The organism is Klebsiella sp. 2019SCSN059 (assembly GCF_021739525.1).
Classification (GTDB): Bacteria; Pseudomonadota; Gammaproteobacteria; order Enterobacterales; family Enterobacteriaceae; genus Klebsiella; species Klebsiella quasipneumoniae.
The window spans coordinates 168,397-226,067 of the sequence record NZ_JAKKOM010000004.1; the positions used below are offsets into that span (position 1 = coordinate 168,397).

48 protein-coding genes and 2 pseudogenes (1 of these 50 running past the window's edge) are annotated in these 57,671 nt (G+C 57.9%); 22 read left to right on the forward strand and 28 right to left on the reverse strand.

The genetic code is table 11. From position 1 onward, the window contains the following. Positions 1 to 482 precede the first annotated feature (482 nt). The gene (locus tag L2I46_RS07110; protein WP_044522790.1) at positions 483 to 1,295 is read left to right on the forward strand and encodes a trypsin-like serine peptidase; all 813 of its coding nucleotides are present in this window, start codon (positions 483 to 485) and stop codon (positions 1,293 to 1,295) included. Here the strand turns inward: L2I46_RS07110 and L2I46_RS07115 are convergent, their stop codons facing one another. Beyond that, the gene (locus tag L2I46_RS07115; RefSeq protein WP_236947676.1) at positions 1,296 to 3,452 is read right to left on the reverse strand and encodes a putative bifunctional diguanylate cyclase/phosphodiesterase; all 2,157 of its coding nucleotides are present in this window, start codon (positions 3,450 to 3,452) and stop codon (positions 1,296 to 1,298) included. Between L2I46_RS07115 and L2I46_RS29610 the strand changes: the two genes are divergently transcribed. Continuing rightward, positions 3,412 to 3,501, forward strand: coding sequence for an ArsR family transcriptional regulator (locus L2I46_RS29610; RefSeq protein ID WP_258315333.1), 90 nt, complete (start codon positions 3,412 to 3,414; stop codon positions 3,499 to 3,501). The two genes, L2I46_RS07115 and L2I46_RS29610, sit on opposite strands and share 41 nt — an antisense overlap. A gap of 55 nt (positions 3,502 to 3,556) precedes the next feature. Here the strand turns inward: L2I46_RS29610 and kpnF are convergent, their stop codons facing one another. Together kpnF and kpnE are read right to left on the reverse strand one after the other, a co-directional pair. Continuing rightward, positions 3,557 to 3,886 carry a multidrug efflux SMR transporter subunit KpnF gene (gene kpnF / locus L2I46_RS07120; RefSeq protein WP_023289540.1) on the reverse strand — a complete coding sequence of 110 codons (330 nt, stop codon included), beginning with the start codon at positions 3,884 to 3,886 and terminating at the stop codon, positions 3,557 to 3,559. After that, entirely contained in the window at positions 3,873 to 4,235 is a 363-nt protein-coding gene (gene kpnE, locus L2I46_RS07125) for a multidrug efflux SMR transporter subunit KpnE (protein WP_101861555.1), read from the reverse strand. The genes kpnF and kpnE overlap by 14 nt, the downstream gene beginning before the upstream one ends. Positions 4,236 to 4,677: 442 nt before the next feature. Here kpnE and L2I46_RS07130 point away from each other — a divergent pair, with 442 nt between their 5' ends. The 9 genes from L2I46_RS07130 to mdcH all read left to right on the forward strand — a co-directional run bounded on the left by L2I46_RS07130 (position 4,678) and on the right by mdcH (position 12,992). After that, positions 4,678 to 5,712 (forward strand): AI-2E family transporter, encoded by a 1,035-nt coding sequence (locus L2I46_RS07130; RefSeq protein WP_023289538.1) that lies wholly within the window; start codon positions 4,678 to 4,680, stop codon positions 5,710 to 5,712. A 220-nt stretch (positions 5,713 to 5,932) separates the two neighbouring features. Further along, the gene (mdcA, locus tag L2I46_RS07135; protein ID WP_121936112.1) at positions 5,933 to 7,588 is read left to right on the forward strand and encodes a malonate decarboxylase subunit alpha; all 1,656 of its coding nucleotides are present in this window, start codon (positions 5,933 to 5,935) and stop codon (positions 7,586 to 7,588) included. Next, complete coding sequence (locus L2I46_RS07140; RefSeq protein ID WP_048334889.1) at positions 7,588 to 8,430, forward strand: triphosphoribosyl-dephospho-CoA synthase; 843 nt, start codon at positions 7,588 to 7,590, stop codon at positions 8,428 to 8,430. Before mdcA ends, L2I46_RS07140 begins: the two co-directional genes overlap by 1 nt. A gap of 17 nt (positions 8,431 to 8,447) precedes the next feature. Further along, complete coding sequence (mdcC, locus tag L2I46_RS07145) at positions 8,448 to 8,747, forward strand: malonate decarboxylase acyl carrier protein (protein WP_023289535.1); 300 nt, start codon at positions 8,448 to 8,450, stop codon at positions 8,745 to 8,747. Next, positions 8,740 to 9,573, forward strand: coding sequence for a biotin-independent malonate decarboxylase subunit beta (locus L2I46_RS07150; RefSeq protein WP_032452728.1), 834 nt, complete (start codon positions 8,740 to 8,742; stop codon positions 9,571 to 9,573). The genes mdcC and L2I46_RS07150 overlap by 8 nt, the downstream gene beginning before the upstream one ends. Next, positions 9,573 to 10,373, forward strand: a complete 801-nt coding sequence (gene mdcE / locus L2I46_RS07155) for a biotin-independent malonate decarboxylase subunit gamma (protein WP_219803849.1) — start codon at positions 9,573 to 9,575, stop codon at positions 10,371 to 10,373. The genes L2I46_RS07150 and mdcE overlap by 1 nt, the downstream gene beginning before the upstream one ends. A 136-nt stretch (positions 10,374 to 10,509) precedes the next feature. After that, positions 10,510 to 11,469, forward strand: a complete 960-nt coding sequence (locus L2I46_RS07160) for an AEC family transporter (RefSeq protein WP_085550820.1) — start codon at positions 10,510 to 10,512, stop codon at positions 11,467 to 11,469. A gap of 3 nt (positions 11,470 to 11,472) precedes the next feature. Continuing rightward, positions 11,473 to 12,090, forward strand: a complete 618-nt coding sequence (locus L2I46_RS07165) for a malonate decarboxylase holo-ACP synthase (protein ID WP_023289531.1) — start codon at positions 11,473 to 11,475, stop codon at positions 12,088 to 12,090. Further along, entirely contained in the window at positions 12,090 to 12,992 is a 903-nt protein-coding gene (gene mdcH / locus L2I46_RS07170; RefSeq protein ID WP_044522772.1) for a malonate decarboxylase subunit epsilon, read from the forward strand. The genes L2I46_RS07165 and mdcH overlap by 1 nt, the downstream gene beginning before the upstream one ends. Here mdcH and L2I46_RS07175 read toward each other — a convergent pair. From L2I46_RS07175 to L2I46_RS07190, 4 genes are all read right to left on the reverse strand, one after another. Continuing rightward, on the reverse strand, positions 12,982 to 13,908 hold the full coding sequence (locus L2I46_RS07175; RefSeq protein ID WP_023289529.1) for a LysR family transcriptional regulator: 927 nt from the start codon (positions 13,906 to 13,908) through the stop codon (positions 12,982 to 12,984). The two genes, mdcH and L2I46_RS07175, sit on opposite strands and share 11 nt — an antisense overlap. Before the next feature lie 157 nt (positions 13,909 to 14,065). Further along, the gene (gene mqo / locus L2I46_RS07180; protein ID WP_236947715.1) at positions 14,066 to 15,676 is read right to left on the reverse strand and encodes a malate dehydrogenase (quinone); all 1,611 of its coding nucleotides are present in this window, start codon (positions 15,674 to 15,676) and stop codon (positions 14,066 to 14,068) included. A 307-nt stretch (positions 15,677 to 15,983) separates the two neighbouring features. Then, positions 15,984 to 16,904, reverse strand: coding sequence for an N-acetylmuramic acid 6-phosphate etherase (locus tag L2I46_RS07185; protein WP_236947678.1), 921 nt, complete (start codon positions 16,902 to 16,904; stop codon positions 15,984 to 15,986). Between the two features lie 199 nt (positions 16,905 to 17,103). Continuing rightward, a complete protein-coding gene (locus tag L2I46_RS07190) occupies positions 17,104 to 17,427 on the reverse strand; it encodes a hypothetical protein (RefSeq protein WP_219803850.1) in 324 nt (107 codons plus the stop codon). Between the two features lie 152 nt (positions 17,428 to 17,579). Between L2I46_RS07190 and L2I46_RS07195 the strand changes: the two genes are divergently transcribed. Both L2I46_RS07195 and dcuR read left to right on the forward strand, forming a co-directional pair. Further along, complete coding sequence (locus L2I46_RS07195) at positions 17,580 to 19,196, forward strand: sensor histidine kinase (RefSeq protein WP_023289525.1); 1,617 nt, start codon at positions 17,580 to 17,582, stop codon at positions 19,194 to 19,196. Next, the gene (dcuR, locus tag L2I46_RS07200) at positions 19,193 to 19,912 is read left to right on the forward strand and encodes a two-component system response regulator DcuR (protein ID WP_023289524.1); all 720 of its coding nucleotides are present in this window, start codon (positions 19,193 to 19,195) and stop codon (positions 19,910 to 19,912) included. Before L2I46_RS07195 ends, dcuR begins: the two co-directional genes overlap by 4 nt. On the opposite strand, the gene L2I46_RS07205 is transcribed toward dcuR, so the two are convergent. Together L2I46_RS07205 and L2I46_RS07210 are read right to left on the reverse strand one after the other, a co-directional pair. After that, the gene (locus tag L2I46_RS07205) at positions 19,893 to 20,843 is read right to left on the reverse strand and encodes an FAD:protein FMN transferase (RefSeq protein WP_236947680.1); all 951 of its coding nucleotides are present in this window, start codon (positions 20,841 to 20,843) and stop codon (positions 19,893 to 19,895) included. The genes dcuR and L2I46_RS07205 overlap by 20 nt on opposite strands. Before the next feature lie 65 nt (positions 20,844 to 20,908). Beyond that, positions 20,909 to 23,686, reverse strand: a complete 2,778-nt coding sequence (locus L2I46_RS07210; protein ID WP_236947682.1) for a flavocytochrome c — start codon at positions 23,684 to 23,686, stop codon at positions 20,909 to 20,911. A 641-nt stretch (positions 23,687 to 24,327) separates the two neighbouring features. Between L2I46_RS07210 and L2I46_RS07215 the strand changes: the two genes are divergently transcribed. Both L2I46_RS07215 and fumA read left to right on the forward strand, forming a co-directional pair. Continuing rightward, complete coding sequence (locus L2I46_RS07215; RefSeq protein WP_049092623.1) at positions 24,328 to 25,839, forward strand: anion permease; 1,512 nt, start codon at positions 24,328 to 24,330, stop codon at positions 25,837 to 25,839. Between the two features lie 53 nt (positions 25,840 to 25,892). After that, the gene (gene fumA, locus L2I46_RS07220) at positions 25,893 to 27,545 is read left to right on the forward strand and encodes a class I fumarate hydratase FumA (protein ID WP_023289520.1); all 1,653 of its coding nucleotides are present in this window, start codon (positions 25,893 to 25,895) and stop codon (positions 27,543 to 27,545) included. Between the two features lie 311 nt (positions 27,546 to 27,856). On the opposite strand, the gene pcaC is transcribed toward fumA, so the two are convergent. Genes pcaC through L2I46_RS07250 form a run of 6 tightly spaced genes read right to left on the reverse strand, consistent with a single transcriptional unit; the run spans position 27,857 to position 32,921 of the window. Further along, the gene (gene pcaC, locus L2I46_RS07225) at positions 27,857 to 28,246 is read right to left on the reverse strand and encodes a 4-carboxymuconolactone decarboxylase (RefSeq protein ID WP_023289519.1); all 390 of its coding nucleotides are present in this window, start codon (positions 28,244 to 28,246) and stop codon (positions 27,857 to 27,859) included. After that, a complete protein-coding gene (gene pcaD, locus L2I46_RS07230) occupies positions 28,236 to 29,003 on the reverse strand; it encodes a 3-oxoadipate enol-lactonase (RefSeq protein ID WP_236947717.1) in 768 nt (255 codons plus the stop codon). Before pcaD ends, pcaC begins: the two co-directional genes overlap by 11 nt. Further along, positions 28,993 to 30,345, reverse strand: a complete 1,353-nt coding sequence (locus tag L2I46_RS07235) for a 3-carboxy-cis,cis-muconate cycloisomerase (RefSeq protein ID WP_236947684.1) — start codon at positions 30,343 to 30,345, stop codon at positions 28,993 to 28,995. Before L2I46_RS07235 ends, pcaD begins: the two co-directional genes overlap by 11 nt. A gap of 9 nt (positions 30,346 to 30,354) precedes the next feature. Further along, complete coding sequence (gene pcaF, locus L2I46_RS07240; protein WP_048297434.1) at positions 30,355 to 31,557, reverse strand: 3-oxoadipyl-CoA thiolase; 1,203 nt, start codon at positions 31,555 to 31,557, stop codon at positions 30,355 to 30,357. 10 nt (positions 31,558 to 31,567) lie between these two features. Next, on the reverse strand, positions 31,568 to 32,224 hold the full coding sequence (locus L2I46_RS07245; protein ID WP_065805655.1) for a 3-oxoacid CoA-transferase subunit B: 657 nt from the start codon (positions 32,222 to 32,224) through the stop codon (positions 31,568 to 31,570). A gap of 10 nt (positions 32,225 to 32,234) precedes the next feature. Further along, positions 32,235 to 32,921, reverse strand: coding sequence for a 3-oxoacid CoA-transferase subunit A (locus L2I46_RS07250; RefSeq protein ID WP_023289514.1), 687 nt, complete (start codon positions 32,919 to 32,921; stop codon positions 32,235 to 32,237). Between the two features lie 169 nt (positions 32,922 to 33,090). Between L2I46_RS07250 and L2I46_RS07255 the strand changes: the two genes are divergently transcribed. After that, on the forward strand, positions 33,091 to 33,897 hold the full coding sequence (locus L2I46_RS07255) for an IclR family transcriptional regulator domain-containing protein (RefSeq protein ID WP_023289513.1): 807 nt from the start codon (positions 33,091 to 33,093) through the stop codon (positions 33,895 to 33,897). Here L2I46_RS07255 and smrA read toward each other — a convergent pair. Together smrA and L2I46_RS07265 are read right to left on the reverse strand one after the other, a co-directional pair. Beyond that, a complete protein-coding gene (gene smrA, locus L2I46_RS07260) occupies positions 33,894 to 34,457 on the reverse strand; it encodes a DNA endonuclease SmrA (protein WP_032452707.1) in 564 nt (187 codons plus the stop codon). The two genes, L2I46_RS07255 and smrA, sit on opposite strands and share 4 nt — an antisense overlap. A gap of 101 nt (positions 34,458 to 34,558) precedes the next feature. Then, on the reverse strand, positions 34,559 to 35,467 hold the full coding sequence (locus L2I46_RS07265; RefSeq protein ID WP_044522727.1) for a LysR family transcriptional regulator: 909 nt from the start codon (positions 35,465 to 35,467) through the stop codon (positions 34,559 to 34,561). Positions 35,468 to 35,633: 166 nt separating this feature from the next. Between L2I46_RS07265 and L2I46_RS07270 the strand changes: the two genes are divergently transcribed. From L2I46_RS07270 to L2I46_RS29720, 5 genes and pseudogenes are all read left to right on the forward strand, one after another. After that, a complete protein-coding gene (locus L2I46_RS07270; protein ID WP_236947686.1) occupies positions 35,634 to 36,944 on the forward strand; it encodes a M20 family metallo-hydrolase in 1,311 nt (436 codons plus the stop codon). Beyond that, positions 36,944 to 38,389, forward strand: a complete 1,446-nt coding sequence (locus L2I46_RS07275; protein WP_072420272.1) for a M20 family metallopeptidase — start codon at positions 36,944 to 36,946, stop codon at positions 38,387 to 38,389. The genes L2I46_RS07270 and L2I46_RS07275 overlap by 1 nt, the downstream gene beginning before the upstream one ends. A 123-nt stretch (positions 38,390 to 38,512) precedes the next feature. Then, positions 38,513 to 39,604 (forward strand): annotated as a pseudogene (locus L2I46_RS07280) (AbgT family transporter); the annotation flags it as partial. Positions 39,605 to 39,759: 155 nt separating this feature from the next. After that, positions 39,760 to 40,860: a tyrosine-type recombinase/integrase gene (locus tag L2I46_RS07285; protein ID WP_236947688.1), complete on the forward strand. Its 1,101-nt coding sequence runs from the start codon at positions 39,760 to 39,762 to the stop codon at positions 40,858 to 40,860. A gap of 146 nt (positions 40,861 to 41,006) precedes the next feature. Continuing rightward, on the forward strand, positions 41,007 to 41,111 hold the full coding sequence (locus tag L2I46_RS29720) for a YnaM/YnfT family protein (protein ID WP_349815103.1): 105 nt from the start codon (positions 41,007 to 41,009) through the stop codon (positions 41,109 to 41,111). Here L2I46_RS29720 and L2I46_RS07290 read toward each other — a convergent pair. From L2I46_RS07290 to L2I46_RS07300, 3 genes are all read right to left on the reverse strand, one after another. Continuing rightward, positions 41,071 to 41,352 (reverse strand): hypothetical protein, encoded by a 282-nt coding sequence (locus L2I46_RS07290; RefSeq protein ID WP_116955443.1) that lies wholly within the window; start codon positions 41,350 to 41,352, stop codon positions 41,071 to 41,073. The two genes, L2I46_RS29720 and L2I46_RS07290, sit on opposite strands and share 41 nt — an antisense overlap. Before the next feature lie 546 nt (positions 41,353 to 41,898). Next, entirely contained in the window at positions 41,899 to 42,321 is a 423-nt protein-coding gene (locus L2I46_RS07295) for a hypothetical protein (protein WP_004892499.1), read from the reverse strand. Between the two features lie 77 nt (positions 42,322 to 42,398). Next, entirely contained in the window at positions 42,399 to 42,947 is a 549-nt protein-coding gene (locus tag L2I46_RS07300) for a recombinase family protein (RefSeq protein WP_100098023.1), read from the reverse strand. A 91-nt stretch (positions 42,948 to 43,038) separates the two neighbouring features. On the opposite strand from L2I46_RS07300, the pseudogene L2I46_RS07305 reads away from it, so the two are divergent. Beyond that, positions 43,039 to 43,419, forward strand: a pseudogene (locus tag L2I46_RS07305) (hypothetical protein); the annotation flags it as partial. 3,095 nt (positions 43,420 to 46,514) lie between these two features. Here the strand turns inward: L2I46_RS07305 and L2I46_RS07310 are convergent. From L2I46_RS07310 to L2I46_RS07345, 8 genes are all read right to left on the reverse strand, one after another. Continuing rightward, complete coding sequence (locus L2I46_RS07310) at positions 46,515 to 47,270, reverse strand: hypothetical protein (protein ID WP_236947690.1); 756 nt, start codon at positions 47,268 to 47,270, stop codon at positions 46,515 to 46,517. A gap of 13 nt (positions 47,271 to 47,283) precedes the next feature. After that, entirely contained in the window at positions 47,284 to 49,128 is a 1,845-nt protein-coding gene (locus L2I46_RS07315; RefSeq protein ID WP_236947692.1) for an SGNH/GDSL hydrolase family protein, read from the reverse strand. Positions 49,129 to 49,203: 75 nt separating this feature from the next. Continuing rightward, entirely contained in the window at positions 49,204 to 52,281 is a 3,078-nt protein-coding gene (locus L2I46_RS07320) for a host specificity factor TipJ family phage tail protein (protein ID WP_080936558.1), read from the reverse strand. After that, complete coding sequence (locus L2I46_RS07325; RefSeq protein WP_032441525.1) at positions 52,278 to 52,658, reverse strand: nitrite transporter; 381 nt, start codon at positions 52,656 to 52,658, stop codon at positions 52,278 to 52,280. The genes L2I46_RS07320 and L2I46_RS07325 overlap by 4 nt, the downstream gene beginning before the upstream one ends. Before the next feature lie 12 nt (positions 52,659 to 52,670). Then, a complete protein-coding gene (locus tag L2I46_RS07330; protein ID WP_080936559.1) occupies positions 52,671 to 53,147 on the reverse strand; it encodes a DUF1833 family protein in 477 nt (158 codons plus the stop codon). Next, the gene (locus tag L2I46_RS07335) at positions 53,134 to 53,607 is read right to left on the reverse strand and encodes a hypothetical protein (protein WP_004177132.1); all 474 of its coding nucleotides are present in this window, start codon (positions 53,605 to 53,607) and stop codon (positions 53,134 to 53,136) included. Before L2I46_RS07335 ends, L2I46_RS07330 begins: the two co-directional genes overlap by 14 nt. 21 nt (positions 53,608 to 53,628) lie before the next feature. Beyond that, on the reverse strand, positions 53,629 to 57,207 hold the full coding sequence (locus L2I46_RS07340; RefSeq protein ID WP_236947694.1) for a phage tail tape measure protein: 3,579 nt from the start codon (positions 57,205 to 57,207) through the stop codon (positions 53,629 to 53,631). Positions 57,208 to 57,303: 96 nt separating this feature from the next. Next, positions 57,304 to 57,671, reverse strand: partial view of a hypothetical protein gene (locus L2I46_RS07345; RefSeq protein WP_032441522.1) — the 3' portion only. It continues 46 nt past the right edge of the window; 368 of the gene's 414 nt are visible here — the last part of the coding sequence; its start codon lies beyond the right edge, outside the window; it ends in the stop codon at positions 57,304 to 57,306.

Sequence of the window (57,671 nt, forward strand, 5' to 3'; positions counted from 1 at the left end):
ATACCCTCCGAACGCCGGGGAAATAGAATTCAGGCTATCATCGCCGGTATTACCTCTCTATTTACTCAACGGCCGGGTGACGGTAACAACGTTTTCGGTGAGAAAATGTTTCGCATTGAAAATAATTACGTGAGGCGTAAAGAAGTGCGAATTCTGGTGAAGTTCTGGCGGGTAAAAGTATTATTTTTGCGCATTATGCTGCCAAACCAGGAATAACCTCAAAGAGGTATTGCTGCATTATTCGCCAATTTCAGTACGTTCTGATACACGAATGTGCTTGCGCCAGACCGTGCTTTCTGCGGAAATAGCAGCAGAAGGTTAATGGTATTAACCGATTGAAATCAGAAGGTTTTACCCGCGCCAGAGCCCGTCGCGCGCAGATGAGACATGCCGTTTGGCCTGATTAGAATTATTGTTTACTTTCAAAAACTTAAATCTCCTGCTACTGTCAATAGACATCATAGCCTCCCCCAGAGAGTGATATGCGTAGAGACGTTCTGTTATTACTGTGTTCATTTTATCTGTTACCTCTGGGCGCACATGCCGAAGATAGCGGACTGAGCGCCAAAGATATTAAGACGTTGTTTTTCGGCCACGATGAGCGTAAAGCGGTGAGCCGCCCGGAGGAGAGTCCGTGGGACGCGATTGGCCAGCTGGAGACCGCCAGCGGCAATCTGTGCACGGCGACGCTCATCTCCCCCAATCTGGCGCTGACCGCAGGCCACTGCCTGTTAACGCCCCCGCGCGGCAAGCCGGACAAAGCGGTCGCTCTGCGCTTTATTTCCCGCAAGGGCAACTGGGTGTATGAGATCCACGGCATAGACGGACGCGTGGATCCCGGGTTAGGCAAGCGTCTGAAAGCCGACGGTGACGGCTGGATCGTTCCCTCCGCCGCGGCGCCCTCGGATTTTGGCCTGATCGTGCTGCGCTATGCTCCCTCGGGCATCACGCCGATCCCGCTCTTCCCCGGCAGTAAGGCCGATTTAACCGCCGCGCTGAAGGCGGCGGACCGGAAAGTGACCCAGTCAGGTTATCCTGAAGATCATCTGGACAATCTTTACAGCCATCAGGATTGCATCGTCACCGGCTGGGCGCAAAACAGCGTCCTGTCGCACCAGTGTGACACCCTGCCCGGCGACAGCGGCTCGCCGCTGCTGCTGAAAACCGCGGACGGCTGGCAAGTGATCGCCGTGCAAAGTTCGGCTCCCGGCCCGCAGGATCGCTGGCGGGCGGACAACCGCGCCATCGCGGTGACCGGCTTTCGCGATAAGCTGGAGGCGCTGGCCGGAGAGTAATTACCCCTGCTGCTGACGCCGCTGCAGCAGGTCGGCGATCGGCATCGGTTTACTGAAGTAAAAGCCCTGTAGCCGGTCGCAACCGGCCCGCCGCAGCAGCGCCAGCTGTTGCGGATCTTCAACCCCCTCCGCCACGACCGTCATCCCCAGCGCGCGGGCGATGCGCACCGTGCCGCGCACCATCTCCGCCGCCTGCGCATCGCAATCCACCCGCCCGGCGAGGGATTTGTCAATCTTCAGGCTGTCAAAGCGAAAGCGGCGTAAATAGCCGATGCTGGAGTAACCGGTGCCAAAATCGTCCAGCGCCACGGCGATGCCCTGGGCCTTCAGATTCTCCACCACCGCCTGCGAACGTTCCGGATTTTCCAGCACATAACTCTCCGTCACCTCCACCTGCAGGCGCGACGGCGGAAAGCGGCAGGCAGCGACCGTTTCCATCACCCGGCTTTCAAACGCCGGATCGCGAAATTGCGCCGGCGAGATGTTCACCGACAGCAGCAGATCGCCCACCGGCTGCAGGTCGCTGCAGGCGCGTTGCAGGACGAACTGGCCGAGGGTGTCAATCAGGCCGCTACTCTCGGCAATGGCGATAAACGCATCCGGCGCCAGCGCACCCTGCGGGCGACGCGGCCAGCGCAGCAGCGCTTCAACGCCGGTCATCGCCAGCGTATCGGCATCGACCACCGGCTGATACCAGACCTCAAATTCATCCTGCTCCAGCCCCTGACGGATGCCATTCTCAATCATCAGCTGATGACGTCGCACGGCATCCAGCGCATCGTCATACCAGGCCGTCCGCCCCTTGCCGCTCTTCTTGGCGTGGTACATGGCGATATCCGCCCGGCGAAACAGTTCGGTACTGGAGCATTCCGCCGGAGTACCGCTGGCGATGCCGATGCTGGCGCCGATATAAATTGTGCGTTTGCTCAGCGCCACCGGCGCTTTAAGCAGCTCCAGCGCCGCCCACGCGAACGCCGCGGCCCGGTCGATCGCCTGTTCGCCGCTCACCGCCATGGCGAACTCATCCCCGCCCATTCTTGCCAGCATGGCCCCCGCCGGCACCCGTTTTTGCAGCGCGCTGGCGATATGGCGGATCAGAGTGTCGCCCACATCGTGGCCATAGTTATCATTCACATCCTTAAAACCGTCCAGATCGATAAACACCACGCATTGCATATCGTGCTTACTCGTGTCGCACACCTGGCTGAGCCGCAGCAGCAGCGCACGCCGGTTGGGCAGGCGGCTAAGCCAGTCAATCAGGGCGATCTCCCGCGCCTGACGTTCGCCGCGGGCCAGCTTATACATGCCGAGGCTGCTGAACAGAATAAACAGCAGGATCAGGCTGGCGGCCACCCCGGCGATCAGCCGCATACTGCCTGACGAGGCCAGGGCCGCTTCGGCGCCGGGCAGACGCGGCTGCCACGCCAGATAGCCCAGAACCTCGCCTCCCTGCGTGCGCAGCGGGATCCGGTGTTCGCCTGGGCCGTCGCTGAGATGCAGATGGCTTATCTGGAAGGTGTCGCCTAAACGCTCCAGCAGCTGAGGGCTGATGTGCCGGGTAATGACCAGATAGCGTCGGGTCTTGTCAGCCACCTGCAGCCGGCCGCTCGTCGGCCGTATCAGGCCGATGCCGACGAAAGCGATCCCGGCCTCGGTACGTGTGATGCCGGCGAAGGCGTTTCTCCCCTCGCGCAGAGCCTGTGCATGATAGCGGATCAGGCTGGTCAGCCCGGCGCCGAGAAATGCGAGGTCTGCCCGGGGCATGACCTGACTCTGAAAGGCGCCCCACAGGATGTGATAATGTTCATCAAGGACAAAGGTGCCGTCATACAGGTTGTTGATTTTGAAGCCGGATCCCCAGGAGTCGTACAGCCATTTTTGATCCAGGCTGGGAGCGTAAGTCTGGGTCACCGCATCGTCCCAGATGGCATTGTCCAGCACCAGCGACAGCACCCGGTTGACCGAGGTCTGCACCGCCCCTTCCACCGACAGGACCGAGCGCTGCTGATCAATTTCATTGGATTTGCTGGCAATGAGGTGTTGCGAGAGGTAAAGCAGTGAGATCACCGACGCGGTGAGGCCGAGCCCGGCGAGAAAAATCATTATTGACAACGTCCTGGCGGAAGGAATTTTCCGCCAGCCGAAAGCTGTGAGCATGCGCAGTCCTCATCGTCACCGGGCACAATACCTGCGGGGCCGGTCTTGAGTAAGCATACTACAGCGAACCCGTTTTGCCGCCTGGCTTTGCAGGCGGCGCGACATCAGGCGAGTTTAATTAACACCATGCCGGCAACCAGCAGGATGACTCCCGCCCAGCCTTTGTTATTCAGGCGCTGGCCAAACAGCACCCAGCCGGCGGCGATGGTCGCCGCGATACCGAAGCCGCCCCACAGCGCATAGGCGACCGACAGATCGATGCCTTTCACCGCCTGCGACAGGGCGCTGAACGCGCCCAGCACCGCCGCCAGCGACAGAATGCCATAGACCTTGCGGCGGAAACCGTCGGAAAACTTCAAAAAGACGTTGGCAATAATTTCCAGAACAATGGCGATAGCCAGCCAGATGGCGTGGATCCACTCAAACTGCTGCATGAGCCACCTCCGGCTTCGACGACGCTTTTTTCTGGGTGCCGGACTTAATTAAGACGATCCCCAGTACCAGGGTAGTCAGACCGGCTATTTTCAGCAGCGACAGGCTTTCATCAAACAACAGTACGCTGAACAGGGTGATCAGCAAAATACCAATCCCTTCCCATAACGCGTAGGCCACGCCGAGGGCAATTTTTTTAACCGCAAAGGCGAGAAAAATATATGACAGGGCAATCATGGCCAGCATTAAAATAAAGCCGGTATGCCCACCGCTAATGCTTGCCCATTTCATCGACAAGGTGCCGGTAATTTCAGCAATAATCGCTAAAGCTAATAAAATCCAATAAAACATGATCCCTTCTCCTGCTTGAGAATATAATCCATTACCGTTTACGCGACGCGTAAACAGGAAAATTTCTGACGTAGATTTCGCTGTGCGCTTGGCGCCAGCTCAGGCAGAAAGAAGGTGACTATAGCGCCGAATGCCAGTGCTGTTCGCCGGCAAAACGGGAAAAAGTGAGGGATACTGCGGGGTGATTTAAAATATACATCCTGAACTGATTGTCCATAAAATTACAATTATCCGCGGTGTTGCTTCTCGTCCGGTGCGGATGAAAATTGTCCTCAGTAGTTAAACACAGGTAGATTTGTAGCATAGTGCTACATTTTATTCAAAGACTTTGCAATTCTTTACGCCGCGGTTTTGCTGCAATGCGTTTTTTCTGAAAAAAAACGTCATTATGCTAATGTAACGCAACCTGTTAACAGGCAAGGAAGATTGAGGACGGGATCCTATGGCTAAACCTATTATTACACTTAACGGATTAAAGATGGTCATCATGCTGGGCATGCTGGTGATCATCCTGACCGGCATTCGCTTTGCGGCAGACATTATTGTCCCGTTTATACTCGCGCTTTTTCTGGCGGTGATTATTAATCCGCTGGTCCAGCTGCTGGTCCGCTGCCGGGTGCCACGCGTGCTGGCGATCTCATTGCTGATCGGCCTTATCGTCATGTTAGCCGTTGTGCTGCTGGCCTCGCTGGGGACTTCGCTTAACGAGCTGGCGCGCACCCTGCCGCAGTACCGCAACTATCTCTACGAACCGATGCAAACCATCGCTCCCTGGCTGCAGCGCCTGGGCTTTACCGTCTCGGTGGTGGAGCTAAACAAATATATCGACCCCAACGCCGTGATGACCCTGGTCACCGGTCTGCTCACTCAGCTGTCGAACGCCATGTCCTCGATTTTTCTGCTGCTGCTGACGGTGGTGTTTATGCTGCTGGAGGTTCCGCAACTGCCCGCCAAACTACAGCAGCTGATGTCCCGCCCGGTAGAAGGCATGGGGGCCATTCAGCGCGCCATCGACAGCGTGTCGCATTATCTGGTGCTGAAGACCGCGATTAGCCTGGTCACCGGGCTGGTGGTCTGGGGCATGCTGGTTCTGCTGGACGTGCGTTTCGCCTTTATGTGGGGGCTGCTGGCCTTCGCGCTGAACTATATTCCCAATATTGGCTCCGTGCTGGCGGCCATCCCGCCGATCCTCCAGGTCCTGGTATTCGGCGGCCTGTACGAGGCGCTGGTGGTGCTGGCCGGCTATCTGATCGTTAACCTGGTGTTCGGCAATATTCTCGAACCGCGGATCATGGGGCGTGGCCTGGGACTCTCCACCCTGGTGGTATTCCTGTCGTTGATCTTCTGGGGCTGGCTGCTGGGTCCGGTCGGTATGCTCCTGTCGGTGCCGTTGACGATCATCGTCAAAATCGCCCTCGAGCAGACCAGCGGCGGCCAGAGCATCGCATTCTTATTAAGTGATGTGAGCAAAGAATAACCCTTCCCCGGGCCGGCGACTGGCCGGCCCCCTCTCCCTGACACCTGTGGTAGACCACTACGCCTTTCGTATTATTGATCCTCATCACAAAGGGCCAATCACAATTGTTACTCTCAGGCTAACAATTGGCCGCCGTGCTTAATTGATGCTCCGCGCCTCGCATCGCACACTAACCTCCACCAGGACAAACAAAACGATTTGTCGAATCAGGAGGTTAATAATGAATGCCGAACAAACGACGGGGCGGGTCTGGAACCGTCGCCGGACGGAAAAGCAGCGGCGGCTGGCCGAGGCCAACATCCCGGGCAAAGTCATCCCCACTGACCAGCTGGTCAGCGTACTGGAAAACCTGATCGCCCCCGGCGACCGGGTGGTGCTGGAAGGCAACAACCAGAAGCAGGCCGATTTCCTCTCCCGCATGCTGGCGGAAGTCAATCCGCAGAAAATCCACGATCTGCATATGATCATGCCGAGCGTCGGGCGCAGCGAGCATCTGGACCTGTTTGAAAAAGGTATCGCCCGCAAACTCGATTTCTCCTTCTCCGGTACCCAAAGCCTGCGCATTTCGCAGCTGCTGGAAGATGGCCTGCTGGAAATCGGCGCCATTCATACCTATATCGAACTCTACTCCCGCCTGTACGTCGATCTGTCGCCCAACGTCGCGCTGATCGCCGGCTACAAAGCCGACCGTAAAGGTAACCTGTATACCGGGCCGAGTACCGAAGATACCCCGGCGCTGGTGGAAGCCGCCGCCTTCCACGACGGTATTGTTATCGCCCAGGTTAACGAACTGGTGGACGACGAGTGCGATCTGCCCCGCGTCGATATTCCCGGCTCGTGGATTGATTACGTGGTGGTCGCCGACAAGCCGTTCTTTATTGAACCGCTGTTCACCCGCGACCCGCGCCTGATTAAGCAAGAACACATTCTGATGGCGATGATGGCGATCAAGGGCATCTACGCCGAGCATCAGGTGCAGTCCCTCAACCACGGGATCGGCTTCAACACCGCCGCCATCGAACTGCTGCTGCCGACTTACGGCGAACAGCTCGGTCTGAAAGGCAAAATCTGTAAACACTGGACCCTGAACCCGCATCCGACGCTGATCCCGGCGATCGAGAGCGGCTGGGTGGAGAGCGTGCACTGCTTCGGCGGCGAGCTGGGGATGGAAGAGTACATCCGCGCCCGTCCGGATATCTTCTTTACCGGCCCGGACGGCTCCATGCGCTCCAACCGCGCCTTCTGCCAGCTGGCGGGGCAATACGCGGTGGATATGTTTATCGGTTCGACCCTGCAGGTTGATGGTCTGGCTAACTCCTCGACCGTCACCCGCGGCCGCCTTTCCGGCTTCGGCGGCGCGCCGAACATGGGCCACGATCCGCACGGCCGCCGCCACGCCACCCCTGCCTGGCTCAATATGATCACCGAGCCAGACCCCATGCAGCGCGGTAAAAAACTGGTGGTGCAGATGGTCGAAACCTTTCAGGCCGGGGTGAAGCCGACCTTCGTTGAGACTCTCGACGCGGTCGACGTCGCCAAAACCTCCGGCATGCCGCTGGCGCCGGTGATGATTTACGGCGATGACGTCACCCACGTGCTGACCGAAGAGGGTATCGCCTACTTGTATCGTGCGGAAAGCCTGGAAGAGCGCCGGGCGATGGTCGCCGCCGTGGCCGGGATCACCGACATCGGCCTCGGAGTGGACGCGAAACGCGTGACTGCCCTGCGTCAGAGCGGCAAAGTGGTTTACCCGGAAGATCTCGGCATTCGCCGCAGCGAGGCCACCCGTTCGCTGCTGGCCGCCGGCAGCGTCGCCGACCTGGTGGAATGGTCCGACGGACTGTACAACCCACCGGCAAAATTCCGGAGCTGGTAATGAAAATTCTCTCCCCCCTGCACGCAGAAAGCCGCGTCAGCTGGCTGGCGGATACCGCCAGCGCCTGTCTGATTGACGAAGCCCGTCTGAGCCCGAAACCGGGTCTGGTCGACAGCCGCGGCAGCGGCGCGCATCAGGACCTCACGCTGGCGCTGATGGAACGTTCCGCCCGCAGCCTGCAGCCGACCTTCCACGCGCTGGCCCAGCAAAGCTGGCGCCGCCCGGCGGATATCGCGCTGCGCGAAACCGTCGGCCGCCTCGGCCGGGAAGGCGAAGCGCAGATGATGCAGGCCACCGGCGGGGTCAACACCCACCGCGGCGCCATCTGGGCGCTGGGGCTGCTGGTCAGCGCGGTAGCGATGTTGGGGGGAGTGGGTCATTCACAGGCGATCGCCGACACCGCCGCCGCCCTCGCCCGTCTGCCCGACGGCCTGGCGCCGAAAAGCTTCAGTAAAGGGCTACGCGCCAGCCGCCGCTGGCAGGTGCCGGGCGCGCGCGAAGAGGCGCAGCGCGGTTTCCCGCATATCACCGCCCTGGCGCTGCCGCAGTTACAGCAAAGCCGCGCCCGGGGCGCCAGCGAGCCGCAGGCGCGACTTGACGCGCTGATGGCCATCATGACCTCGCTGAGCGATACCTGCGTGCTGTCGCGCGCCGGCATGACCGGCCTGCAGACCATGCAGCAGGGCGCCCGCGCGGTGCTGGCGGCCGGCGGGTGCGCCAGCGTCGCCGGACGCGCCGCCCTGGCGCGGCTTGACGCGCAGATGCTGGCGCACAACGCCTCGCCGGGCGGCGCCGCCGATCTCCTTGCCGCCACCCTGTTTCTCGACCGGGTTGCCGGCTAACGCATTCAGAGGATGTTATGGAACAGATTACATTGTCATTTCCTGCCAGCCGCGCCCTCCGCGGCCGAGCGCTGGCAGGGGTTGTAGGTTCAGGCGATATGGAAGTGCTCTATACCGCCGCCGGAAGCGATACGCTCAGCGTGCAAATTACCACCTCGGTGGATAACAGCCAGGCGCGCTGGCAGGCGCTGTTCGACCGGCTGAGCCTGATCAACGGCCTGCCCGCCGGGCAGTTGGTTATTCACGACTTCGGCGCCACGCCGGGCGTCGCCCGTATTCGTATCGAACAAGTCTTTGAGGAGGCCGCTCATGCGTAACGATCGCAGCTTTATCGAACTGCGCGCTCGCGAACGCGCCCACGCTCTGCTGGACGACGGCAGCTACCGCGAACTGCTGGATCCGTTTGACGGCATTATGTCGCCGTGGCTCGGGGCGCAGGGCATTGTCCCGCAGTCCGACGACGGTATGGTGGTCGCCAAAGGCACTATCAACGGCCAGCCGGCGGTGGTGATTGCCATCGAAGGCACCTTCCAGGGCGGCAGTATGGGCGAAGTCTCCGGCGCCAAAATGGCCGCCGCGCTGGAGCTGGCGGCGGAGGATAACCGCAACGGTATTCCGACGCAGGCGGTCCTGTGCCTGGAAACCGGCGGCGTCCGGCTGCAGGAGGCCAACCTTGGCCTGGCCGCCATCGCCGATATTCACGCCGCGATTGTCGATCTGCGCCGCTACACCCCGGTAGTCGGCATCATCGCTGGCACCGTCGGCTGCTTCGGCGGCATGTCCATCGCCGCCGCGCTGTGCAGCTATCTCATCGTCACCCGAGAAGCCCGTCTCGGCCTCAACGGACCGCAGGTTATCGAGCAGGAAGCCGGCATTGAAGAGTACGACTCGCGTAACCGGCCGTTTATCTGGAGCATGACCGGCGGCGAAATTCGCGCCGCCAGCGGCCTGGTCGACGCGCTGGTTAACGATGGCGTCAAGGCCGTCAAAACCGCGATGAACGAAGCGATCGCCAAAGGCGTACCGGCGCAGCACCGCAGCGACAATTATGACGACTATCTGCGCCGTTTGAGCCAGTTCGACACCCGCCAGCAGGCGGATACCGCGCAGATTAAACAGCTTTTTGCCCGGGAGGAAAAATAATGAGTCAGTTCCCAAACCGCGCCGCGCTATGGCTGAACAAACTGGCGCCCGAGGCGCCGCTGATGAGCGGCCTGTGCCCTTCCGTGCAGGTGGCAGACGGCCAGCTTAATGGCGAAAAGGTGCGTTTTATCGCCGTAGTGCCTGACGCCAATAACCACTACCCGCGCGCCGCCGGTGGCGAAGTCGGCCTGCTCGAAGGCTGGACGCTGGCGAAAGTGGTCAATGAAACCATCGCCGCCGACGCCCACCAGGCCCGCAAACGGCCGATCGTCGCCGTGATCGATGTGCCGAGCCAGGCCTATGGCCGTCGCGAAGAAGCCTTTGGTATTCACCAGGCGCTGGCCGGAGCGGCAGGCGCCTACGCCAAAGCCCGTCTGGCCGGCCACCCGGTGATTGGCCTGATCGTCGGCAAAGCGATGTCCGGGGCGTTTCTGGCCCACGGCTACCAGGCCAACCGTCTGATCGCCTTTAACGACAGCGGCGTACTGGTCCACGCGATGGGTAAAGCGTCGGCCGCGCGCATTACCCTGCGCAGCGTGGAGGCGCTGGAGAAACTGGCGGCGACCATCCCGCCGATGGCCTATGACGTCAGCAACTACGCCACGCTCGGCCTGCTCTCCGCTCTGCTGGACATCAGCCATCCTGACGCCCCTGACGACCACGATCTGGCGCTGGTCAGCCACACCCTGCGCGACGCCATCGCTGACGCGCGCCAGGATCCCTCGCTGAAGTGCCGCCTGGGTGCGGAAAACCGCCGCAGCTCGCAGCGGGTCCGCGACCTGATGCGCGCCAGCTGGTAGCACGTTCGTACGTAAGTAGTAGAAGAAAACCTGCCGGAAGCCGTCCCCCGGAGCGCGTCATAACCGCGCCGGGTAGGGACGGCTTTTAGAAAAAATAACAATCGCGCCAGTACTCTATTTTATTTACAGGTGATTTATGACTTATGTGATTATTCATGCTCTTGCCCCGATTTTCGTCATTATGCTGCTGGGCTTCTGGGCCGGTAAGGCCGGGATGGTAGATAACAAAAATGTCTCCCTGCTCAATATCTTTGTAATGGATTTTGCCTTACCCGCTACGCTGTTCAGCGCCACGGTGCAAACTCCGTGGGCCGGTATCGTCGCCCAGTCGCCGCTGGTGCTGGTGCTCACTGGCGCGATGTGGATCACCTACGCCGGGATTTACTTCCTCGCCACCAGCGTCTTCAAACGCACCCCGCAGGATGCCGCGGTGCTGACCCTCACCGTCGCCCTGCCGAACTACGCCGCGCTGGGCCTGCCGATCCTCGGCAGCGTGCTCGGCGAAGGCGCATCGACTTCGCTGTCGGTGGCGGTCTCTATCGCCTGCGGTTCGGTACTGATGACCCCCTTCTGCCTGCTGATTCTGGAACGTGAAAAAGCCCGCGCCGCGGGGGAAACCACCGGTTCTACGCTGGCGATGCTGCCGGTGCTGATGTGGCGTTCGGTGAAAAAGCCGATCGTCTGGGGCCCGTTGCTCGGGGTGGTGCTTTCCGCTATCGGCATTAAAATGCCGGACCTGCTGCTGGCCGCCATCAAACCGCTGGGCCTGGCCGCCACCGCCGCGGCGCTGTTCCTCACCGGGGTGATCCTCTCGGCGCGTAAACTGCAGCTCAATGCGCTGATCGCCACCTCCACCATCGTGAAACTGCTGGTGCAGCCGTTTATCGCCTGGGGACTGGTGATGCTGCTGGGTCTGCACGGCGCCATCGCCATCACCACGATCCTGATGATTGCCCTGGCCGCCGGCTTCTTCGGCGTGGTCTTCGGCAACCGCTTCGGCGTGCAGTCCCCGGATGCTGAAGCCGTGCTGCTGTTGAGCTCGGTTCTGTGTATCCTGTCGCTACCGCTGTTTATCTCTTTGACTTCAGGACTGTAAACCATGTCATCAACGCCGCGTCCCCACGATTTAGTGTGGTTAAACCACGCCAGCGCCCTGGAAGATATTGTCGAGCCGTGGGTGGCTCAGCAGTGGCGAGCCGCGCTGCCGGTGGTGGTGAGGCGCGATGTTGACGGCCAGGCCCGCATCCCGGTTGGGGTGCGGGGCATGAAGCGCGAACAGCGCGCCGCCGGCTGGGTACAGGCGCACAATATCGTTCGCAGCGTCACCCCGGAGATGCTGGTGGAGCGCGAGCGCCTGCTGGGCTCCCCTTTTGTTTCGCAGCCGCCGGTCCAGGCGGCCATCGCCCTGACGCTGGGCGACTGGCCCTGGCGCTGGGGCGTCACCGGCAGCACCGGCTACGCGCTGGCGACCGAAATCCCGGTACTCCATGCGGCAAGCGATCTGGATCTCCTGATCCGCGCCCCGCAGCCGCTGGCCCGCGAGGCGCTGCTGGAATGGCAGTCCCGGGTGGCCCAGCTCCCGTGCCGCGCCGATACCCAGGTCGAAACGCCATACGGCGCCTTCGCCCTCAATGAGTGGCTACGCGATGGGCGAGCGCTGCTGAAAACGTCCCGCGGCGCGCGCTTAACCGCTGCGCCGTGGCGCAGGGAGGAATGATGAAGATTTTGTTTACTTTTCCCGGACAGGGTGCCCAGCGTCCCGGCATGCTGGCGGCTATCCCCGACCGCGAAGCGATCCTCAGCCAGGCGCGCGCCGTGCTGGGGAATGAAGTCGAGGCCCTCGATAGCGCCGGATCGCTAAAACATACCCGTGCGGTCCAGCTCTGCCTGCTGATCGCCGGGGTAGCCTGGGCGCGCGAGCTACAGCGCCAGGGCGTCAATCCGCAGATGGTCAGCGGCCTGTCCATCGGCGCCTTTCCCGCAGCGGTGATTGCCGGCGCGCTCGATTTCGCCAGCGCGCTGCGGCTGGTGGCCCTGCGCGGCGATCTTATGGAGCAGGCCTATCCCGAAGGTTACGGGCTGACGGCGATCATGGGCCTGACCCGCCCGCGGGTTGAGGCGCTGATGCAGGGCCACGAGGTCTATCTTGCCAACCTGAACGCCGAAACGCAGATCGTGATCGCCGGACGCGATGAAGCCATGGCCGAGGTGGCGCAGCTGGCGCTGCAGGCGGGCGCCAGTAAGGCGCAACGGCTGGCGGTCAGCGTCCCGTCGCACTGCGCGCTGCTGGATAAACCCGCCGCCGCGCTGGCAACAGCCTTTGCCGACGTGACCTTAACGCGCCCGCAGTGCGCCTATTTAAGCGGCTCGACGGCGCGCGTGCTGTGGGATCCCCAGCGGATCGCCGACGATCTGGCGATGAACATGGCGCGCACCGTCCACTGGCAGGAGGCGATGATCGCCGCCGATGAGCGCGACGCGCGCTTAGCGATTGAAATGCCTCCCGGCGGGGTATTGACCTGCCTGACCCGCCAGGCGGGCTGGCGCGGAGAGACCCTTTCGCTGGAACGCAGCGGCGTGGATGTCGCCCGCCATCTGGCGCAGCGGCTTAGCGATTAAGGCTCCGGGCGTACATTCTCCCTTCCGCCGCCAGCGCCAGCAGGTCGGCATCGCGTTCGCGATGGTGTGAATAGACAATCGAGATCAGCTGGCGCATCTGGTACGGTTCCGCCAGCTTTAACAGCTGTACATCTTTTTCATAGACTTTTTTCATCCGCCCCGGCAGCAGCGCAAACCCGACGCCCGCCTGCACCAGGCTAATCATCGAAAAGATGTCATTCACCCGGGTGACGATCGTCGGCTCGAAGCCAGCGATATGAAACGCTTCCCGGAACCCGGCATAGGTGGCGAATCCCTCCGCCAGCGAGACGAATTTCCGGTCGGCGTAATCGCGCAGGTCAGCAAGCTGTGTGCTATCCAGCTGCGCCGTCGCCGGGGCGGCGAGAAAGATATCGTCCTCAAACAGCGGCACCACGTCGAAAGCGGTATTGTTGAACTCCCCTTCATTGGTGGCGATCAGGATAGCGTCGAGGGCGTCGTCTTCCAGCATATCCAGCAGCATCTGGTTAGAGCCCATGGTCAAATCCAGCTCCAGCTCCGGGCGACGCAGCTTCATACCCATGATAATGCGCGGGACGGTTTCCAGGGTCAGGGAATAGAGGGTGCCGATGCGCAGCCGCCCCTGGCCGACGCCGGCGACTTTGCGCGTCGCCTCAAGGCCGCGGCTCATCAGACTCATCACATCCTGACAATATTCCAGCAGCGTCCACGCCGCCTGCAGCGGCAGCAGATTGCGCCCTTTATGGACAAACAGTGGGCAGCCCACCCCCTCTTCCAGGGTATGCAGCGCGCGGTGAACGCTGACGCTGCTAAGCTTCATCGCTTCGGCGGTTCTGGCGATATTGCCCTTCGCCATAAACATCATAAAGACCGACAGCTTGCGGAAGGTGATCTCCTGGTTGATATCGTCTTGCATAGCCCTTCCACGCTCCTGATTTGCTTTTCTTTTTTCAATTCAAATCAGTATATCGTTTATGACGGCAAAGTTGCAGGCAGAGAGCGGCTTAGGCCGGCAAGGAACGCAAAAAAGGGAAGACCGTGGTCTTCCCTTTTGTTCTCTATCGAGTTTGCTTTTACAGCGCCATATCGTGCTGCGGCGAGGCGTCGCGCTGCGGCTCAGCCGGCTTCGCGGTCGCGGTGGGCGCAGCCGCTGGCATCTGGATCACCGGCGGTTTCGTCAGCTGCAGGGTCGCGGCGGTATCATCCCAAACCTGCTGGGTCAGCGCCACGTTACCGTTCAGCTTCTGGCCGTAGCTCGGCACGATCTGGTGGATACGGGTCTGCCACTCCGGCGAGTTAAACTGCGTCGGGAACATCTGCTTGAGCACATTGAGGGTGATCGGCGCGGCGGTGGAAGCCCCCGGCGACGCGCCGAGCAGCGCGGAAATGGTTTTCTGCTGATCGACCACCACTTCGGTGCCCAGTTTCAGCACGCCGCCCTTCTCTGCGTCTTTCTTAATGATCTGCACGCGCTGGCCGGCCTGGATCAGCTTCCAGTCCTCTTTACGCGCGTCCGGGTAGTACTCTTTCAGCGCGGCGAAGCGGTCATCATCGCTGAGCATCACCTGGCTGACGAGATATTTCACCAGGTCGAAGTTATCGAGTCCGACGTGGGTCATCGGCAGCACGTTGTCAGTGGTGGTGGTGCTCAACAGGTCGAAGAAGGAACCGTTTTTCAGGAACTTGGTGGAGAAGGTGGCGAACGGCCCAAACAGCACCACGCGCTTGCCATCCAGGTAGCGGGCGTCAAGGTGCGGTACCGACATCGGCGGCGCGCCGACCGAAGCCTGGCCATACACTTTCTCGAGGTGCTGCGCGGTGACCGCCGGGTTCTCGGTCATCAGGAACGAACCGCCCACCGGGAAGCCAGCATAGTTGTCCGCTTCCGGAATACCGGTTTTCTGCAGCAGCTTCAGCGCGCCGCCGCCGGCGCCGATAAAGACGTATTTCGCGTCAATAGTCTGCGCTTCCCCGCTCTGCACGTTCTTAATGGTCACGTGCCAGGAGTTATCGGCATTGCGTTTGAAATCGGTGACCTCAGAGGAGGTTTGCAGGGTGAAATGGCTGTTTTTCTTCAGGCTGCCGATCAGCTGCCGGGTAATTTCGCCGTAGTTCACGTCGGTACCGACCGGCGTCCAGGTGGCAGCCACTTTTTGCTGCGGATCGCGTCCTTCCATGACCAACGGCGCCCACTGTTTAATTTGCGCGTGGTCGGTGGAGAATTTCATTCCCTGGAATAAGGTGGTCTGCTGCAGCGCGTTATAACGCTTTTGCAGATAATCAACATTATCGCCCCAGACGAAACTCATATGCGGCGTGGAATTAATAAAGGAGTGCGGATCGTGCAAAATACCGCGCTTCACCTGTGCCGACCAGAACTGACGGGAGATCATAAACTGTTCGTTAATATCCAGCGCTTTGCTGACGTCAATCGATCCGTCGGCCCGCTCCGGCGTATAGTTCAGCTCCATATTCGCCGAGTGACCGGTACCGGCGTTATTCCAGCCGTTGGAAGATTCCAGGGCCACGCCGTCCAGTTTCTCCACCATGGTCAGGTCCCAGTCCGGCTGCAGCGCCTGCAGCCAGGTGCCAAGCGAGGCGCTCATGATCCCGCCGCCAATCAGCAGGAAGTCAGTTTTTTTAGAGGTATCCGCTTCAGCATGCGTCGCCGCGCTGACGAACATCGCTAATGCGGTAAAGGAAATAATCGTTTTTTTCATTGCAGGCATAATAGAATTATCACGTAGCACACGGTAATAAGAGGCAGCATATTAACGCACTTTTACTTTATTTTAAAATATCATTTACACTCTCGCATTTTTAATCAAATAATTATTTAACTTAAAAAATCAGAACGACGCAAAAAATAAAAGTCGCCGTAAAATTATGGCTGAAAATTCAGCGCGATTGCCGGGTAAAATAGAAAAGAGGGATTTCTTTAGTTAATAAAGTCCAGACGCGCACACCGTTGGTGCGCGCCTGGCGACAGGCTTAATGGGCGGGAGTGACAGCGCTGCGCTGGGCTTCGCGCAGGGCAAGACGCAGATGATCGTGATGTTTGGTCAGCAGCTCCCGCGCGTGCCAGGCGTCCAGCCCGCTGAGCAACATCAGGATCGCGGTGCGGCAATGGTGGTGGCAGCTGGTCAGCGCGGCTTTTGCTTCGCTGCGCGTGCAGTCGGTGGCCGCCATGACAATCGCCACCTGCCGCTCCGCCCAGTGCGGGGTGTCAGCCTGCAGATCCACCCGCAGGTTGCTGTACACCCGGCCGTCACGGATAGCGAGGCCCGTCGACACCATGTTAAGGATCTGCCGCTGGGCCAGCCGGGCCTTCGGATTGGTCAAACCCGCCACCGCTTCCGGCCCGGTCTGCGGAGCAATAACAATATCCGCCAGCTGCGCCGCCTCACTGGCCGCCTGCTGGGTCACCACCGCGATCGGGGCCCCCAGCGACCAGGCGTGGCGCATCGCCCCCCAGACCCACGGGGTCTTGCCGCTAACGGTCAGCGCCAGCAGCATATCGTGGCTGGAAAAGTCCAGCGACTGCAGCTCGAAGGCGCCAAGATCGTAATTATTCGCCGCCGTCTCCCGCTCGGCCATCGCCGCCGTCTGGCCACCGGCAATCAGCCCCACCAGCGCGTGTTTGCCTTCCGGAGAGTAGTCGCTGACCGCCTGGACTGCCGTGCGGCCTGATTCCCCGGCGCCGATAATGACCAGACGCCCTCCCCGGCTCATTGTCGCGGTGGCGATATCAATCAACCGGGCGATATCCGGCAGACAGGCGCCGACCGCCTCCGATATCTGCTTATCATCCTGATGCAGCATCGCCAGCATGTCGGCGGTGGCGAGGCGATCGATGTGGGTGGAATCCGGGTGACGACGTGCCTGCATTGACGCGGTTAGCGAACTGCTCATAACAACCTCCATTTACAACAGAAAAAGCGCATCTCGGCGAAATCAGCGGCCTGATGCATATCCTTATATTCATCAGGACTATTTAACCTCTGTCGCCACTATAAGGGGAATCTTCCGCGCTTTACCGCCGTCGGGGTCACAGTTTACCGTCCCGATCGCCCGTTCACGGGCAATTGCCGATTATCTGAGCAATCCTGTATCAGGTCTTATCTTCGCCTTCCGCCTGCATGGCCAGCCAGAAGGATTGCTGACAGAGGTTATAAAATTGTTTGCGCATTGGCTTCACCTCCAGGCCGGCGCTATCGATAACCTGCCAGTCGATCCAGCACTCCGGGCAGGAGGCGGCATCCTGTTGCGGAAGCTCGATCTCGTAGCGGTGCTGGATCACCACCCCGCTGCGATGCCGCCAGCGCGCGATCTCCCACTCTGCTTCCGCTTCACGATCCTGTTCACGATGCTGCGTCAGTCGTTCAACGTGCTGTTGCCGGAGGATATCCCGGACCAGAGATGCCAGTTCCATCATGTCTGCCTTAAGCCTGTGGCGAAAAGCGACAGTTTATCGTGGACGGGCCGAGGCTACCGTAGCAAAAGCGGCCTTTTGCTTTGATTACACGGCTTTATGAATGCCGCGCTATCAGCGATAATAATCGTTCACTGAATCTATCCGGGATCGTCATGAAGGCATCAGAGCACCCGCCTCGCGTTCGTCAACGCGCCTTACCGCTAAAGCTGAGCACCGCCGTCTCCTTGATGATTGGCAGCGTGATCGGTGCCGTGCTGCTGCTGGTCTATGCCCTGTGGTATATGCAGATCAGCAATGCCACCCGCGACGGCCTGAAAGAGACCGCGCTGGCGGTGGCGCGCACCATGGCTGATATGCCGCAGGTGAAGCGCGGACTGGCGGCGCCGCCGCAGCAGCAGATTATTCAGCCGCTGGCGCAGGCCATCACCCGGCGCAACGACCTGCTGTACGCTATCGTCACCGATATGCACGGTATTCGCTATTCGCATCCGGACAGCTCAATTATTGGCAAACCCTTCATCGGCCACGATATCCAGCCGACGCTGCAGGGAAAAGAGAACGTGGCCATTAACCACGGGGTGCTGGCCCCGGCGCTGCGAGTGTTTACCCCGGTGTTCAACGACCAGCATCAGCAGATTGGCGTGGTGGTGGTCGGCATTTCGCTGAGTAAAGTGGACGAGCAGATCGCCAACAGCCGCTGGGACGTGCTGCTGACCATCCTGTTCAGCGCGCTGGTCTGCGCCATCGGCACCTGGAGCCTGGTGCGCGGCCTGAAGCGCGTCCTGCTGGGGCTGGAGCCGCACGAAATCTCCACTCAGTTTCAGCAGCGTCAGGCCATGCTTCACGCCCTCAAGGAGGGGGTGGTGGCGGTCGATGCCCATGGTGAGGTTAACCTGATCAACCCGGCGGCGCGCGAGATACTCTTTTCCGGGCCGGACAAGACCCTCGCGCATACCCCGCTGCTCGCCGACCTGCAGACGGTTTTGCACAGCGGCGAGCCGATGTACGACCGCGAGCTGGGGTGCAATGGCCTGTTGCTCATCAGCAATACGGTGCCTATCCGCAGCCAGGAGGCGGTGGTCGGCGCCATCTGTACCTTCCGCGATAAGACCGAAGTCAGCCAGCTGCTGCAGCGGCTGGACGGCATGATGAGCTATGTGGATGCCCTGCGCACCACCTCACATGAGTTTATGAACAAACTGCACGTGATCCTCGGCCTGCTGAATATGAAAAGCTATGGCAAACTCGAGGAGTACGTGCTGCAGACCGCCCACCGCTACCAGGCGGACATCGGCGATATTCAGCACCGCATTAAATCCCCGGTGGTGGCTGGCTTTCTGATAAGTAAAATGCAGCGCGCCACCGAGTGCGGCTTTACCCTTAAGCTGGCGGAAGAGAGCCTGGTGCCGGATTGCCCGAATGAGAAGCAGGTCACCGTGCTGGTGACGGTGCTGGGCAACCTTATCGAGAACGCGCTGGACGCCATGAGCGGTCAGGCGGAGGGCGAAATCGGCCTGCTGCTGCACTATCAGGACGGCTGGCTAAGCGGTGAAGTGAGCGACGACGGGCCGGGGATCCCGGAAAACAACATCGACGCTATCTTTAACAAAGGCTTCTCCACCAAAGGCGAGAATCGCGGCGTCGGGCTGTTTCTCGCCAACCAGCAATTACGCGAGCTGGGCGGCACCCTCGCCGTCGAGTCGGAACCCGGCGTATTTACCCAATTTTTTGTTCATCTCCCCTGGGATAGTAAAAGGAAACGTGCGTGATAAATGTGTTGATTGTTGACGATGATGCCATGGTGGCCGAACTGAATCGCCTGTACGTGGCAAGGGTTCCCGGCTTTCGTTGCAGCGGGAGCGCCTCGACGCTCAGTCAAGCCCGGGAGATGATTAACGATCCGCAGCTGGAGATCGATCTGGTGCTGCTGGATGTCTATATGCAGCAGGACAGCGGGCTCGATCTGCTGCCGACTATCCGTAAATCGGGGCGCGCCATCGACGTCATCATGATCACCTCGGCGGCGGATGCCGCCACGGTGCAGACCGCCATGCATTACGGAGTGGTCGATTACCTGATTAAACCTTTCCAGTTTCCCCGTTTTGAAGAGGCGCTCACCACCTGGCGGGAGAAGCGCAAGCTGATAACCGGTCAACCCTATTACGAGCAGGCCGACGTTGACCGCCTGCTGCACGGCGGCGCGCCGGAAGCCAGCGACGCGCGCAAGCTGCCCAAGGGGCTCACCGCGCAAACCCTGCGCACCCTGTGCCAGTGGATTGACGCTCACCCGGACGTTGAATTCTCTACCGATGAGCTGGCGGCGGCGGTGAATATCTCCCGCGTTTCCTGCCGCAAGTATCTGATCTGGCTGGCGCAGATCAATATTCTCTATACCACTATTCACTACGGCGCCACCGGGCGGCCGGTCTATCGCTACCGCCTGGTGGCCGAACAGTACAGTTTGCTTAAGCAGTACAGCCAGTAACGCGGTAGCCGCTGTCCAGCGACGCAAAGCGCAAGCGCTGCGGCGCTGACAGTATAATGTCGCGATTTTTGGTGACGAAAATCGCGTCGATATCCTGCCGCTGACGCAACGCTGCGCAGCCTTTCTCGACGCCGAGGCCGAACAGCAGCGTGGTCCAGATATCGCCGTCTAAAGAATCGCTGGAAATCACCGTGACGCTGTCGAGTTCGTTGTCCAGCGGGTAACCGCTGCGCGGGTCGAGAATATGGTGCCAGCGCTTGCCGTCCTGCTCGAAATAACGTTCGTAGGTGCCCGAGGTGACTACCGACTGTCCGTTGACCGTCAGGGAGCCGATCAGCGCCTGCGCATCGGCAAACGGTTTTTTCAGGCCAATAGCCCATTCGCCGAGGGTATGCACATTGCCGCCGAGGTTGATCAGCGCCCTTTCCACATGCTGCTGACGCAGATAATCACGCACCCGGTCAGCGATATAGCCTTTGGCGATCGCCCCAAGATCCAGCTCCATCCCCGGCTGCTGAAGAAACACGCTGCAGGTTGCCTCATCAAGGATCACCTCCTGCGGGCGGGTCAGCGCCAGCCGGGCCCTGATTTCGCCGGCGTCAGGCACGCTGTGTCCCTGAAAGCCAATCCGCCACAGCTTCACCAGCGGCCCAATCGCGAGGTTAAAGGCGCTGTCGCGCACCATGCTGGCGGCTTTGGCGCACTGAATGAGCTGAAAGACCGGGCGGCTGACGGTCACCGGGTGACGTCCGGCGGCGTGGTTGATATCCATCACCTGGGACTCGGCGCGGTTAACGGTAAGCAGATCTTCGTAGCGCTTGATTAACTGAAATACGCGGGAGGCCAGCGCCTCATCATGGGAGCAGAGTTTGAGCAGGATGGGAGAACCCATCAGAACGGCGGAGTAGCTATAGACGCGGTTATCAGACATCGGGCTCTCCTTAGTAGGGATAAGCCGGGCGGCGACAGCGCCGGCCCGGCATCAACAATGACGTGTTATCCTCTGGCGCGTTTCGCCGCCTGGTGGCCCGCGAGGGTGCCGAAGATGATGATATCCGCCACCGCGTTACCCCCGATACGGTTGCCGCCGTGGATCCCGCCAACCACCTCACCGGCGGCGTAGGCGCCGCGGATCGGCTGCCGGGCAACGTTCAGCACTTCGCCATCGGTGTTAATGGTCACGCCGCCCATGGTGTGGTGCACCCCCGGGGCGATACGAATGGCGTGGAACGGACCTTCGTTAATCGGCGCACGCAGCGCGGTGGTACGGCCAAACTGTTCATCATGCTGTTTTTCCACCGCCCCGTTGTAGCACTCGAGGGTGGCGAGGAAGGCATGGTAATCCATCCCCAGTTTCTCCGCCAGTTCACGCGGCGAGCTGGCGCTGGTGACGAAGCCTTTGGCGATGTACTCATCGGCGGCTTTGTTTTTCGCCCGTACATGTTCGTCAAAGACGATGTACGCATAGTGTTCCGGCAGGGCGATAATCGCCGCGGAGACTTTATCGCGGGTCTCCATTTCGTTGAAGAAGCGGTTACCCTGCTGGTTGACGAGGATCGCCCCACCGCCGCGAATCGACTCGGAAATCAGATAGGAGGTCTGCTGTTCAACGGTCGGGTGAATTTGAATTTCGCCCATATCCACCGTGTCGGCGCCGATACGCTCCAGCAGCGCGATACCGCTCCCGGTGGCCCCTTTGTGGTTGGTGGTGACGAATCCTTCGAGGTCAGGACGATACTTCACCACCATCGCGCTGTTGGCGCTGAAGCCGCCGGTGGCCACCACAATGCTTTTGCTCTGGACTTCAACGATCTCGTTTTCGTCGTTGATCAGACGCACGCCGCTGACTTCATCGCCGCTCATCAGGATCTCTTCCACCGAGGTATCCAGCAGGACGTCGATGCCGCGTTTGGTGATGTTGCGCAACAGGCCGCTAATCAGATAGCCGCCGACCGCTGACCCGTCGCGCGGACGGTGGGTGCGGTCAATGCTCATCCCGCCGGTGGTGGTGATATCGTTGAGCATAATGCCGCGGTCAGCCAGCCATTCAATGGCTTGCGGGGCATTCTCCACGAAGCGGCGCAGCAGCTGCGGGTTGTTTTTATTGTGCCCACCTTTCAGGGTTTCCTGATAGAACAGATCTTTGCTGTCCTGAATGCCTTTCACGCGCTGGAAGCGGGTCTCCGCGGCGTTCATCCCGGCGGAAGCCTTGATGGTATTCCCGCCAATGGTCGGCATTTTCTCGACGATCAGCACGCTGGCGCCTTCGTCGTGAGCCTGAATGGCGGCCGCCAGACCGGCGCCGCCGCTGCCGACCACCACCACATCATAGCTTTTCGGCGCGGCGTCATTGCCGCCCTCTTCCGCCGCCAGCGCTTTGCTCGATTTCAGCATCGCTTTGGCGACCGCTTTTTTCACCGCCTCGCTCTGGCTGGTGGCCCCGGAAATAGCATCCACGTGCGGGGTATTGGCGGTCAGAATACGTTCGCGGATCTCTTCAAAGCTGGTGGTGAACTCCACGGTCTGCACCGGGCTCGCCGCCAGTTCGATATCGGCGATATGGTCATTTTCGAGGCTGACGTTGATCACCAGCTCATTGGCGTCATCCTGAACGGTTTCAACAAACATCCCCGGCTTAAATTTGGCGTCGCCCATGCTCATGTCGCGGATCATCGCTTCCACCAGCGAGAAGCGCCACAGCGGTTCCGGAATGTGCAGCGCCTCGCGCTGGGTGCTGTCGATAAACAGCTCCAGCTCTTCACCCGCGGCGATACGAGCCGCCCAGTCCGGATAGGCGATGCAGGCGCGGCCCACGGCGATCAGGTCATAGCCGTGATCGAGGCCCAGCTCGGCATCGGCGACGTTAACCACCCCGCCGACGCCCATCACCGGCACCTGAGCCAGAGTGTCAGAGCGCATGGCGCAGTATTTCTCAATCAGCGGCGTTGGGTCGCAGATATCAACGATAGATGGACGCAGAGTCGCGCCCACCGAGAAGTGCAGATAATCGACGCCGCGAGCGGCCAGTTTTTCCAGCAGATACATGGTGTCGTCGAAGCGGATCCCCGGGACCTCCATCTCTTCCGGCGAGAAGCGGTAACCGATGATAAAGGCATCGTCAGCGTACTGGCGGGCCATTTTATGGGTGATGTCGAGCACCGCCAGCGGGAAACGAGCGCGATTGTCGCGGCTACCGCCCCACTCATCGTCGCGCTGGTTGGAGTTCGGCGAATAGAACTGCTGAATGAGATAGGTGTTAGCCCCGTGAATTTCGACCCCGTCGAAACCGGCGAGGATAGCGCGACGGACCCCATCGCCAAACTTGGCGATCATGCCTTCCACTTCGTCTCCGCTCAACGCCCGCGGCATCGCGGCGCCCTCACGCGGGGCGGCGATAGCGCTCGGCGCCACCGGCTGGCGACCGCCGATCAGCTGCGGGTCGACCATGCGGCCGCCGTGATAGATCTGCAGAATCGCTTTCGAACCTTCCGCTTTAATCGCTTCGGCGATTTTCGCCAGGCCGGCGATTTTTTCATCGTTATCGATACCGATAGCACCCGGGAAGGCCAGGCCGTAGTCATCAATAAAGCAGCACTCGACAATAATGGTGCCGATGCTGCCGGCGCGAGCGCGATAGTACTCCACCAGCTCGCTGGTGACAGTCCCATCGTAATAACCGGTGCAGGTGGTCATCGGCGCCATGAGCAAACGGTTTTTCAGCTCCGTACCATTTGGTAAAGTAAATGGCTGCAGAATTCGTTCGTTACTGGTCATAAGTTACGCTCCAGATTTTAAAATATTAAAAATTCAGAATGGGGTGACGGAATCATTAATGGTTGTGTTTTTTTAATTCCTGTTGTCATGCCAATAATATAACGGGTTTTTTAGTTACTAAATCAATTACGTTAGTTATAAAACTATTTAACCCCAGCAATAACATCGCTACCTCTATTGTATTATTAAAATAATAAATAGCATTTACATAATACAAATGAACGATAACATTTCAGATACTTACGTTAACATTCACAACGACCAAACTCGCGAACATTACAGTTATTATTCAGCAAGTTACGAAACACATGAAAAAAAATAGCATTAATTTCTTATTTTTATTTTAACATTTACCGATATTTTCGCCAAAATAACACTTCATCACATAGGGTTATACTGATAATAAAAAAATAGTGAAATCACCTGCTTTTCTTGATCTTGATCAATTGCAACGGCCATTGAAAGCGCAATATATAAATAACCAATAAATTTAATTTAACGCCCATCAAATCGCGTTAAATAATCGCCCCAACGATACTCAGAAACGCAAAATAAAAACTAAAGAAACTTTTGTAATTAAAGAAATCACTGAGCGAATCGCTGGCGTAAACGTTATTTTCAACAACTTGCAGATACTCATTATGAAAGAGAAAAAGACAACCATACCGCCTGCCGGTGCAGTCAATCCAACGACTGCGAATAAAAAACGTCTCCTGATGATGGCGCTGCCGATTATCGTTGCCGTGCTGTTACTCTTCGTCCCGGTCCCGGACGGCCTGCCGCCGTACGCCTGGCACTACTTCGCTATCTTCGTCGGGGTGATCGTCGGGTTGATTTTTGAACCACTGCCTGGCGCCGTTATCGGCATCACCGGCGTGGTGGTCATCGCCCTGTGCAGTCAGTGGCTGCTGTTCAGCCCGGAACAGATGGCCGCACCTGGCTTCAAAATGGCCGGCGCCTCCTTTAAGTGGGCGGTGAGCGGCTTCGGCAACTCCACCGTGTGGCTTATCTTCGGCGCCTTTATGTTCGCCGCCGGCTACGATAAAACCCAGTTCGGCCGCCGCCTGGCGCTGATTCTGGTGAAATATCTCGGCCGTCGCAGCCTGACGCTGGGCTACGCCATCACCTTCGCGGATCTGCTGCTGGCGCCGTTTACGCCGTCGAATACCGCGCGCAGCGGGGGCACCATCTACCCGATTATCGCCAACCTGCCGCCGCTGTACGGTTCAAAACCAAACGATCCGAGCGCGCGTAAAATCGGTTCCTATCTGATGTGGGTAGCGATCACTGCCGCCTGTATCACCAGCTCGATGTTCCTGTCAGCACTGGCGCCGAACCTGCTGGCGCTGGCGCTGGTAAAAAGCATCGTCGGTATCAACATCTCCTGGGGCACCTGGTTCATCGCCTTCCTGCCGCTTGGCGTACTGCTGATCCTGACCATGCCGCTGCTGGCCTACTGGTTCTACCCGCCGGAAGTGAAAGTCAATAACGAAGTGCCGCTGTGGGCCGCTCGTGAACTGGAAAAACTGGGCAAACTGTCGCGCAATGAGATCCTGCTGCTGGTGTTCGTCTGCTTCGCGCTGATGATGTGGATCTTCGCCGCCGACTGGATTGAACCGGCTCTGGCCGCCCTGCTGGTTATCGTGCTGATGCTGTGGACCGGCGTGCTCTCCTGGAGCGATATCACCAACAACAAAGCGGCGTGGAACACCTTTGTCTGGTTCGCCACCCTGGTGGCGCTGGCCGACGGCCTCTCCTCTACCGGCTTTATCGCCTGGCTGGGTAAAGAGGGCGGCGCGCTGATGAGCGGTATCTCCCCGGGGATGGCGACCATCGTCCTGCTGCTGGCGTTCTACCTGCTGCACTATCTGTTTGCCAGCACCACCGCGCACACTACCGCGCTGCTGCCGGCCATGCTGACCATCGCCGCCACCATTCCGGGGATGAATATGGAAGTGTTCGTTCTGCTGATGGTCACCTCGCTGGGCGTGATGGGGATCATCACCCCGTACGGTACCGGCCCAAGCCCGATCTACTACGGCAGCGGCTATCTGCCGACCAAAGATTACTGGCGCCTCGGCACCATCTTTGGCGCCATCTTCCTGGCCGCCCTGCTGCTGATTGGCTATCCGTGGATGTCCATGATGTTCTGATTCATAACCGCCGGGACCACCCCGGCGGTTTTATCTTTATGGAGTAAGTGATTATGTCGACTAAACCGTTTGTTTATCAGGATCCGTTCCCGCTGGCGCACGACGATACCGAATACTATCTGCTCAGCAAAGCGCACGTCTCCGTCGCCGAATTTGACGGCCAGGAAGTGCTGAAAGTGGAACCGCAGGCGCTGACCCTGCTGGCGCAGCAGGCCTTCCACGACGCCGCCTTTATGCTGCGCGTCTCCCATCAGCAGCAGGTCGCGTCGATTCTGCTCGACCCGGAGGCCAGCGATAACGATAAATATGTCGCCCTGCAGTTCCTGCGCAACTCGGAAATCGCCGCCAAAGGCGTCCTGCCCACCTGTCAGGACACCGGCACCGCCATCATCATGGGTAAAAAAGGCCAGCGCGTCTGGACCGGCGGCGGCGACGAAGCCGCCCTGGCGCAGGGCGTGTACAACACCTATACCGAAGATAACCTGCGTTACTCGCAGAACGCCCCGCTGGATATGTATAAAGAGGTCAACACCGGCACCAACCTGCCGGCGCAGATCGATCTCTACAGCGTCGACGGCGACGAATATAAATTCCTGTGCATGGCGAAAGGCGGCGGTTCCGCCAATAAAACCTATCTCTATCAGGAAACCAAAGCGCTGATCACCCCGGCGAAGCTGAAAAACTATCTGGTGGAGAAGATGCGTACCCTTGGTACCGCTGCCTGCCCGCCGTACCATATCGCCTTTGTCATCGGCGGCACCTCGGCGGAAGCGACGCTGAAAACCGTCAAGCTGGCCTCCACCCGCTACTACGACGGTCTGCCAACCGAAGGCAACGAGCACGGTCAGGCGTTCCGCGATGTGCAGCTTGAGCAGGAACTGCTGCAGGAAGCGCAAAACCTCGGCCTCGGCGCGCAGTTCGGCGGCAAATACTTCGCCCACGATATCCGGGTGATCCGCCTGCCGCGCCACGGCGCCTCCTGTCCGATCGGCATGGGCGTCTCCTGCTCCGCCGACCGCAACATCAAAGCCAAAATCAACCGCGACGGTATCTGGATTGAGAAACTGGAGAGCAATCCAGGAAAATATATCCCTGAACATCTGCGTCAGCAGGGCGAAGGCAAGGTGGTCAGCATCAACCTGAATCAGCCGATGAGCGAGATCCTGGCGCAACTGTCCGCCCATCCGGTTTCCACCCGCCTGAGTCTCAACGGCACTATTATCGTCGCCCGCGATATCGCCCACGCCAAGCTGAAAGAGCTTATCGATAATGGCGAGGAACTGCCGCAGTACGTGAAAGATCACCCGATCTACTACGCCGGCCCGGCCAAAACGCCTGCCGGTTACGCCTCCGGCTCCCTCGGCCCGACCACCGCAGGCCGCATGGACTCTTACGTCGATCTGCTGCAGTCCCATGGCGCGAGCATGGTGATGCTGGCGAAAGGCAACCGCAGCCAGCAGGTCACCGACGCCTGCCACAAACACGGCGGCTTCTACCTCGGCAGCATCGGCGGCCCGGCGGCGGTGCTGGCGCAACAGAGCATCAAGAGCCTTGAGTGCGTGGCGTATCCGGAACTGGGGATGGAGGCGATCTGGAAAATCGAAGTGGAAGATTTCCCGGCGTTTATTCTCGTCGATGATAAAGGCAACGATTTCTTCCAGCAGATCCAGAACAAGCAGTGCGCCGGCTGTAAACAGCACGGCTAACGCCCCCTCTGGCGCTAACAGCAGGCCGTCGCCGTTCAGGTGACGGCTTTTTTTTAGCCCGCGCCGCGCCAGCTTGAACTCACTTCCTGCCCGGCTATGCTCAACGACAAGTCGTCCCTTGAATGCTGAAAAAGAACAATAATTCCCTTTCCCGGGTTGATGCTGACCCTCGGGTCGACCGGGACGATGCCCCAGCCGTCGCGCCGCAGGAGGGTGAGAAATAAGGATAACGTAGCGGCATTTCCGCCGGGTGGCGTCTGTTCCTTACCCGGCCGACAACGACTGCCGGGCAATCCGACCTGGACGACGACTCAACCCTGCGCGGCGTCAATGTCGTCAAACACCTGCTGCGCCAGATGCATCGTGGCATTGGCCGCCGGCAGTCCGCAGTACAGCGCAGAGTGCATGATCAACTCTTTCAGCTCATCGCGGGTCACCCCGTTGTTAAACGACGCGCGCAGATGCATCTTCAGCTCCGCCTCGCGATTGAGAGCAATCAGCATGGCAATGGTGATCATACTGCGGGTGTGGTGGTCGAGCCCCGGACGGGTCCAGGTCTCACCCCAGGCGTAGCGGGTGATAAAGTCCTGAAACTCTTCGTTCAACGGCGTCAGATGCTGCAGCGTACGGTCGACGTGGGCGTCGCCCAGTACTTTGCGCCGCACCGCCAACCCGTCCTGATAGCGCTGTTTATCCTCCATGGCGTTCTCCCTGGAAAAAGCTCAGCAGCGCTGAAGTAAAGCTATTCGCCGCCTCAATGTTTGACAGATGCGATGCCGGCAGAACTACCACCTGGGAGGCGGGGATCTGCTGCTGCAGGAAATTAGCGTCACCGACCGTGGTGACAGGGTCACTTTCACCGGCAATGATTAACGTCGGCAGCGGGATCTGCCCTACTTCGCCCCGCAGGTCGGCGGCGGCCAGCGCCTCACAGCAGGCGGCATAGCCTTCGGCGTCGGTATGGGTCAGCTGGTGACACAGGGCCTCCACCACCTCCGGCGCCTTCTGGCGAAACGCGTGGGTGAACCAGCGATCCGCCGCCCCGGCGGCCACCACCGCCATTCCCTCCTGGCGTACCGCCCGCGCCCGCGACAGCCAGCTGGCCTGATCGCCGATGCGCGCCGCGGTGTTCGCGACGGCCAGACCATAAAAACGCTCTGGCGCAAAGCGGCCCAGCCACAGACCGGTCAGACCGCCCATCGAGATCCCGCAGAACCAGGCGCGGTCGATATTCAGATGATCGAGCAGCGCAATCACATCTTCCCCCAGCTGGGCGAGGGTCACTTTGCCATTTTTCGTCGTTTTACCGTGGCCGTGGGTGTCGTAGCGCAGCACCCGGAAATGGGCGGTTAACGCCTCTGTCTGCGGCTGCCACATCGCCCGGGTGGTACCCAGCGAGTTGGAGAGAACGATAACCGGAGCACCTTCCGGTCCATCGAGTTGATAATCAAGATTCATCATGTTGCTCCTGATAACGCGCCAGCACCTGGCGCACAAAGCGTTCGGCGCTGCCGGTCGCCGTTGCCGGGTCCAGCAGCGTGGTTAAGCGTTCGCGGGAGAGATACTGACTAACCTGCGGGTCTGCCGCGAGCAGATCGACCAGCGGGCGGTGGCGGTCCAGCGCCTGACGGCACAGCGCCTCAATATGATGGTGCGCCTCAGCTTTGCCGATGCATTCCGCCAGCGCCAGGGTCACCGCCTCAGCCATGATCAGCCCGTGGGTGATATCGAGGTCGGCACGCATCTTTTGCGGAAAGACCTGCATGTCGCGCACCAGCGCCTCGCTTTGCGCCAGCGCCCCGCCCACCAGGGTAATCAGCTCCGGCAGGGTCTCCCACTCCGCCTGCCAGCCGCCCAGCGCCCGCTCGTGCTGCTGAATCTGGCAGGCGTAGAGGGTGGCCATCAGACCCGGGGTGCGCTGGGCGGCGGTCAGGATCGCCGCGCAGGCCACCGGATTGCGCTTATGCGGCATCGTCGACGAGCCGCCGCGCCCTTCCGCTACCGGCTCGCCCACCTCAGCCACTTCGGTCTGCATCAGCAGGGAGAAGTCGTTAGCGAATTTCCCCAGGGTGCCGCAGACGCCAGCGAACCAGGCGCCTGCCTCCAGCAGCCGATCGCGCTGGCTGTGCCACGGGGTATCCGGCAGCGACAGACCGAGGTTCTGCGCCAGCGCCTGGCCAACCGCCGGTCCTTGCGCTTTCAGCGCGTCCAGGGTCCCCGCGGCGCCGCCGAACTGCAGCACCAGCAGACGCGGACGCATCTCCCGCAGCCGCTGCTGCCAGCGCAGCAGCGCGTCGAGAGTGCCCGCCAGCTTCAGACCAAAGGTCACCGGCAGCGCATGCTGCATCCAGGTCCGGCCCGGCATCACGCTGTGGCAATGACGGTCGGCCTGCCCGGCGAGGGCCGCCAACAGTCGCTCAAGCAGTTGCTCGGCGGCATCCAGCGCCCCGCGCAGCTGGAGCACCAGCCCGGTGTCGATAGCATCCTGACTGGTGGCGCCCCAGTGAACGTAGCGCGCGGCGTTTGGATCCCGCGCTTTTACCTGGGCCGTCAGCTGTTTCACCAGCGGGATCGCCAGATTACCCGACCCCACAGCCGCCTCGCCCAGGGCGGTAAAATCGATCGCCTCGTGGCGGCAGGCCGCGACAATCGGCCCGACCGCCGCTGCCGGCACCATCCCGCAGGCGGCCTGCGCCTGGGCCAGCGCCGCTTCAAAATCCAGCATGCCCTGCACCCGCTGCGCGTCGCTGAACCAGTCGGTGAGCGGACTGCTGCGCAGCATCGGGGTCAACAAACTCATTCTGGCTCCTTAAACACGTTCAATAATCAGGGCGATCCCCTGCCCGACGCCGATGCACATGGTGCACAGCGCGTAGCGGCCGCCGGTCCGTTTCAGCTGGTAAGCTGCGGTCATCGCCAGGCGGCCGCCGGAGGCGCCGAGCGGATGCCCCAGGGCGATCGCCCCGCCGTTGGGGTTCACATGGGCGGCATCGTCCGGTAAGCCCAAATCGCGGGTCACCGCCAGCGCCTGGGCGGCGAAGGCTTCATTCAGCTCGATCACGTCCATCTGGGCTAACGTCAGACCGGTCTGCGCCAGCACCTTCCGCACCGCCGGCGCCGGGCCAAAGCCCATAATGCGCGGCGCCACCCCCGCCGTCGCCACGCCGACCACCCGGGCCAGCGGCTGAAGATCGTTGGCCGCCAGCGCAGTTTCGCTGGCCAGCAGCAGCGCGCAGGCGCCATCGTTAACGCCTGAGGCGTTGCCGGCGGTGACGCTGCCGTCGGCGCGCACCACGCCGCGCAGTTTCGCCAGCGCCTCCAGCGAGGTGCTGCGCGGGTGTTCATCGCGGCTAAACCGCAGCGGCTCGCCTTTACGCTGCGGCACCTGGACGGCGATCAGCTCATCGGCAAAACGCCCAGCCTCCTGGGCCGCGGCGGTGCGCAGTTGACTGCGTAAGGCGAACGCATCCTGATCGGCGCGGGAAATGGCAAACTCATCGGCGACATTTTCCGCCGTCTCCGGCATGGAATGCACGCCGTACAGGGCTTTCATCTGCGGGTTAATAAAGCGCCAGCCGATGGTGGTATCCTCCATCTGCATGCTGCGGCTAAAGGCGCTCTCCGCTTTACCCATCACAAACGGCGCCCGGGACATACTCTCCACGCCGCCGGCGATCATCAGCTGCGTCTCCCCGCTTTTAATCGCCCGCGCCGCGACGCCGATCGCATCGAGGCTGGAGCCGCACAGGCGGTTGATGGTGCTGCCGGGCACGCTCTCCGGCAGCCCGGCCAGCAGCAGCGCCATCCGCGCCACGTTGCGGTTGTCTTCCCCGGCCTGGTTGGCGCAGCCAAAGATCACATCGTCAATGCGCGAAGGATCCAGTCCCGGGTTACGCTCCAGCAGCGCTTTCAGCGGTAGCGCCGCCAGGTCGTCAGCGCGCATCGTCGCCAGGGTACCACCAAAACGGCCAAAGGGTGTACGCACCGCATCACAGATAAATGCCTGATTCATCATAGGTTCCTTACGCGCTTTCCGCCAGTTGTTCAAAGGTCAGCGTCACCGGAGTGATGCGCTGCAGCTCTTCAAAAGAGAGACCGTTAAAGATTTCCCGCACCACCGGGCCGCGGCCGGTAATGTCGATCACCGCCAGGTCGGTATAGATCCGGCTCACGCAGCCGACGCCGGTCAGCGGGTAGCTGCACTGTTCCACCAGCTTGCACTCGCCGTCGCGGGTCAGATGGTCCATCATCACAAACACCTGGCGAGCGCCGATGGCCAGATCCATCGCCCCGCCGACCGCCGGGATGGCGTCCGGCGCGCCGGTGCTCCAGTTGGCGAGATCGCCGCTGGCGGAGACCTGATAGGCCCCCAGCACGCAGATATCGAGATGGCCGCCGCGCATCATGGCGAAGGAGTCGCCATGGTGGAAATAGCAGCCGCCCTGCAGGAGGGTGACGTACTCTTTACCGGCATTGATCAGCTCGGGATCTTCTTCTCCGGGCTGCGGCTTCGGCCCCATGCCCAGCAGGCCGTTCTCGCTGTGCAGGAACACCTCTTTGTCGGCAGGCAGGTAGTTGGCAATCCGGGTCGGCAGGCCAATGCCGAGGTTAACGTAAGCGCCTTCGGGGATATCGCGGGCCACGCGCTGGGCCATTTCGTCACGGGTCAGTTTTTGCATCTCGGGCTCCTCAGGCGCGTTGTGCGGCAGTCAGGTTTTCCAGCGAGAACACGCGCTGGACGAAAATGCCGGGGGTGATGATGTGTTCCGGGTCGAGGTCGCCCAGCGACACCAGCTGCGAGACTTCAACGATGGTGGTTTTCGCCGCCGTCGCCATAATCGGGCCAAAGTTGCGCGCTGCCTTGCGATACACCAGGTTGCCCCAGCGGTCGCCCTGGTGGGCTTTAATCAGCGCGAAATCGGCTTTGATCGGATACTCCAGCACATAGTGGCGGCCGTCGATTTCCCGTGTCTCCTTGCCTTCCGCCAGCGGCGTGCCGTAGCCGGTGGGGGTAAACACCGCGCCCAGCCCGGCGCCGGCGGCCTGGATACGCGCCGCGAGGTTGCCCTGCGGCACCAGCTCCAGCTCCACTTTGCCGCGGCGATAGAGGTCATCGAAAATCTGGGAATCGACCTGGCGCGGGAAGGAGCAGATCATTTTGCGCACCCGGCCAGCCTTAAGCAGCGCCGCGAGCCCCACTTCGCCGTTGCCGGCGTTGTTGTTAATGATGGTCAGGTCGCGGGCGCCCTGGTCAATCAGGGCGTCAATCAGAAAGGTCGGCTGGCCGGCGGGACCAAAGCCGCCGATCATAATAGTCGCCCCGTCGTGGATCCCGGCGATGGCCTCGCTCAGCGTCGATACGCTTTTATCAATCATCAGGTCGCTCCAGTGATGTGCGGTAATCGCACTTTTATTCGTTGTTCGCACAAAATGTGACCCGCTTAACGATGTCGGTCAAGGGCGATAATCGAAATATGGTGCGATAATCGAACATCGGTTATCTTTAGCGAAAGAATGTGATCGATGGCAAATATGGGGAACAGAAATGGACAAGCATCCAGACGATTTACTGACCGGCGACGGCGATCCGTTTAAGGGCGATCCTAACTTCATGGCCTCGCTGGCGCGCGGCCTGGAGGTGATTCAGGCATTCACGCCGCAGCGGCCCCTGCTGTCTATCTCACAGATCAGTCAGAAGACCGGCATTCCGCGCGCAGCGGTGCGCCGCTGCCTGTATACCCTGAGCAAGCTGGGGTTCGTTTATGCCGAAGACGGTAAGCATTTTCAGCTGCGGCCGCGGATCCTGGCCCTGGGTCACGCCTGGCTGGCCTCGACGCCGCTGGCGCGTTCGGCGCAGCCGGTGCTGCGGCATCTGAGCGAAATGCTCAATGAGTCCTGCTCCATCGCCACCCTCGACGGGGACGATATCCTGTATATCGCCCGCGCTTCCAGCTCGCGGATCATGACCATCGACCTCGATATCGGCAGCCGCCTTCCGGCGTGGGCGACCTCGATGGGTCGGGTGCTGCTCAGCCATCAGCCGGAGGAGAAGCTCAACGACATGCTGGCCAGGGTAACCATGATCCGCTATACCCCGCAGACGGTGGATTCGGTGGCGAAGCTGCGCGCCGAGCTGAAACGGGTGCATCAGCAGGGGTATGCCCTCAACGATCAGGAGCTGGAGATGGGCCTGCGCTCCCTCGCGGTACCGCTGTTTAACGCCCAGGGGCAGGCGCAGGCGGCGCTGAACGTCGGGGTGCATGCGGGCCAGATGTCGGCCCGCGAGATGATCGACCGCGTGCTGCCGGAGCTGCAAAAAGCCGCCCGCGAGCTGACGCTGCTGCTGCGCTAACGGCTGCGCTTGGCGTGCCGCTCCCAGGTCTCCTGCTTCGCTTCGGCCGATTTACGCAGCGCGACATAGCAGGCGCCGCTACCGCCATGATGTGGTAGCGCGGCGCAGAAGGCCTGCACCTCCGGCAGCTCTTCCAGCCACCGCGCCAGATAGCTGCGGATGATATTGGCATGGGACTGGTCGTCGCGGCCTTTGCCGTGAACGATCAGCACATTGCGTAACCCCTCTTTCTGCGCCTGCACCATAAAGGCGAAGAGCATCTGCCGGCACTGTTCCACCGGCTGGCGCAGCAGGGAGAGGCTCGCCTGCTGGCTGTATTTCCCCCGCCGTAGCTTATCCAGCACACCGCTCTGCAGCCCTTCGCGCTTAAACTCCAGCGGCGTGGCGAGCGGTACGATATCGAGATAGCCGGTAGTGAGAAAATTATCCAGTTGCAGGGTGTCGACGCGCTGCGGGGCGCGACTGTTGCGCCCGGGATGCCAGTGCACGTCATTGTTACGTTTCAGGGGCTGGACATCTTCCATGGCGTCAAGAAACAGGGATTTGTCATCAAGGTTCATGGGCTCTCCTCCAGCGGCTGTCGCCAGCTACTATAGCCGCCTCGCGCTCCCCCCTCAACGCGTTTAGCCCCGTCTGCTGGCAAAGTGAGCGCGACGGGCGGTTAAGGAAACAATTGTCGACTCTGGCGGCGAAACAGGGTGATTAATGACGCCGTTAGCGGCGTCTGCCGGGTGTCGCGCCGCTGGATCAGAAAATAGGCCGCCGTCGGCAACGCTTCACGGACGGGGATCATCATCAGTTTGTCCGCCATCATCGGATCGTTGCCGAGCTCCACCGGCAGGATACTGAGAAAATCGCTTTTCACCACCAGGCTGATGCACGACGAGAAGGTCTCGCACACAATATCCACCTTTGGCGCCAGTCCGGCCTGATTAAACCGGTCCTGCAGCTGTTTAAAGTAGCTGCCGCGCGGCGTCGGCATGGTCCAGTGGTGATCCATCAGCTCCACCAGCGAGGTGGCCTGCGCCGCCGGATGCCCCGCGCGGGCGAAGACCGCGAACGGTTTCTCAAACAGTTTTTCAAAGCTGAACTCATGGTCGTACGGCCCGGGATAGTAGGTGTTGATGGTGAAATCCAGCTCCCCCTGGCGCAGCTCATTGATCATCGCCAGCAGCTGGCCCTCCATGATCCGCACCTTCACCTGCGGATGCTGCTGATGAAAGCGGCAGATCACCGACGGCATCAGCGACCGGGCGACGCTGGCGCCAAGGCCAATATTGATCTGCCCGGCCTGCTCTCCCTGGCGCTGCAGCAGTTCATCCTGCGCCGCCCGCAGCTCCTCGAGGATCAGGCTCGCATGTTGATAAAAACTTTCGCCATCGTCAGTCAGCGCCACCCCCTGGCGGCGGCGGACGAACAGCTGAGCGGAAAGCCCCTCCTCCAGCTCTTTAATCGCTTTGGTCAGGGCCGGCTGCGAGACCGCCAGCGAGCGGCTGGCGCCGCGAATACTCCCTTCCCGGGCCACCTCGACGAAGGCGCGAATTTGATGAAATTTAATCTGAAATGCCATGTTTTTGGTGATAACTGTTGTTTATCAGACGGAAGAAAATGACATCTACTGTAATCCATCAGGCTGTGGCAGGTTAAGAGCGTTAAGGCCTGTAGCGCGTCAGTGATAAACAAAAGCTATCACATCGTGAACGCCGTCACATTTTTTACTTATGACAGGATAAGCTATGCCGCAACTTGATGAATACCTGCGCCAGCTGGCGCCAGCCATGACCCAATGGCGCCGCGATTTTCACCTGCACGCTGAATCCGGCTGGCTGGAGTTTCGCACCGCCAGCAAGGTGGCGGAGATCCTCGACGGACTCGGCTACCAGCTGGCGCTGGGGCGTGACGTCATCGATGCCGACAGCCGGATGGGGCTGCCGGATGAGGAGACCCTGACCCAGGCTTTCGAGCGCGCCCGCGAGCAAGGGGCGCCGGAACGCTGGTTGCCGGCGTTTGAAGGCGGGTTCGCCGGCGTGGTGGCGACGCTCGACACCGGTCGTCCCGGCCCAACCCTGGCCTTTCGCGTCGACATGGATGCCCTCGACCTCAATGAGCAGCACGATGACAGCCACCGCCCCCATCGCGACCATTTTGCCTCCTGCAACGCCGGCATGATGCACGCCTGCGGCCACGATGGGCATACCGCCATCGGGCTGGGTCTGGCGCATGTGCTCAAGCAGTATGCAGCCCAGCTCAACGGGGTCATTAAACTGATTTTCCAGCCTGCTGAAGAGGGTACCCGCGGCGCCCGCGCGATGGTGGCCGCCGGCGTGGTGGACGAGGTGGACTATTTCACCGCCATCCATATCGGCATCGGCGTTCCGGTCGGCACCGTGGTGTGCGGGGGAGACAACTTTATGGCCACCACCAAATTCGATGTGCATTTTAGCGGCGTGGCCGCCCATGCCGGCGGTAAGCCTGAAGATGGGCACAACGCGCTGCTCGCCGCCGCCCAGGCCGCCCTTGCTCTGCACGCCATCCCACCGCACAGCGCCGGCGCGTCGCGGGTCAACGTTGGGGTGATGCAGGCTGGCACCGGACGCAACGTGGTGCCCTCTTCGGCCCTGTTAAAAGTGGAAACCCGCGGCGAAAGCGAAGCCATCAATCAGTATGTTTTTGATCGGGCGCAGCACGTCATCGCCGGGGCCGCGGCGATGCATCAAGCCGGGTACGAGTTACGCATGATGGGCGCGGCCACCGCCAGCGCCCCGTCGCCGGCGTGGGTGGCGTACCTGCGCGAACAGGCCGCCCTTGTGTCCGGCGTGCAGCAGGCGGTGGATCGCATCGCCGCCCCGGCGGGATCGGAAGACGCCACCCTGATGATGGCCCGGGTCCAGGCGCGCGGCGGCCTCGCCTCGTACATGATATTCGGCACCGAACTGAGCGCCGGTCACCACAACGAGAAGTTTGACTTCGACGAGAGCGTAATGACGGTCGCGGTCGACACCCTGGCGCGCGTCGCGCTTAACTTTCCCTGGCAGCGGGGGGTGTGATGGAACCCATCTTTCAGTTTGTGGACGAGGTGATTGAGGCAAGCCGCGAGACATATTGCGCTATCGCCGATGACATCTGGGATCACCCGGAGACGCGCTTTGAGGAGTTCTGGTCCGCCCGCCGGCTGGCGGACGCCCTGGAAGCGGAAGGTTTTCAGCTTACCCGGGATGCCGGCGGGATCCCCAATGCTTTTATCGCCAGCGTCGGCGAGGGCCAACCGGTTATTGCCCTGCTGGGCGAGTTTGACGCCCTGGCGGGTCTTAGCCAGCAGGCCCACTGCGCGGAGCCGACATCGTCGACGCCGGGGGGCAACGGTCACGGCTGCGGGCACAATCTGCTCGGGACGGCGGCTTTCGCCGCGGCGGTGGCCGCTAAAAAATGGCTGCAGCAGCACGGCGGCGCAGGCACCCTGCGCTTCTACGGTTGCCCGGGGGAAGAAGGCGGCTCGGGCAAAACCTTTATGGTGCGCGAAGGGCTGTTTGATGACGTCGATGCGGCCCTCACCTGGCATCCAGAGGCCTGGGCCGGGATGTTCAGCACCCGCACCCTCGCCAACATTCAGGCGGCGTGGCGCTTTACCGGCACCGCCGCCCACGCCGCCAATTCGCCGCACCTGGGGCGAAGCGCCCTGGACGCGGTCACCCTGATGACCACCGGCAGCAACTTCCTGAATGAACATATTATCGAGAAGGCGCGGGTTCATTACGCCATTACCGATACCGGCGGCGTCTCGCCCAACGTCGTCCAGGCCCAGGCGGAAGTGCTGTATCTGATCCGCGCGCCGGAGATGGCCGACGTGGAACAGATTTTCGCCCGCATTGAGAAGATTGCCCAGGGGGCCGCGCTGATGACCGAGACCCACGTCAGCTGCCGCTTTGAAAAAGCCTGCTCGGGCTATCTGCCCAACCGCACGCTCGAAGCGGCGATGTACCAGGCGGTATGCCATTACGGCACGCCGGCATGGAGCGACGACGAGCGCGCCTTTGCCGCGGCGATCCGCGCCACGCTCAGCGACAACGATATCAATAACAGCCTGAACAATATCGCCGGCACCGGCGGCGAGGCGGGGAAAACCTTCGCTCGTCGCCACCGCGACACGCTGCTGATTGATGAGGTGGCGCCGTGGGCGGCCACGGATACGCTCCTCGCCGGCTCCACCGACGTCGGCGACGTCAGCTGGAAAGCGCCGGTGGCCCAGTGCTTCAGCCCCTGCTTCGCGGTGGGTACCCCGTTGCACAGCTGGCAGCTGGTGAGCCAGGGACGCACCGCCATCGCCCATAAAGGGATGCTGCTGGCGGGGAAAGTCCTCGCGGCGACGGCGATCCGCTTATTCAGCGACCGCGCGCTGCTGGAGGCCAGCCAGCGAGAGCTCAGGCAAGCGCTGGCCGAACATCCCTACCGCTGCCCGATCCCGACGGAGGTGAGGCCGTCGGTTTTACGCTAACCATACAGACCAGACCGCTCCTGACAGACGCTGACCGGCATCGCGGCACGCACCGACCATAATAACCGCCGGCAGTACGGGAGCAGGCCTGCCTAACACAACAACGACAACAGAGGAACGCCCATGAGTATGTCATCCATACCGTCGCCTTCCCCCGCCGGAAAGCGCTATGGCTGGGTAGAGAAGATCGGTAATAAGGTCCCGCACCCGTTTTTGCTGTTTATCTATCTTATCGTGGCGCTGATCGCCGCCACGGCGATACTCTCCGCCTTCAACGTCGGGGTCCAAAATCCTGCGGACGGGTCGCGGGTGGTGGTCAAAAACCTGCTCAGCGTGGAAGGGTTGCACTGGTTTCTACCGAACGTGATTAAAAACTTCAGCGGTTTCGCGCCGCTGGGGGCGATCCTCGCCCTGGTGCTGGGCGCCGGCTTTGCCGAGCGGGTGGGCCTGTTGCCCGCGCTGATGGTGAAGATGGCCTCCCACGTTAGCGCCCGTTATGCCAGCTATATGGTGCTGTTTATCGCCTTTTTCAGCCATATCTCTTCGGACGCCGCGCTGGTGATCATGCCGCCGCTGGGGGCGCTGATGTTTCTCGCCGTCGGTCGGCATCCGGTCGCCGGCCTGCTGGCGGCCATTGCCGGCGTGGGCTGCGGCTTTACCGCCAATTTACTGATCGTCACCACCGACGTGCTGCTCTCCGGGATCAGCACCGAGGCGGCCAAATCCATCGATGCCTCTCTGCACGTCAGCGTGATCGATAACTGGTACTTTATGGCGACCTCGGTGATCCTCCTGACCCTCGTCGGCGGTTTGATCACTGACAAGCTGGTGGAGCCGCGGCTGGGCCAATGGCAAGGCAGTCGTGATGACAAGCTGCAGACCCTGACCGCCGAGGAGCGTTTCGGCCTGCGCATCGCCGGCGTGGCGACGCTGGCGTTCGTGGCGGTCATCGCCCTGATGGTGGTTCCGGAAAACGGCATTCTTCGCGATCCGGTTCAGCACACGGTCATGCCCTCGCCGTTTATCAAAGGCATCGTGCCGCTGATCATCTTTTTCTTCTTTGTCGTGTCGCTGGCTTACGGCATCGCCACCGGCAAAATTCGCCGCCAGGCCGATCTGCCGCAGCTGATGATTGAGCCGATGAAAGAGATGGCCGGTTTTATCGTGATGGTCTTCCCGCTGGCGCAGTTCGTGGCGATGTTCAATCGTAGCCATAAATCAGACCCTATAAAATATATATAATAATATCAGTCATATATAAAAATATACTGGATATCGAGACAGTTATATTTTAGGCTATTTTCACCCGTTTTAACCCATTATGTTGTTATCAGCACCCCACACAGCACCCCACAGTTTAAGGTTTGGATATGGCTTTCTTCACCATAGAGAAAAGATTACGCAGCGATGGAACTGCCCGTTATCGCTGTACTGTAGCCGTTAAACAAAATGGTAAGTACGTCCACCGGGAGAACAAAACCTTCTCCAAGAACACCCTTGCGAAGTCCTGGGGGGCTAAACGTGTAGCATACATTGAAGAGCATGGTCTCCCAGAGCCAGAAAAAGAGATGAAAGAGATCTCTGTTATAACTGTTGGTGACCTGCTTACTCAGTATGAAAACCATCCAAACATAACGCTCGGTGCATCAAAAAGAAGCTCTCTCCGCACGCTTGGCCGTTCCTTTCTGGCAGAAATCAAACTTACGGACTTGACCGCAAAACATATTATCGAGCACTGCCAGACCCGAAAAGCGCAAGGACTTGCGCCTTCCACTATCTCTCAGGACGTATCGTATTTAAGTGTTGCGCTTGAAGCGGCCAAGCCACTTTTTGGCGCCCCAGCTAATTTGAACGAATTATCTGACGCTAAAGTTTGGTTGAGAAATATGGGGATCACAGGTCCTTCACAGCGACGTAGTCGCCGCGCAAGCGCTACCGAGGTTGATCGGTTGCATGAAGTTCTTAAAGTTAAGGCCGAAACGGCATACACCGGGGCGCCATTACATCAAATATTTATGTTTTCCATACTTACATGTATGAGGGTTGGAGAGGTTTGTCGTCTTCTCTGGGAGGATGTGGACGATATTCAGCGTTCTGTTATCGTTAGAGACAGGAAGGACCCGAGGAAAAAAATCGGCAACCACATGTTAGTGCCCTTACTTGGTGATGCCTGGAGGATATTGACGATGCAGCCTCGTGTTGACGACAGGGTATTCCCGTTCAATCCGAAAAGTATAACAGCCATGTATCGGCGCGTTCGTGACGAGTTGGGGATTGAGGATCTGAGATATCACGATCTACGGCGCGAAGGGGCAAGCCGTCTGTTTGAAGCAGGATTCAGTATTGAAGAGGTAGCGCAGGTCACAGGACATCGTTCACTCAATATATTGTGGCAGGTTTACACTGAGCTATTTCCGAAAACGCTGCATGAGAAATTCGATAAGTTGCAGAAAAGCAAAAACATTGAGTAGAATCAAAAGCGGTGCTCCCCCTGCCTGAGCCCACGCCCACCCGGCAGCAGCATACATTAGCTGCCGGGTGGGCCTATGTGCAACACACTTTGAACTATTCACTAAATGAGCTGCCTGAATAATAACCACTATTAATAAGGCTCACTATGACTACTCTTCTGATCACCTCAAGCGTTGTATTTGTCATCCTCGCACTATTTACCATAAGCGTCATAAAACTATGGATTGGAGTCTCCAACAACCCTGACTAGCACCATCAGAGCCCCTCCCCATCCCTGCCATCATCCACAGCCTGTTTTCGCTATGGTCACGCGTCTTATCGACGAAATACGTTTGTTCCCGCGCTGTCCAGGAGTTAGCTTCCACCTCTGATAAGTGGATGCCGCGCCGGCGCAGATAGTTGACAAAGTCACTGGTGCGTAGGTACTGATACCCTTTCGGGTTGCGAGAGATAGAGGCGCAGAACGCCTCCCTGATTTTGTGCTGGAGCATGGTAGCCTCCTGGTCAATACTGGTTGCGCACAAAGTAGTTTTATCCGAGAGGAGAATCAATATAGGTTCTGGCTATCAATTTATGTCATTTCCGTAACATATTGATGTAACGAGTAAGGTAAGTCTTAAAGTGTTATCAGCCCTTAGCTGTTTGATGGTTTTGCGAACAATGCGAGGTTAAAATTTTTCAGCTATGGCAATGCCTTCATAGCAAATTGTTCACCTGCGATCTCTTGCATACGGTTCGCAGGTGAGCAAACTTAACCGGCTGGAAAATATTTATAAATCGTCTTCACCCCCTCCTATCACATAGGCCGCCGATCCAATGTTTTAACTGCTCAGACCAGAAATATCTGGAAGCTTTGGGCGCCTTCTTAGAAGATAGGGGTGTGCGAAGACGCACACAGCAATGATGTTATGTAGTATTTTCCCCTTGAGTGTGCCTGCTCAAGGGGATTTTTTATCGCCGTATTGTACTGGCAAATATTTGTAAATAGTCTTCACCCCCACGCCTGTCACATCGGCCACACGCGACTGGACAGGCGGTTAGTCCGGTATGTTTCTCGCGCTACTACTGCTTACGTTAACGTCTGGTAATGATCTAGCGGCGCGACGTAAAGCGGCGTTGAAAGCAATTATAGTGACCGGCCGGCGTTGGTACTTCACACGGTTAGAATGGCTCTGAAATAAAAAAACATCTTCTGGATAGCGTTCTCTTCTACGAGCAATGATCCCCTCCACTGGAGGGGTTGATTCAACACGTAGCTCTTTCAGGTGACCCTGTTTTCGTATCAGTATCAAGCCATCATCAATATCATCATATCGAATACTCAGCAGCCTTCCAGCGCTTAAACCTGTGTGAAAAATTAACGCCCACAAGTCTGCCCATGTATCTGAGATGGAAACAAGATTGCTGTTAATAGTTAAAAATTGTTCAAAACTTATTGTTTTCTTACCGTTCACGAACAAACCAAACTGTTTTCAAAGCTGAATGAATTGATTAAGCCAAACGTAACATATCAGGAAAAGTAGTGAAATCTTTGTCTTCAAGTCGCCGGGAGGTACTTGTAGATTGTTTTCACGTCCACGCCTGTCACATCAGCCACCTGCTGCCGGGTAGCGCCGTTCTCCAGCATTCTGCGGCACTGCTCCACCACATCTTCAGTCATTACCCGGCGACGGCCACCGACTCTCCCCTGCTCCCTCGCTGCGGCTAAACCCGCTCTGGTTCGCTCGACGATCAGCTCGCGCTCCATTTCCGCCAGGGCGCTCATGACGTGGAAGAAAAAGCGGCCTGCTGGCGTACTGGTATCGATGCTGTCGGTCAGGCTGCGGAAATTCACCCCGCGCGCCTGTAGCTCCGACACGAGCGTAATCAGATCGCGTACGCTGCGGCCAAGCCGATCAAGCTTCCAGACCACCAGCACATCGCCGGGCTTAAGCCTGCGTAAGGCCCGCCTCAATCCCGGCCGTCTGGCATTTTTCCCGCTCGCGGTGTCTTCAAATATCTGTTCACATTCTGCGCGAAACAGTGCTGTTTTCTGCAAATCGAGGTTTTGATCCCCTGTAGAGACCCGTGCATAGCCAATCAGCATGTTGTAACCCGTTGAAATAGCTGATTGTAAAAAGCTCCGCTCTTTCGCTCAAACCCTCGTTTGGGCGAACACCGTTTTGGAGCAAAAAAACATGGCCTTTAACCCGGAGCTGGGGAGCACGTCTCCCGCTGTGCTGCTCGATAATGCCGAGCGCCTGGATAAGCTGGTCAATGGGTCTGCGCTGACTGAGCCGGATCGCGCTGGCGATGATCTGGATACCTGGCGCGGAATGATGGCGAAAAACGATGAGGTCAGGCAGAACCTGATCCCACTCAGCAAGCAGTATGCGACGCTGGCAGCGGCCCAGGCGGATATCGCGAATATCCCTGTGAACGCCACCACCTACGTCCGCAGCCAGGATGGCAGCGCGCTGGCTACAGAGTATATGAACGTGGCAGGGACACTAACGGCCACGGGACGGAAAATGCTCTCGCAGGAAGGGGTTGAAGCGGGGCTGGCATATACAGCGACGCTGACAGACCGGGAAGGTATTAAGCGACAATATGGCGACTACCAGGATCTGACAGGGTTAAAGCTGCTGGACGACCCTGCGCTGATGCTGCCGGAAGATTCAGTAATTGAACTGCGAACCCTGGCGACAACGTCGGATGTGAACACGGTTTACAGTCGACTGGTATTTTCTTCAGCGGGTTCTGAAGCGATGGCCTTTGTACTGCCGGGAACAAAGACGCAGTACGCTCAGGGAAAATTCTGGTCAGCCTATCGCCTCTTCCGGTTCCGGGACCTGAAGTATGTGGGCATTCTGGAAACCACCGCAACGCTGGTCCGGGTGCGCTATGACCTGCCTGCTGGCTTCGGCGTCCCGGTGGCCGGTTCAAACTATATCGCGCTGGACTTAACCGGGAAATTCGCCCCCGCTCAGGCCGGACTGGTCACGTCGGTGACGAGGAAGTCCATTTCGGGTACGGCAATTGCGAATGCCATTCAGTTTGTGGTCACCCTGGCAGAGCTGACTGCTGCGGGCTTTACTGCCGCCACGGTGGGAGACTACCTGAAAACTATTGCTCCGGATTGCCTGTTTGCCGGATATGCGGCGTACGATACCACTATCGCACAGACCGGGTTTGAGGATTATTTCAAAGCCCTGTTGCCTGCCGGTGACTATACCGTCAGCACTGAAGGCTTCACCACATCCGGTCTGGCTGTCCTTCCGGCAGGAAGTTATGCCGTCTGGCGGCGTAAAGTGGTGCGATCGGTGCGGGTGGGTAACTATCAGCGAAAAGGTACGGACGTCAAAAATACCCTTTCAGCCGGGTACGTTAATTATCCGGTAGAAATCAGGGTCAGTTTCTCGCCCGGTGACGTCCCGGATTCCGATGCCCTGCTGGTGACAGATACTGACGGTAATACGTTTGATGCCCAGTTTGCTGATGATATCCATGTTAACCCGCGTCAAAAGTCGAATATCAGCTATCACGCGGATGGCTCCCTGGCGGCAGGGTCTGTTTTCATTCTGGATTCGCTGTCCAGTGGTGCGCAGAAGTATTACGAGGTGAAAGCCTGGAACCGTCGCCGGACTGATCTGGCCTCTGGCTCCTGGCCGCAGCTGGTGAAGACTGCCGACGGTTACAGCGTGACGGTCAGCGGGTACAAATACACCTTTTTACGCCAGCAGGGATTTGCCCTGACCAGCATTACCGACCCGGCGGGTATTGTTCATAACATTACACACGGCTGCTATTACAGCCAGGTGGTGGCCGGGGTGGCGGTGGATGAGCAGCTTATTCTGGGGGCATCCATCAGGCTGGTGAACACGGGGCCGGTCTTTACCGAGCTGGAAATGACGGTACGTAACCGGGCCGGAAACACGCTGGCAGAGGGCGCCCTGATGGCAACAGTCCGGTACCGTCTGTTCAGAAACGGGAAGGTTTCTGTCCGCGTCATGAATACGGCGATGCAGGATATTCCCGTCGGCGTGCTGTTCGGGGTGTACTCCCGGCTCCTGCTTAACGACGGAGTGTACACCTACGACACCTCCCGTGCGCTGGCTTACTTTACCGATGCCACCACGGGGAAACGCTTTACGGCGGCGCTGGTCTATGCAAACGGCGACGTTCACCGGGACGGGCCAACCTACGGGCCAAACCGTCCGGTTCGCGGTACGGCGCTGGTACCCGACGGGGCAGCGTACACCCGCATTGATGCCGGATGGCGGTATGGTTCATCGAATATTACCGATTATTCGTTCCTGAACTGGCCGGTGAAAAAAGGCTGGACCTGGACACATGAGCTGTGGATTGACTGCGATAACAGTGTAACAGCGGCGGCGTCGAATGCCACGAACGCCCTCATTAACAGCCAGGCACTTAACCGGCCTGTGGGATTCGCGGGAGACTGTGGGTATGCCGGCGTTATCCGTCAGGAGTTGCTGGAAAAAATGGCCTGCCATATTCGCGGTTCAGTGGAGTGGTGGAAATCGGAAGACGCCCGCCCATATGGCGGTGGCATGCCATTCATCAACGGTGAAGGTAAACTGGAATATCCGGCATTTTATTGTGTACCGGCGGACATTTTCCTGCTGGCCCGTTATGGCACCGGTGATCTGGATACGGTGTACACCACCTTTAAAAACTACATGGCGCTGGATAAGGGCTCCATCATCAATCCGGGGGCCGCGTATACCGGCGGGTGGTGGGGGCTGCAGTTTCAGTCGCGTCTGAGCATTCCCTGTTACGAGTGGCTCTACAAAATGGCGGTGAAGGCGGGGGACCCGGCCAAAATCACCGAGCTGAAGGCGGGGATAAAAAGCCTGGCGGATGCCGTCTATACGTACTGGGCAGCCAACGGCGGTATTCAGATTGCTGGCACAGCCACCGGGGTTGGTGCCAGCAATGCCAATGCCACGGGACTGCGGGCGCTGGCGCTGGGTATTTACACAGGGCAGGACAGCAGCGGGCATTACCTGACAGCCTTTAATGCTGTTGAGGCGCTGCTGACGGACCGTAACCAGTTTATGAAGGCGGAAGGAATTCTGCAGGATGCAGCGACGGAATACCCGAGCCGGGCGATGTACCTGCACTACGCCAGCTACGCCGTTAACAACTATCTGTTAGCCTGCAGACTGCTGAACCGTACCCCGGCCTTTGACCTGGTCAATTTCATTCTGTCAGCAACCAGCGGAATGGGGGCGTTTAAGGAAGTGGATTTTTGCATTTCCGAAAGCCGCCGGGGTGCTGCCAGTACCATCACCTTTGCGCTGCTGCCGCTGCTTTTTTCAGACCGGCCATCAGCGTTATCGGCAGCAGGCAGTTTGCTGGATAAACTGAAAACGCAGTACGGGCCGAAGCCGGGTTTCCCTAAACGGTTCTTTGGATTCGACGGCACGAATGCTGCGGGAGACACGCTGTCAGAGATCAGTTTTGTGGCGTCAACGTTGTCTGATTTGTGGCTTTTTTACAACCAGGGTTAGTACACAGTCTGAAATAAGAAGAAATATCTGGAAACACCAGGAATTTTCTTAGAAGATACGCGGTGCGCAAAGACGCACACAGCAATAATGTCATTCATCGCTTTCCCCGGCTCTTTGCCGGGGATTTTTTGTTAGATCTATACCACAATCCCTTTTTTTGCCGCACTGACGCGCATCAGCTGTACCAGTAATGCAAAATCGGCGTCAGCCAGATACCCGCTCAGGATTGCGACCTCGCAAACTCTTACCACCCCACCAAACTGGCTGTTATACGCCGATCCTATACGCAGGAAATCTCCCAAATCCGCTGGATTCAGTGCCGGGCCGTTCACCCCGGTTGTTCCCGTCGTCAGGTTATTTACCGTTCTGGTACGAGCTGAATTTTTTACCCTCCCGCTAATCAGACTCCATGTGTTAATGGGCGCATCAGGAGTATTTGCTCTCGCGACAGTCGAAATACCGTTTACCAGTACACCATGGTTAAAAGTGGCCTGAACGTTTCCGTCTGCGGGTGTGTTGATATCAAACCCCAGCTGAGTACCAATGCACAGACCAGTACCATCGGCGCGCTGCGACTGATAGTTAGAGACGACAGCGGAGCTGGCATCATTCATCGGCATTACCGAGGCGACAATGGTCATATCCTCTGTGTTTTTTATTGACGTCGCCAGGTATGCCACCTGTGCACCCGTCAGCTCAATGTAGTTTCCACCATATAACGGACTGCCAATGACGGAGAGCGCCGGTTTGTCCTCAATCAGGTTGCGAACAGATGTCGCTGCATCAATACCAAATGAAAAGAACCCCTCCCAGGGACCAGCGAAAGGAACGGACAGTTTCGCTTTAGGTGAAGCCCACAGGCTGGCATTTCTGTTAATAATTCGGGTTGCCATATTTACTCTCCGGTTAATAAAAATCCTGCGGGATAGTCCCGGCAGTAAGCGTCAGCCGGTCGAAGGTGCACCAGTTACCCGCAGCTCCGCCTGCTGTATCCAGTACTGCCCGAACCGTGAGGGCCGTTGCCGTTGTAGGTACGGTAATAACGGTGGCTTTCCAGATAAAACCACCACGTCCCCCACTCGGGGTACCATAGGGCCGGTTGTTTGAAATCTCAGGTATCTGGACTGTTCCACAGTTACCCCGGGTTGATGTTGACGGAACAAATACCCTGGCCGCCAGTACAACGGTTTTTCCACGCAGGCGTTTCACAAGGGCGGCAGGTAATGTCGTGGCGGCGTAAGTTTCGACAGTATCGGTCTGGGTGAGGCGTAAACCATACGCTCCACTTTCCACGTTTGAGAAGTCCCGCTCTGCCGTACATCCTGTAAGCGTCCAGCCGTCAGGCGCATTCAGTCCTTCTGACCAGGTGGTGAAATCACCATTCGTGAGTAAGCTGGTTCCTGCTGCCAGTCCTGGAATAAACCGGGAAGGACTGGCTGGCCAGACGAACAGATTTTTAACCAGGTCGAAAATTTTCGCGTCACCGGTAGCATTCGGATGAATATTGTCCATATACCAGGCTGATGGTTTGCCCGCGTTCTGGAACAACTGGAATACGTCAACCAGACTGAAGCCTGCCGTGATTGCAGCCTGACGCGCACCGTTGCTCCGGACAGTCCCGTTATCGCTGTCCCTCAGCGGATTTTGCGAAACTATTATCGCCCCGGCATTGGGGTGTCGTTGCAGCATGGTGTAGAGAATGGCTAAATCCATCCCCATGTGGGTGCTGGCTGGCACATTGTTATCTGTGTTGTGCCCGTGGTTGAAAATAATCAGGTCGGCCTGCCGAGGCACGTACGCGGTCTCAAAATACTGTCCCATCAGATAAAGCGGTTGCGTACCGGCGACCGCTGCGTTGTAAAAATGCAGGGTTTTCCCCGCAGTGCCGACCTGAATTGTCTCCGGGCTGCTGTAGGCACCGGAAATCCAGGAATAATAATTAACGGTATAGGCTGGATAGTTCCCGGCCAGGAACTCCGCCAGCTTACGGGTCCATTTTTTGAATACACCGTTAACCGGATCGGTATCCTGAGTAATGCCGGTGGAATCGGAATTAATGATGATGCAGACATCTTCCAGCGCAGCCCGCATTTTTGACAGCAGAGCATATGCAGCTGTTTGCGGAGGCAAATCAACCGTGACCTCACCGGGATCGACATTACCGTTTTCACTGTCTTCTGTCGCCGGAACGGAAAACCCCAGCTCATCAGACAGCATTAACTTTCCACCATCAAAATGCGGATCGTGAACAAGAGAGAGATTGCCGGAGGATATTTCATCTTCATCCAGTAACGACATCGGTGTTTCGAAACCGCCATCGGCACGAATACGCGAATGAGAAAAACCCAGCGGATCAGTAAATTCGACAAGGTTGACAGATAGTGGTGCCTGCCGGATATTGCCGCCTGCGTCCATTGTTCGGCCTGTTGCCGTCAACGTCCCGTCTACATTCCTGTATTCGATAGCCAGAAAGGCATCGTCAATACTACGTACGAAGGTTGTGGAGCCCTCCGGGATATTCGCGACATCTGCCTGCGCCGCCGCCAGCGTCTGGTACTGCTTACCGAGTGGAATGATGTTCTGCCTGACTTCATCGTTTTTCGCCATCATCTGGCGCCATGTATCGAGGGGTTCACCACCGCGGTCGTTAACCGTCCCAGCTGGACCGTTAACCAGCTCGTCAGCGCGCTTAACGTTGTCCATGAATATTTCCGGCGTCGTCGTGCCCAGTGGCGGGTTAAGTTCGGCCATGTTTTTTGCTCCAAAAAAGGCGTTCGCCCAAACGAGGGTTTGAGCGAAAAGAGTTAATTAGGGGAATTTGTGGTTTTAGGCGACGTCGCCGGGGTATGTGGCGTCGTCGTACTGGTAGAAAATTTCTTTATATTCAGGTGCAGTAATCTGACAGTTGCTGTCACCTGATGGGGCAACCTCCTGGACTATCCCATGCCGCGCACCCTTTTCACTGTCGCAGAATAATAACTTCGGTAGATCAATATCTGGGTCGTCCATAATCCAGTCGCCGGGATGCAGGTCGTCGTTGTACGGCACCGTCAGCGTGAAATCATCTACCCGTTGCGGCGTGAGCATTCGCGATGATGGTCGACCGTCCTGAAACTGTATCCAGCAGCGAGGATTCACGTAGCTCCAGTCCAGTGGCTCCGTGACGTGCAGCGTAATTTCCTGGAAGTCGTAAATCATCGCGTCAATCAGGCAACTTTGGGTTTTCCCGGTTGGGATGTCATCGGACAAAATGATGTGATCACCGAAGTCATGACACCATCCCAGCATTGAAGTCGTAGCCGTATACGTTCGGCGTTGGTGGAGATATTTCATTAACCGACGCATCCCGATACGCCAGGCGCGATCTGCAGTCATGGCAACATCAATGGTGTATGCCTCCGTTTTGCGCGGAAAAGGATTTTCCGGCGTCCGGCACTGTACGGTTTCCTCCGCCCAGGTCACAGGGTTGATATATTTCACATCCACGCCATCAAAATCATCCTCCGACGGGACCCTGAATGACGTCTGCATTTCCTCGACGGTATCCTGAGGTGTAATGATCCCTGTCCAGCTTTTGACGCCCTCTCTCCCGACAGAAAGCAACCCGTCAGATAGCAGAAAATATCCCATGCCAGCCTCGGCTATTTTGTCGAAAATATCCTTTGCTGACGTGCTGTCACTGCTTGCCTGGTGATCAAAATATTCTCCCCTTGGCGTCCAGTAGGTATCCTCCAGCGTACTGAGCGCCGCAATGTCGATCTGGTCGTCGCGATATCCCAGACTGCGGGCAAGATGCAGGAACGCACCGCTGATTGTCCTGTCACCTCCGCCATCATAGTTTCGCGTGGCGACAACACTCACACGCTTGTCTGACTGCGCCGCCAGCTGGCCGCCGGTTTCAACCGTGATCCCTATTGTTGATATCCCTGCGTAGGAGGTTGGACGGGAAAGCAAACGACCTCTGAGCGCCTGCCAGAACATGCTGTCTCTCGCGTTATTGCTCCCCTGCTCGTTACGGCGGCGGCATCGAACCTCCACCAGCCCGGGAGAGGACAGATCAAAACGCTCTGTAAAACCGAGGCCATTAATGTTTTTAAGCGCGTAAACACCTGGCTTACTCGTCCACCCTGATCCGGAACCATAAACGCGATACTGGATTTCATACTCGACATGGCGGACCCGCTTATTCCCGTTGTTCTGGAACCCACAAATTCCGTTTGGGAAAGCAAAGTTGACCTCGAAGGCGTCCACAACTTCATTTTGCGGACAGGCCAGAAAAGGGCCTAGCCAGGTTTCATTATCGTTAATACCAGACGCGGCAAAATCCACGACGGTACGGGTCATAAAGCCTGACCACGTGCTGTCAACGACACCGTTAACCACACGCTGTACGGTCGCAGAGGGACCATCAGTAGACGCTATCTGGTATTCGTTGCCACGGTGCGCCAGGGAAATCCGCTGAGAACCTTCCGGCAGTCCTGAAAAGGCGGTGCCAGAATCGTAAGCCAGCGTGACGCTGGCTGTTACCGCAGGGCTTCCGCCGCTGGAGGCTGTACCAGCTGTAAATACCGGGCTGTCGCCAAATACTGACGCAGGCAGGAATGATGATGTAATGGAACCGCCACGCCAGGGGCTGGAGATCTCGACGATACGTATCACGCCGCCATCATCCTGAGCAATGAGCCCCGAACCATTCAACCCGCCATTAATCGCTGCGAGCAAGCCAGACATTGTGCCGTAGTTGGCGACCAGAGATATGGTATAGGTGATACCCTGCCAGGTCAGAGCAAAGGTCTGGCTGGTTGTCGTAAAGTCATACGTTGACGGCGACGCACTGGCGCGTAATACCGCAGTCGCTCCACCTGTTCCCGGAATGGCGTCCTGGTGAGGGGTATACGTCGCGATCTGGAGATCATAGTCAGTACCGTTAAACGTTAGGGTGACAGGCATTCCGCTGAATGGCGCAATCTCTGACACGACGTCTCCTGTCAGCACGTTAAAACCGCCCTCGATGGATACCTGATAATTCACTGGCGCTTTCAGGGTGACAATTGCACCGGCGATCCAGCCAGGAGGAAGTTTGTTCTCATCCTCGTCTTCATCATTATCATCATCGACATCGAGGCCAGAAAACGAGACAGAGGCACCGCTGACGGTCATGGCATCAGCAACGATATCACTGGCTTCAGGGGCAGTCTGAGCCATATCGAGGCCGCTGCCGCTCGACGTTCCCCCAACTTCCGTTGAGTTGAACCATATCTCACTGCGACGATCCCCGGCCACATTATCGCCAGGCCCATAGCTGGTATATGAAAAGCCCTCGCCTAAGGTCAGCGCCGGAGTTTCTCCTACCCGAAAATCCCCACCGGTATAGGAGAAACGCCCATATCCAAGGCAGACAAACATTTCGACCGTCATTCTGGTTGGATCAGCGGGGTCGAATCGCGTTACCGGCTGTACCAGGTAATCCGGGTAGATCCGGTTTCGCCCGAAAGCCTCCCTAACGGGATCGCCAAGCTTCGCTGTGTTGGCTTTTGCCGGATTCAGATCCAGCGATGAAGCGTTACTGGATGAAAAGCCGCCCAGCTCTGGTTTAGGGGCAAAGAATAATGCATAGGCCGTAGACGCAATGGATACGGCCACCGAAACCCACGCGGCAATTTCAAGACCCGTGCCATACGGAATGGGATATATCCGCACATCGCTGTCTGGCCGCAACAAACATAACGGCCATTCCGCCGGGGGGACTGCCTGGCCGTTCAGCTCGATCACGACAGGATGAGTTTTATCCTGTGAATAGCTCGGGACATTTCTGCTCATCCACTCATGCAGCGTCAGCACACCATGCTCGTGCGTTTCAAGGGGTTCACCCGGTAGCCGGGACGGGTAAAACTTTATCGTCATTGCCAGAACTCCACGCGGTTAAAGCGACGGATAAATCGCGACAGTGGCAGAAACGTAACCCCCGAGCCTGGATTACATTCCGCGACCTGCAGCTGGTTATCGAGCATCACAACAATCCCAACATGGGAAACCGTTGAACCCGAATAGCAAGCAACTCCGGCGCCTTCACACGGGGCACAACGTTTCAGCGAAAGCATCAGCTTTCTCGCTTCCCGGTCGAGGCCCCCGCCGTCTTTGGTCACACCTGCAAAATCCGGCCATTCAGGTAGCCCAAGGTCGCTGCGTATTTCATTCACAATGCCGAAGCAGTCGAGTAGCGGGTAGGCTCTACCGCCCTTCTGCCATTTAACAGAACGGTATTTATCAGGATTAAACATATTTGCCTCAGGTTAGTAACGTAAGCCCGGATGCTCGGCGAGGTTGTAACGTTTACGGGGCCAGGCTGTTTTGAGGACATTCATATAGCCTGCCATGACCTGAACTGCTGTCGGCGTCCAGGAGCCGGATTTGATATCGAGCGTATACGGTGATGATGCCGGAGCAGACAGATCGGATGAAATGTACCGCCGGAATGTCAGCGTGGCTGATTTCATTTCATCCAGAATTTTATCGATCGCCTCTGAAACCCGTCCGTCAATATTGCTGATAGCAAACTTTAAATCCTGTGTCCCATCGGCGTTCCTGGCTGGTAAGGCGATATCTATCGCGCTGGCATCAAACGTCACCGGCTGACCATTTTCCAGCGTCACTGAAACGTCATCCCAGCCACTGGTTAGCCAGTAGTTATCATCGCCTGCTGATATCTGCAGCGTATCGTGAATAACCTCCGATCCGCTGCTGGCATATAGTCGCTCAAGAATTGTCATGCTTCGGCCACTCTCTGTTTAGCGCAATATCCAGTAACGACTGGCCAGCCAGCCATTCCGGGTAATTCCCCCAGCCAGAAGGCGGTAACGGGCGTTCCCATAATTCCAGCGTTGCGCTGTACTGCCAGTATTTTGGCGCGACCAGCGTCGGCCCTTCGTAAATATCCACGAACCTGGCTTTATAGGGCTTTACCCCGATGGGAGTCTGGAGTTTCAGATAGAACCAGGACTGGCCATCTTTAAGCGCATCCCTGAAAAACGCCTCAAACACCTGCGCCAGAGCATCAGTTTTAAAAATCCATTTAACTGATGCCTGGGTGGGTGTTGAGGTATATCGCCTTCGTTGTTGAGCGCGACCGGACGTCATCTCAGTTCGCAGTAAAGGTGATATGGGCTTAAACCCGTACCCGTCCATAAGCGGCATGGGCAGGTATTCATCCGGGTAGAAAATATCTGCCATGAATATTCCCTCCGGGCAGGTCTATCTTGGTTTTTTAGATTGGAGATTTGAATAAATAGCCCGACCGAATTTCTTCTGGGGGTTATTTACTTCGGCGGTTAAGGTGTTAACTATCCGCTGTTCCAGAGCGTCATTCCTTCGCTCAATTGCCTGCATCGTTATGTCATCCGGTTTACCGGTGAACGTACTTCTGGCATCTACGCTGACAGCAATTCGTGGCTGTGCCTGGATCTGCTTCGCAGCGTTCTGTACCGCCGGTGATTCCCGCCCAACAGCTCTGACCCCCAGCGAACCATCAGCGCCACGGGTAAGGGGCATGATGGCTTCCGGCCCAGCCTCCCCGAATACACCTGCCCCTTTCGCAAACGCAAAATATTGGGGAGTGCTGTAAACACCATTGCTGTAGGCAGAAAGTGACGGAGAATCGTAAACGCCTCCAAGAGCGTTAAATGAAAAATTAGCTCCCGCGCTTTGAATAGCGGTACCACTACTTGCCGCACCGCTGGCACCGCCAAAAAGACTACCGAACAACCCACCCGCTCCGCCGCCAAATGACGCCATAATTGCTTTGGTGATTAACGCCTGTGTTGCCATCTGGATCAGCGTCTTAATCACCGTTTCGCCCAGGGAAGAGAAAATATTAGACATCCCATCTTTAAAAGAAGCAGCGCCTGTCAGGACGTTTGTCAGGTTGTTGGAGATAGAGTTAGTGGTGGCATCCAGAAGCTCGCTGGTTGCAGTGGCAGCCATTGAACTCAGATCAGAAGCCTGATCGGCATAGTTCATCAGGGAATCGCTGATCCCCGTGCGCCAGTCTGACTGCTGTTCATCGGTCTTTTTGTAGTAGTCCTCCTGAATCGCTAACCGTTCAGCAAGCGCCGCCTGCAGCGCTTCCGTTTGCTGTTTGTACTGGTCTTCAGAAATTTGCTTCTTGTTAAAGTCACGCTGAAGCTCATCCTGCTGCTTACGGAAGTCAGTGCGAATATCCGCCATTTCCTTCATGCGGTCGCGGGCTTTATCTCCCATCCCGGCGCCAAGAAAATCTATATTCCCCCGGTCACGCGCAGCGGCATTACTGTCAGCCAGCCCATCACGGAACGTTTGCAACTGTTCAGCAATGTTTTTCTGATCGATTAGTGCAGCATTTTGAAGGATTATTTCTTTTTTGGCTTGCTCAAGAGAGGCTAGCTCCCCCTGCGTCACCTGATATTTCATTTTAGCCAGTTCGGTATTCTGGCTTCCCAGGGCAATTTGTTCCTGCTGCTGTTTAATAAGGCGCTTGTAAACGTCTTCTGTCTTTTCAGCTGCTTTAACCTCTTCGCTTTTTGGCGCTTTCCGGGTGGGTTTATTGGATTCATCGTTTTGCCATTTCGCCAACCCCTGATTAATAAACAGATCGCGGTTAGTTTTAAACTGAGGTTCATCCTTAAGCCCCAATTCGTCAGCGGCATAACCTAACCGTGCTCTCTCCCTTGCTTCTCCTTTAAGCTTTGATAGTTCAAGGTCCTGACGGCTTTTTTCCAGAGCATTGGCTTGCTGTGATGTTAAATCAGCCTGAGGCATTCGCATTGGAACATTAACCAAGCCCTGCCGTTCCATTAAAAGCTGATTCCCCAATCCAAGTAAACGGTTAACTTCGGAATACTTACCAGTCATCATTACAAGGTTCTGGTATTCAGAATTTTGCCGCCATGCTCTTTCTTTTATAAGATCGTTTCTTCTTCTTTCTTGTTCCTCCTGTGCCTTTAGTATATCACTTGCCTTTTCTCGCATCTGACGTAGTTTGTCTTCTTCTACGACAACCTGTTCGGTAAGAATTGCGATAGCCTTTGTAATATTCAAATCATTTTCTTGAGTAATACCTGGCTTGCTTCTACTTTCATTTAAATCCTTTATTTGTCCGTTAAGACTTTTAACGCTCCTTTCTTGTTCTTCGATTAGGCGCTTTTGTTCCTGCATCGCCTCAACCGATAATCTGCGATTACTATCGACCTCAGGTAGGGTCATTGAGGAGGTTTTTTCTCTGATTTGATCTATTTGGCTGGCATACTCCTGAGCTGATTTACGGGCCTGTTCCTGATTCTGATAAACAGCGTACCATGCACCAGCCCCCAGCATAACTAACCCTGGTATACCACCGATCAGGCCAAGGGCGCCGCTCATCAACCGGGTGCCGACAGAGGTAACGCTGTTAAGGTTATTTTGGGCAGAGACCCGACCTGCAATATTACGACCAAGAGCGGACTGAGCCGCAGCCAATTTTCTTTCTGCAATAGCCTGTGCGTCGGCATTTTTTGCAGCCACAAGCCCAGCCTGAGCCCGCTCCAGAGCTGTTCGTGCTCGTACTTTTTCTGCAGCTGTCCCGGTGGCGAGAGCTGTAGTCAATCGACCCTGTGCCGCGGTAACCCTTGCTTCTGCGGCTGCAACCCTCTCCTGTTGTGCAGCCTGAACATCTGCACTTTTAGCACTCTGAAGTGCTTGCTGGGCGCGATAAACGGCGGCGCGGGAAGCAGCAACAGAAGATTGCGCGGCTTTTTCCTGAGCGACTGCAAGAGCTACCTCAGATTTTGCCGCTGAGATAAGTGCGCCAGTAGCACTACTTGCGCTGGTAACAATCCCGCCAAGATACCGTGCTAATCCAATCCCAACCAGACCACCTGCAGCTGTGGTAACCAGTGACATATTATCTGCTACGTCACTGAGGGCCCCGCTGACAGCAGAAGATGTAAGAGAATCCAGCGTACCTGCCAGCCCATCAAGACCGCCAGAAAGTGCGTCTGTTGCACCAGTCGCCTGGTTTACCCCACCGACCCATGCCATAAACGAGTTAGTGACTTTTTGCATTGAGCCGGACACTGTCGGCGGTAACGAGGAAAACTCCCCCTGTAACACACCTAACTGGCTGATTAATGCTGGTACGACTTTATCAATCGTGAGTTGCCCCTGGTCAGCCATCGCTTTAAGATCTTTTCGGGCAACCCCCATACCAGCAGCCAGGGCACGGATGACACGATCCCCAGCTTCGTTAACCGCGTTAAACTCTTCGCCACGCAAAACACCTTGAGCAAGCGCCTGGCTAAACTGGGTAATAACAGAACCGGCTTCTTCTGTGCTTGCACCAGATAGCTTTAGTCCTGTTGATACCGCTTCGGTGATTTTGAGTACTTCATCTGAGCTGTAGCCAAATTCACGCATTGATGCTGCAGCGCGTGAAAATAAATTAGCGTTATCAGTAAAAGCAGTACCCGTACTCTGGCTAATCGCCATTAAACGAGTCTGAGATAAAGTGAAATCGTTTGAGGAAACCGAAGCCTGTTTAAGTCTTGCGTTTACGGAGTTCCACTGGTCAGCAATTTGAACTAATTTACCAGTAGCAAATGCAGCTGCTGCTGCCGTAGCGGCCCGACCAGCAGAAGCAAATCCATCCGTTAACTCGGAAAGTGCCTTTTGGCTTTCCTTTGCTGCGATTGCGGCCTGACGGCCACCATTCTGCATTGTCTTATAATAGTCAGACCCCATGCGTGATGCGCGGGAAATCTCGGTCTGGAAAGACTGAGAGTTTGCAGAAACCTTTATAATAAGCTCACGTAAGGTTGCCATTTCTTTCCCCACAGACGAAAAAAAACCGCCGAAGCGGTTTATAAAAATTCGTATAAGTGTTTTGCTGAGTTAAGTGAGCCTTAATACACCTTTAACTTATTTAGCTTGAGGTGCAAGAATAGCATTTGTTTCTTTAGGCTTCAGCGTATACATTCCGCCATTGAAAGGATCAACTGCCAACCATCCAATTAATCCACCAAACACGATATTTCCACCAATGTACCAACCATTGGCGCTAGCTTTAATAGGTAGTGTAACTGCTGAATAACCATCCTTGGATAGTGTTACCTGATAGTTCTTTTTACCAAAATAACTCCCATCAGATTTTGCCAGAGTAACGCCTTGAGGTGTTTTGCCCTGCGCAACGACTCGCCCTGCATCATCCTTGATTTGGAAGTCAGCCCCTGCAGGATCACTATTGACTTGAACGAGCTGCGTATCATCACCAACTATAGTGGCGCAAC

Bases quoted from the DNA above. Each gene is read 5' to 3' on its own strand.
- L2I46_RS07110 (WP_044522790.1), top strand. From the start codon at position 483: ATGCGTAGAGACGTTCTGTTATTACTGTGTTCATTTTATCTGTTACCT.
- L2I46_RS07115 (WP_236947676.1), bottom strand. From the start codon at position 3,452: ATGCTCACAGCTTTCGGCTGGCGGAAAATTCCTTCCGCCAGGACGTTG.
- kpnF (WP_023289540.1), bottom strand. From the start codon at position 3,886: ATGCAGCAGTTTGAGTGGATCCACGCCATCTGGCTGGCTATCGCCATT.
- kpnE (WP_101861555.1), bottom strand. From the start codon at position 4,235: ATGTTTTATTGGATTTTATTAGCTTTAGCGATTATTGCTGAAATTACC.
- L2I46_RS07130 (WP_023289538.1), top strand. From the start codon at position 4,678: ATGGCTAAACCTATTATTACACTTAACGGATTAAAGATGGTCATCATG.
- mdcA (WP_121936112.1), top strand. From the start codon at position 5,933: ATGAATGCCGAACAAACGACGGGGCGGGTCTGGAACCGTCGCCGGACG.
- L2I46_RS07140 (WP_048334889.1), top strand. From the start codon at position 7,588: ATGAAAATTCTCTCCCCCCTGCACGCAGAAAGCCGCGTCAGCTGGCTG.
- mdcC (WP_023289535.1), top strand. From the start codon at position 8,448: ATGGAACAGATTACATTGTCATTTCCTGCCAGCCGCGCCCTCCGCGGC.
- L2I46_RS07150 (WP_032452728.1), top strand. From the start codon at position 8,740: ATGCGTAACGATCGCAGCTTTATCGAACTGCGCGCTCGCGAACGCGCC.
- mdcE (WP_219803849.1), top strand. From the start codon at position 9,573: ATGAGTCAGTTCCCAAACCGCGCCGCGCTATGGCTGAACAAACTGGCG.
- L2I46_RS07160 (WP_085550820.1), top strand. From the start codon at position 10,510: ATGACTTATGTGATTATTCATGCTCTTGCCCCGATTTTCGTCATTATG.
- L2I46_RS07165 (WP_023289531.1), top strand. From the start codon at position 11,473: ATGTCATCAACGCCGCGTCCCCACGATTTAGTGTGGTTAAACCACGCC.
- mdcH (WP_044522772.1), top strand. From the start codon at position 12,090: ATGAAGATTTTGTTTACTTTTCCCGGACAGGGTGCCCAGCGTCCCGGC.
- L2I46_RS07175 (WP_023289529.1), bottom strand. From the start codon at position 13,908: ATGCAAGACGATATCAACCAGGAGATCACCTTCCGCAAGCTGTCGGTC.
- mqo (WP_236947715.1), bottom strand. From the start codon at position 15,676: ATGTTCGTCAGCGCGGCGACGCATGCTGAAGCGGATACCTCTAAAAAA.
- L2I46_RS07185 (WP_236947678.1), bottom strand. From the start codon at position 16,904: ATGAGCAGTTCGCTAACCGCGTCAATGCAGGCACGTCGTCACCCGGAT.
- L2I46_RS07190 (WP_219803850.1), bottom strand. From the start codon at position 17,427: ATGATGGAACTGGCATCTCTGGTCCGGGATATCCTCCGGCAACAGCAC.
- L2I46_RS07195 (WP_023289525.1), top strand. From the start codon at position 17,580: ATGAAGGCATCAGAGCACCCGCCTCGCGTTCGTCAACGCGCCTTACCG.
- L2I46_RS07205 (WP_236947680.1), bottom strand. From the start codon at position 20,843: ATGTCTGATAACCGCGTCTATAGCTACTCCGCCGTTCTGATGGGTTCT.
- L2I46_RS07210 (WP_236947682.1), bottom strand. From the start codon at position 23,686: ATGACCAGTAACGAACGAATTCTGCAGCCATTTACTTTACCAAATGGT.
- L2I46_RS07215 (WP_049092623.1), top strand. From the start codon at position 24,328: ATGAAAGAGAAAAAGACAACCATACCGCCTGCCGGTGCAGTCAATCCA.
- fumA (WP_023289520.1), top strand. From the start codon at position 25,893: ATGTCGACTAAACCGTTTGTTTATCAGGATCCGTTCCCGCTGGCGCAC.
- pcaC (WP_023289519.1), bottom strand. From the start codon at position 28,246: ATGGAGGATAAACAGCGCTATCAGGACGGGTTGGCGGTGCGGCGCAAA.
- pcaD (WP_236947717.1), bottom strand. From the start codon at position 29,003: ATGAATCTTGATTATCAACTCGATGGACCGGAAGGTGCTCCGGTTATC.
- L2I46_RS07235 (WP_236947684.1), bottom strand. From the start codon at position 30,345: ATGAGTTTGTTGACCCCGATGCTGCGCAGCAGTCCGCTCACCGACTGG.
- pcaF (WP_048297434.1), bottom strand. From the start codon at position 31,557: ATGAATCAGGCATTTATCTGTGATGCGGTGCGTACACCCTTTGGCCGT.
- L2I46_RS07245 (WP_065805655.1), bottom strand. From the start codon at position 32,224: ATGCAAAAACTGACCCGTGACGAAATGGCCCAGCGCGTGGCCCGCGAT.
- L2I46_RS07250 (WP_023289514.1), bottom strand. From the start codon at position 32,921: ATGATTGATAAAAGCGTATCGACGCTGAGCGAGGCCATCGCCGGGATC.
- L2I46_RS07255 (WP_023289513.1), top strand. From the start codon at position 33,091: ATGGACAAGCATCCAGACGATTTACTGACCGGCGACGGCGATCCGTTT.
- smrA (WP_032452707.1), bottom strand. From the start codon at position 34,457: ATGAACCTTGATGACAAATCCCTGTTTCTTGACGCCATGGAAGATGTC.
- L2I46_RS07265 (WP_044522727.1), bottom strand. From the start codon at position 35,467: ATGGCATTTCAGATTAAATTTCATCAAATTCGCGCCTTCGTCGAGGTG.
- L2I46_RS07270 (WP_236947686.1), top strand. From the start codon at position 35,634: ATGCCGCAACTTGATGAATACCTGCGCCAGCTGGCGCCAGCCATGACC.
- L2I46_RS07275 (WP_072420272.1), top strand. From the start codon at position 36,944: ATGGAACCCATCTTTCAGTTTGTGGACGAGGTGATTGAGGCAAGCCGC.
- L2I46_RS07285 (WP_236947688.1), top strand. From the start codon at position 39,760: ATGGCTTTCTTCACCATAGAGAAAAGATTACGCAGCGATGGAACTGCC.
- L2I46_RS29720 (WP_349815103.1), top strand. From the start codon at position 41,007: ATGACTACTCTTCTGATCACCTCAAGCGTTGTATTTGTCATCCTCGCA.
- L2I46_RS07290 (WP_116955443.1), bottom strand. From the start codon at position 41,352: ATGCTCCAGCACAAAATCAGGGAGGCGTTCTGCGCCTCTATCTCTCGC.
- L2I46_RS07300 (WP_100098023.1), bottom strand. From the start codon at position 42,947: ATGCTGATTGGCTATGCACGGGTCTCTACAGGGGATCAAAACCTCGAT.
- L2I46_RS07310 (WP_236947690.1), bottom strand. From the start codon at position 47,270: ATGGCAACCCGAATTATTAACAGAAATGCCAGCCTGTGGGCTTCACCT.
- L2I46_RS07315 (WP_236947692.1), bottom strand. From the start codon at position 49,128: ATGGCCGAACTTAACCCGCCACTGGGCACGACGACGCCGGAAATATTC.
- L2I46_RS07320 (WP_080936558.1), bottom strand. From the start codon at position 52,281: ATGACGATAAAGTTTTACCCGTCCCGGCTACCGGGTGAACCCCTTGAA.
- L2I46_RS07325 (WP_032441525.1), bottom strand. From the start codon at position 52,658: ATGTTTAATCCTGATAAATACCGTTCTGTTAAATGGCAGAAGGGCGGT.
- L2I46_RS07330 (WP_080936559.1), bottom strand. From the start codon at position 53,147: ATGACAATTCTTGAGCGACTATATGCCAGCAGCGGATCGGAGGTTATT.
- L2I46_RS07335 (WP_004177132.1), bottom strand. From the start codon at position 53,607: ATGGCAGATATTTTCTACCCGGATGAATACCTGCCCATGCCGCTTATG.
- L2I46_RS07340 (WP_236947694.1), bottom strand. From the start codon at position 57,207: ATGGCAACCTTACGTGAGCTTATTATAAAGGTTTCTGCAAACTCTCAG.